Source organism: Sphaerisporangium rufum (genome assembly GCF_016863395.1).
In the GTDB taxonomy this organism is placed as follows: domain Bacteria; phylum Actinomycetota; class Actinomycetes; order Streptosporangiales; family Streptosporangiaceae; genus Sphaerisporangium; species Sphaerisporangium rufum.
The window spans coordinates 1-56,241 of record NZ_BOOU01000083.1; the positions used below are offsets into that span (position 1 = coordinate 1).

53 protein-coding genes (1 of these 53 only partly in view) are annotated in these 56,241 nt (G+C 74.3%); 26 read left to right on the top strand and 27 right to left on the bottom strand.

Annotation, left to right across the window (positions count from 1 at the left end; genetic code table 11):
* Positions 1–213 precede the first annotated feature (213 nt).
* Positions 214–2,079 (top strand): aminotransferase class I/II-fold pyridoxal phosphate-dependent enzyme, encoded by a 1,866-nt coding sequence (locus Sru01_RS29225; protein WP_203992276.1) that lies wholly within the window; start codon positions 214–216, stop codon positions 2,077–2,079.
* Between the two features lie 18 nt (positions 2,080–2,097).
* On the opposite strand, the gene Sru01_RS29230 is transcribed toward Sru01_RS29225, so the two are convergent.
* The gene (locus Sru01_RS29230; RefSeq protein ID WP_203992278.1) at positions 2,098–3,027 is read right to left on the bottom strand and encodes a DMT family transporter; all 930 of its coding nucleotides are present in this window, start codon (positions 3,025–3,027) and stop codon (positions 2,098–2,100) included.
* A 205-nt stretch (positions 3,028–3,232) separates the two neighbouring features.
* Between Sru01_RS29230 and Sru01_RS29235 the strand changes: the two genes are divergently transcribed.
* On the top strand, positions 3,233–4,030 hold the full coding sequence (locus Sru01_RS29235) for an SDR family oxidoreductase (protein ID WP_239137832.1): 798 nt from the start codon (positions 3,233–3,235) through the stop codon (positions 4,028–4,030).
* A 286-nt stretch (positions 4,031–4,316) separates the two neighbouring features.
* On the opposite strand, the gene Sru01_RS29240 is transcribed toward Sru01_RS29235, so the two are convergent.
* Together Sru01_RS29240 and Sru01_RS29245 are read right to left on the bottom strand one after the other, a co-directional pair.
* The gene (locus tag Sru01_RS29240) at positions 4,317–4,877 is read right to left on the bottom strand and encodes a hypothetical protein (RefSeq protein WP_203992282.1); all 561 of its coding nucleotides are present in this window, start codon (positions 4,875–4,877) and stop codon (positions 4,317–4,319) included.
* 46 nt (positions 4,878–4,923) lie between these two features.
* Entirely contained in the window at positions 4,924–5,511 is a 588-nt protein-coding gene (locus Sru01_RS29245) for a DUF5709 domain-containing protein (protein WP_203992284.1), read from the bottom strand.
* A 373-nt stretch (positions 5,512–5,884) separates the two neighbouring features.
* Here Sru01_RS29245 and Sru01_RS29250 point away from each other — a divergent pair, with 373 nt between their 5' ends.
* From Sru01_RS29250 to Sru01_RS29265, 4 genes are all read left to right on the top strand, one after another.
* Entirely contained in the window at positions 5,885–6,454 is a 570-nt protein-coding gene (locus tag Sru01_RS29250) for a hemerythrin domain-containing protein (RefSeq protein ID WP_203992286.1), read from the top strand.
* Positions 6,455–6,615: 161 nt separating this feature from the next.
* On the top strand, positions 6,616–9,777 hold the full coding sequence (locus Sru01_RS29255) for an ATP-dependent helicase (RefSeq protein ID WP_203992288.1): 3,162 nt from the start codon (positions 6,616–6,618) through the stop codon (positions 9,775–9,777).
* Positions 9,778–9,928: 151 nt separating this feature from the next.
* Positions 9,929–13,300, top strand: coding sequence for an ATP-dependent helicase (locus tag Sru01_RS29260; RefSeq protein ID WP_203992290.1), 3,372 nt, complete (start codon positions 9,929–9,931; stop codon positions 13,298–13,300).
* A 154-nt stretch (positions 13,301–13,454) separates the two neighbouring features.
* Entirely contained in the window at positions 13,455–14,726 is a 1,272-nt protein-coding gene (locus Sru01_RS29265; RefSeq protein WP_203992292.1) for an ATP-binding protein, read from the top strand.
* 164 nt (positions 14,727–14,890) lie between these two features.
* Here Sru01_RS29265 and Sru01_RS29270 read toward each other — a convergent pair whose 3' ends face one another.
* Positions 14,891–15,982, bottom strand: a complete 1,092-nt coding sequence (locus tag Sru01_RS29270) for a hypothetical protein (protein WP_203992294.1) — start codon at positions 15,980–15,982, stop codon at positions 14,891–14,893.
* Between the two features lie 249 nt (positions 15,983–16,231).
* Between Sru01_RS29270 and Sru01_RS36490 the strand changes: the two genes are divergently transcribed.
* The 4 genes from Sru01_RS36490 (at position 16,232) to Sru01_RS29290 (ending at position 17,822) form a co-directional block, all read left to right on the top strand.
* Entirely contained in the window at positions 16,232–16,423 is a 192-nt protein-coding gene (locus tag Sru01_RS36490) for a ClpX C4-type zinc finger protein (protein WP_203992296.1), read from the top strand.
* Complete coding sequence (locus Sru01_RS29280) at positions 16,342–16,602, top strand: hypothetical protein (protein ID WP_203992424.1); 261 nt, start codon at positions 16,342–16,344, stop codon at positions 16,600–16,602. The genes Sru01_RS36490 and Sru01_RS29280 overlap by 82 nt, the downstream gene beginning before the upstream one ends.
* Positions 16,603–16,778: 176 nt before the next feature.
* Positions 16,779–17,240 (top strand): helix-turn-helix domain-containing protein, encoded by a 462-nt coding sequence (locus tag Sru01_RS29285; RefSeq protein ID WP_239137833.1) that lies wholly within the window; start codon positions 16,779–16,781, stop codon positions 17,238–17,240.
* A gap of 21 nt (positions 17,241–17,261) precedes the next feature.
* A complete protein-coding gene (locus Sru01_RS29290) occupies positions 17,262–17,822 on the top strand; it encodes a PIN domain-containing protein (RefSeq protein WP_203992298.1) in 561 nt (186 codons plus the stop codon).
* 41 nt (positions 17,823–17,863) lie between these two features.
* Here Sru01_RS29290 and Sru01_RS29295 read toward each other — a convergent pair whose 3' ends face one another.
* The 9 genes from Sru01_RS29295 to Sru01_RS29335 form a co-directional block, all read right to left on the bottom strand.
* Positions 17,864–18,292, bottom strand: a complete 429-nt coding sequence (locus tag Sru01_RS29295; RefSeq protein ID WP_239137834.1) for an NUDIX domain-containing protein — start codon at positions 18,290–18,292, stop codon at positions 17,864–17,866.
* Between the two features lie 17 nt (positions 18,293–18,309).
* Complete coding sequence (locus tag Sru01_RS29300; RefSeq protein ID WP_203992302.1) at positions 18,310–18,810, bottom strand: MerR family transcriptional regulator; 501 nt, start codon at positions 18,808–18,810, stop codon at positions 18,310–18,312.
* Between the two features lie 16 nt (positions 18,811–18,826).
* Complete coding sequence (locus Sru01_RS29305) at positions 18,827–19,846, bottom strand: MDR family NADP-dependent oxidoreductase (RefSeq protein WP_203992305.1); 1,020 nt, start codon at positions 19,844–19,846, stop codon at positions 18,827–18,829.
* A gap of 130 nt (positions 19,847–19,976) precedes the next feature.
* On the bottom strand, positions 19,977–21,323 hold the full coding sequence (locus Sru01_RS29310; protein ID WP_203992308.1) for a glycosyltransferase family 39 protein: 1,347 nt from the start codon (positions 21,321–21,323) through the stop codon (positions 19,977–19,979).
* 554 nt (positions 21,324–21,877) lie between these two features.
* Entirely contained in the window at positions 21,878–22,267 is a 390-nt protein-coding gene (locus tag Sru01_RS29315) for a RidA family protein (RefSeq protein WP_203992311.1), read from the bottom strand.
* A gap of 76 nt (positions 22,268–22,343) precedes the next feature.
* Positions 22,344–23,480, bottom strand: a complete 1,137-nt coding sequence (locus tag Sru01_RS29320; RefSeq protein ID WP_203992313.1) for a sensor histidine kinase — start codon at positions 23,478–23,480, stop codon at positions 22,344–22,346.
* 172 nt (positions 23,481–23,652) lie between these two features.
* Positions 23,653–24,357, bottom strand: coding sequence for a VanZ family protein (locus tag Sru01_RS29325; protein ID WP_203992317.1), 705 nt, complete (start codon positions 24,355–24,357; stop codon positions 23,653–23,655).
* Positions 24,358–24,505: 148 nt separating this feature from the next.
* Entirely contained in the window at positions 24,506–24,994 is a 489-nt protein-coding gene (locus tag Sru01_RS29330; protein WP_203992319.1) for a GNAT family N-acetyltransferase, read from the bottom strand.
* Positions 24,995–25,049: 55 nt separating this feature from the next.
* Positions 25,050–25,457 carry a hypothetical protein gene (locus Sru01_RS29335; protein WP_203992321.1) on the bottom strand — a complete coding sequence of 136 codons (408 nt, stop codon included), beginning with the start codon at positions 25,455–25,457 and terminating at the stop codon, positions 25,050–25,052.
* A gap of 211 nt (positions 25,458–25,668) precedes the next feature.
* On the opposite strand from Sru01_RS29335, the gene Sru01_RS29340 reads away from it, so the two are divergent.
* From Sru01_RS29340 to Sru01_RS29365, 6 genes are all read left to right on the top strand, one after another.
* Positions 25,669–26,490 carry a helix-turn-helix domain-containing protein gene (locus Sru01_RS29340; RefSeq protein ID WP_275412225.1) on the top strand — a complete coding sequence of 274 codons (822 nt, stop codon included), beginning with the start codon at positions 25,669–25,671 and terminating at the stop codon, positions 26,488–26,490.
* Entirely contained in the window at positions 26,478–26,687 is a 210-nt protein-coding gene (locus Sru01_RS29345) for a DUF397 domain-containing protein (protein ID WP_203992325.1), read from the top strand. The genes Sru01_RS29340 and Sru01_RS29345 overlap by 13 nt, the downstream gene beginning before the upstream one ends.
* A gap of 57 nt (positions 26,688–26,744) precedes the next feature.
* Positions 26,745–27,014 (top strand): DUF397 domain-containing protein, encoded by a 270-nt coding sequence (locus tag Sru01_RS29350; RefSeq protein ID WP_203992327.1) that lies wholly within the window; start codon positions 26,745–26,747, stop codon positions 27,012–27,014.
* A 328-nt stretch (positions 27,015–27,342) separates the two neighbouring features.
* Positions 27,343–28,665, top strand: a complete 1,323-nt coding sequence (locus Sru01_RS29355; protein ID WP_203992329.1) for a pentapeptide repeat-containing protein — start codon at positions 27,343–27,345, stop codon at positions 28,663–28,665.
* 507 nt (positions 28,666–29,172) lie between these two features.
* On the top strand, positions 29,173–30,171 hold the full coding sequence (locus tag Sru01_RS29360) for an RNA polymerase subunit sigma-70 (protein ID WP_203992331.1): 999 nt from the start codon (positions 29,173–29,175) through the stop codon (positions 30,169–30,171).
* Between the two features lie 313 nt (positions 30,172–30,484).
* The gene (locus Sru01_RS29365; protein ID WP_203992333.1) at positions 30,485–30,940 is read left to right on the top strand and encodes a DUF6069 family protein; all 456 of its coding nucleotides are present in this window, start codon (positions 30,485–30,487) and stop codon (positions 30,938–30,940) included.
* Between the two features lie 85 nt (positions 30,941–31,025).
* Here Sru01_RS29365 and Sru01_RS29370 read toward each other — a convergent pair whose 3' ends face one another.
* A complete protein-coding gene (locus Sru01_RS29370; protein WP_203992338.1) occupies positions 31,026–31,496 on the bottom strand; it encodes a hemerythrin domain-containing protein in 471 nt (156 codons plus the stop codon).
* Between the two features lie 237 nt (positions 31,497–31,733).
* On the opposite strand from Sru01_RS29370, the gene Sru01_RS29375 reads away from it, so the two are divergent.
* Positions 31,734–32,501 (top strand): SAM-dependent methyltransferase, encoded by a 768-nt coding sequence (locus tag Sru01_RS29375; RefSeq protein WP_203992341.1) that lies wholly within the window; start codon positions 31,734–31,736, stop codon positions 32,499–32,501.
* Between the two features lie 7 nt (positions 32,502–32,508).
* Here the strand turns inward: Sru01_RS29375 and Sru01_RS29380 are convergent, their stop codons facing one another.
* The 9 genes from Sru01_RS29380 to Sru01_RS29420 all read right to left on the bottom strand — a co-directional run bounded on the left by Sru01_RS29380 (position 32,509) and on the right by Sru01_RS29420 (position 44,127).
* Positions 32,509–32,889, bottom strand: coding sequence for a VOC family protein (locus Sru01_RS29380; RefSeq protein WP_203992344.1), 381 nt, complete (start codon positions 32,887–32,889; stop codon positions 32,509–32,511).
* Positions 32,890–32,946: 57 nt separating this feature from the next.
* Entirely contained in the window at positions 32,947–33,594 is a 648-nt protein-coding gene (locus Sru01_RS29385; RefSeq protein WP_203992347.1) for a response regulator, read from the bottom strand.
* Positions 33,595–33,690: 96 nt separating this feature from the next.
* Positions 33,691–35,106: a sensor histidine kinase gene (locus Sru01_RS29390; protein WP_203992350.1), complete on the bottom strand. Its 1,416-nt coding sequence runs from the start codon at positions 35,104–35,106 to the stop codon at positions 33,691–33,693.
* A 228-nt stretch (positions 35,107–35,334) separates the two neighbouring features.
* Entirely contained in the window at positions 35,335–36,273 is a 939-nt protein-coding gene (locus Sru01_RS29395; protein WP_239137836.1) for an alpha/beta fold hydrolase, read from the bottom strand.
* Between the two features lie 150 nt (positions 36,274–36,423).
* Complete coding sequence (locus Sru01_RS29400) at positions 36,424–37,995, bottom strand: MFS transporter (RefSeq protein ID WP_203992357.1); 1,572 nt, start codon at positions 37,993–37,995, stop codon at positions 36,424–36,426.
* A gap of 161 nt (positions 37,996–38,156) precedes the next feature.
* Entirely contained in the window at positions 38,157–39,275 is a 1,119-nt protein-coding gene (locus Sru01_RS29405; RefSeq protein ID WP_203992361.1) for an alanine racemase, read from the bottom strand.
* A gap of 226 nt (positions 39,276–39,501) precedes the next feature.
* On the bottom strand, positions 39,502–41,235 hold the full coding sequence (locus Sru01_RS29410; RefSeq protein WP_239137837.1) for an IucA/IucC family protein: 1,734 nt from the start codon (positions 41,233–41,235) through the stop codon (positions 39,502–39,504).
* Between the two features lie 115 nt (positions 41,236–41,350).
* Positions 41,351–42,967: an IucA/IucC family protein gene (locus Sru01_RS29415; protein ID WP_239137838.1), complete on the bottom strand. Its 1,617-nt coding sequence runs from the start codon at positions 42,965–42,967 to the stop codon at positions 41,351–41,353.
* A complete protein-coding gene (locus Sru01_RS29420; RefSeq protein ID WP_239137839.1) occupies positions 42,964–44,127 on the bottom strand; it encodes an ATP-grasp domain-containing protein in 1,164 nt (387 codons plus the stop codon). The genes Sru01_RS29415 and Sru01_RS29420 overlap by 4 nt, the downstream gene beginning before the upstream one ends.
* 205 nt (positions 44,128–44,332) lie before the next feature.
* On the opposite strand from Sru01_RS29420, the gene nudC reads away from it, so the two are divergent.
* Positions 44,333–45,313: an NAD(+) diphosphatase gene (nudC, locus tag Sru01_RS29425; RefSeq protein WP_203992418.1), complete on the top strand. Its 981-nt coding sequence runs from the start codon at positions 44,333–44,335 to the stop codon at positions 45,311–45,313.
* Between the two features lie 199 nt (positions 45,314–45,512).
* Here the strand turns inward: nudC and Sru01_RS29430 are convergent, their stop codons facing one another.
* Together Sru01_RS29430 and Sru01_RS29435 are read right to left on the bottom strand one after the other, a co-directional pair.
* Positions 45,513–45,758 carry a mycoredoxin gene (locus Sru01_RS29430; protein ID WP_203992366.1) on the bottom strand — a complete coding sequence of 82 codons (246 nt, stop codon included), beginning with the start codon at positions 45,756–45,758 and terminating at the stop codon, positions 45,513–45,515.
* 130 nt (positions 45,759–45,888) lie between these two features.
* Entirely contained in the window at positions 45,889–46,818 is a 930-nt protein-coding gene (locus Sru01_RS29435; RefSeq protein WP_239137840.1) for an alpha/beta hydrolase, read from the bottom strand.
* Between the two features lie 236 nt (positions 46,819–47,054).
* On the opposite strand from Sru01_RS29435, the gene Sru01_RS29440 reads away from it, so the two are divergent.
* The 8 genes from Sru01_RS29440 (at position 47,055) to Sru01_RS29475 (ending at position 54,170) form a co-directional block, all read left to right on the top strand.
* The gene (locus tag Sru01_RS29440) at positions 47,055–49,118 is read left to right on the top strand and encodes an ATP-dependent DNA helicase UvrD2 (RefSeq protein ID WP_203992370.1); all 2,064 of its coding nucleotides are present in this window, start codon (positions 47,055–47,057) and stop codon (positions 49,116–49,118) included.
* On the top strand, positions 49,115–49,987 hold the full coding sequence (locus tag Sru01_RS29445; RefSeq protein ID WP_203992372.1) for an acyl-CoA thioesterase: 873 nt from the start codon (positions 49,115–49,117) through the stop codon (positions 49,985–49,987). Before Sru01_RS29440 ends, Sru01_RS29445 begins: the two co-directional genes overlap by 4 nt.
* Before the next feature lie 114 nt (positions 49,988–50,101).
* Positions 50,102–50,440, top strand: coding sequence for a hypothetical protein (locus Sru01_RS29450; RefSeq protein WP_203992374.1), 339 nt, complete (start codon positions 50,102–50,104; stop codon positions 50,438–50,440).
* 133 nt (positions 50,441–50,573) lie between these two features.
* The gene (locus Sru01_RS29455) at positions 50,574–50,843 is read left to right on the top strand and encodes a WhiB family transcriptional regulator (protein WP_203992376.1); all 270 of its coding nucleotides are present in this window, start codon (positions 50,574–50,576) and stop codon (positions 50,841–50,843) included.
* A gap of 41 nt (positions 50,844–50,884) precedes the next feature.
* Positions 50,885–51,079, top strand: coding sequence for a hypothetical protein (locus Sru01_RS29460; protein WP_203992378.1), 195 nt, complete (start codon positions 50,885–50,887; stop codon positions 51,077–51,079).
* Positions 51,080–51,238: 159 nt separating this feature from the next.
* On the top strand, positions 51,239–52,462 hold the full coding sequence (gene fxlM, locus Sru01_RS29465; RefSeq protein WP_203992381.1) for a methyltransferase, FxLD system: 1,224 nt from the start codon (positions 51,239–51,241) through the stop codon (positions 52,460–52,462).
* An 81-nt stretch (positions 52,463–52,543) separates the two neighbouring features.
* Positions 52,544–52,882: a helix-turn-helix transcriptional regulator gene (locus tag Sru01_RS29470; RefSeq protein WP_203992384.1), complete on the top strand. Its 339-nt coding sequence runs from the start codon at positions 52,544–52,546 to the stop codon at positions 52,880–52,882.
* Positions 52,883–53,027: 145 nt separating this feature from the next.
* Positions 53,028–54,170 carry a TerC family protein gene (locus Sru01_RS29475; RefSeq protein ID WP_239137841.1) on the top strand — a complete coding sequence of 381 codons (1,143 nt, stop codon included), beginning with the start codon at positions 53,028–53,030 and terminating at the stop codon, positions 54,168–54,170.
* A 1-nt stretch (position 54,171) separates the two neighbouring features.
* Here Sru01_RS29475 and Sru01_RS29480 read toward each other — a convergent pair whose 3' ends face one another.
* Together Sru01_RS29480 and Sru01_RS29485 are read right to left on the bottom strand one after the other, a co-directional pair.
* Positions 54,172–55,515 carry an ABC1 kinase family protein gene (locus tag Sru01_RS29480; protein WP_203992391.1) on the bottom strand — a complete coding sequence of 448 codons (1,344 nt, stop codon included), beginning with the start codon at positions 55,513–55,515 and terminating at the stop codon, positions 54,172–54,174.
* Positions 55,512–56,241 carry the 3' portion of a ThiF family adenylyltransferase gene (locus tag Sru01_RS29485; RefSeq protein WP_239137842.1) on the bottom strand. Its footprint extends 581 nt past the window's final position, so 730 of the gene's 1,311 nt are visible here — the last part of the coding sequence; the start codon falls outside the window, past its right edge; the stop codon is at positions 55,512–55,514. The genes Sru01_RS29480 and Sru01_RS29485 overlap by 4 nt, the downstream gene beginning before the upstream one ends.

Consider the following 56,241-nt stretch of genomic DNA (forward strand, 5'->3'; position numbering starts at 1 on the left):
CCCCGGGGTCCGGCCGCTCGCCACCCGGCGAGGCGGTCCGGTGGCCCGGAAATTGGCCTGTGGATTGGACCTTTCTCTGGACCGGTGAAGTTGGCACATTGGACGGGTCGGGTGCGGGCCCGCCGGCCGGTGAGCCCGACCCGCCCCGGCCCGCCGCCCGGCGGGCCCGGCGACACGTGGCCGGTGGCGGCCGGTGAAGGCTGGTGGAGCTTCATGATCAGGCAGGATGTCGCCGAACCGGTCGCCCGATCGACCCCCGAACCGTTGACCGAACCGGCCGCCGAGCCGCTCGCCCGATCGACCCCCGAACCGTTGACCGAACTGGCCACCGAGCCGCTCGCCCGATCGACCCCCGAACCGTTGACCGAACCGGCCACCGAGCCGCTCGCCCGATCGACCCCCGAACCGGTGACCCAACCGGGCACCCGGTCGATCGCCGAACCGGCCGGCGAACCGTTCGCGACGCCGGTCGTTCGGTCGACCACCGAACCGTTCGCGGAGCCGGTCGCCCGATCGACCGCCGAGCCGGTCGCCGGCCCGCGCCGGCCGGTGGCGCCCGGACCGGCGGTCCCGGCGGCCGGCGGGACGCCCGCCCTGGCCTCCCGGCTGGACCGGGCCGACAGCGAGGTCATCGCCGCGTTCGCCGGCTGGGCCGCCGGCACCGGCCCGCTGCACCGCCGGCTGGCGACCGGCATCCGCCGGGCCATCGAGAACGGCGCACTGCTGCCCGGCGAGCGGCTGCCGGCCGAGCGGCGGCTGGCGGGCGCGTTACGGCTCAGCCGCACCACCGTCGTCACCGCGTACGAGACCCTGCGCGGCGCCGGCCTTATCGAGAGCCGCCAGGGGAGCGGCACCCGGGTCGCCGACGGGCCGCCGCCCCGCCCGGCCCGGCTGGCCGGGCGGATCCCCGGCGGCAGCGCCACCGAGATCTTCGAGCACCTCATCGACGGGCCGAGCGAGCTGATCTCGCTGTCCTGCTCGGCCGAGGGGGCGGTGCCCGAACTGCGCACCGCGCTGCGCGAGCTGGCCCGCGGCGACCTCACCGCGCTGCTCGCCGACCCCGGCTACCACCCGGCGGGCCTGCCGGAACTCCGCGACGAGATCGCCGCGCACCTCACCCGCGGCGGCCTGCCCACCGCCCCCGGCCAGATCCTGGTCACCACCGGCGCCCAGCAGGCGCTCGTCCTGGTCGCCGAGCTCTACCTGCGCCCCGGCCTGGCCGTGCTCGCCGAGACGCCGAGCTGGCCGTCCTCGCTGGACATCTTCCGGTCCCGGCACGCCGGCATCCGCACCGTGCCGCTGGACGGCGAGGGCGCCGACGCGGTCGCCGTGGCCGCGGCGCTGGCCGCCGCACCGCCCGCCCTGATCCACCTGATGCCGACCTATCACAACCCCACCGGCGTGCTGATGTCGGCGGCGCGCCGCCGCCGGATCGCGGAGATCGCCGCCCGGCACGACGTCCCGATCATGGAGGACAACGCCTACGACGCGCACACCGCCGGCGATGGGATCCCGGCCCCGCTGGCCGCGTACGCGCCGCGCGGCGCCGAGGTGCTGTCGGTCGGCTCGCTGGCCAAGAGCGTGTGGGCCGGCCTGCGGATCGGCTGGGTACGCGGCCCGGCCGGCGTCATCGGCAGGCTGGCCCGCCGCAAGGCCCTGGCCGACGTCGGCAGCCCGGTCCTGGACCAGGCGCTGGCCGCCCGGCTGCTCCCGCGGCTGCCCGAGATCGGCGCCGCTCAGGCCCCGGCCCGCGAAACGCGGCTCGACCTGGTAGAACGGCTGCTGCGCGACCGCATCCCCGGCTGGCGGTGGCGCCGCCCGGACGGCGGCACCGGCCTGTGGGTCGAGCTGCCCGGCGTGCGCGCCGCGGAGTTCGCCCAGGTGGCGCTCCGGCACGGCGTCGAGGTGGTGCCCGGCGGCACCACCGATCCGCACGGCGGCCACCAGAACTTCATCCGGGTGCCCTACACGTTCCCGCCCGAGGTCATCGGCCGGCTGGTGGACCGGCTGGCCGCCGCCTGGGTGGAGATCTCCCGGCACGGCCCCATCGACCCTGGCCCCGACGCCCTGATCCGCTGACCGCGAACCGTCCCCCGGTCACCGGCCGCGCAGGCCGAGGGCCAGGCCGGCCGCGACGATGGCGGTCCCGGCGAGTTCCGCCACGGCCGGGGTCCCGGTGCCGAGCAGCAGTCCCGCGACGACCGCGCCGGCCGGCAGGAACCCGGAGAACAGCCCGGCGCGGTCGGCGCCCAGCCGGTGCAGCGCGTCGTACCAGCAGAAGAACGCGAACGCGGTGACCACCAGGGCCAGGTAGCCGAGCGCCGCGGCCTCCGCCACCGCCGGCACCCGCAGTGCGGCGGGGCCGTCGGCCGCGTACCCCATGGCGAGCAGCAGCGGCACCGCCGCGACCGTCGTGTACGCCGCCACCCGGACCGCGCCCAGCCGGGGGAGCAGCGGGACGGCGAGCAGCGAGAACGCCACCTCGCACCCCAGCGCGCCGGCGGCGAGCAGCAGCCCGAGCGGCGAGCCGCCGCCGAACCCGGCGGCCACCGCCGCGCCGGCCGCGACCACCCCGGCGGCCAGGACGACCCGCGGGGACGGGCGCCGCCGCTCCAGCAGCGGCCCGGCCAGCGCCAGCACCACCGGCACCGCCGCGACCACGGTGCCGACCGCCGCCGGGTCGGCGTGCCGGGTGGACTCCACGACGAACGCGTTGAACGCCGCCAGGCCGGTCCCGGCCAGCAGGACGACCAGCGCGAGCTCCCGGCCGCCGAGCCGCAGGTGCGGCAGCCGCCGGGCCCGCATCACCGCCAGCAGCACCAGCGCGCCCAGCGCGTACCGCAGCGCCTGCCCGCCGTACAGCGGGTAGCGGTGCAGCACCGGGGCGACCGCGGTCAGCGTGCCCACGCAGAACATCGCGGTCGCCGCCGCGACCGCTCCGCGCCACCGATCCCATGCTCCGGCCGCCGGCACCGCGCCCGGCGCGGTCGCGCGCGCCGGGCGCCGCCAGGGCAGGGTCACCGGCATGCGGCCTCCTCTTCGTCCAGGTCATCGCACCCTTCGCCGATCATGCTGGCAGCGCGGCACCGGCCGGGACAGGGCCACCCGCGGCGGGATTGGCCTCCCTTTCCGGTCCGGTTTGCCGTCGAGGCGGCCGGGTAACCGGCCGGGCATGGGAGAGCAGCAGACACCACCTGGCCAGACGCAGTCATATCCCGGGCACACCGGGAAGATGGACCCCGAACCCCGCGACGAGATGCGCGACTACACCGGCCGTGACCTGCTCGCCGGCAAGCGCGCCCTGATCACCGGCGGTGACTCCGGCATCGGCCGCGCCGTCGCGGTCGCCTTCGCCAAGGAGGGCGCCGACGTCGCCATCGCCTACCTGTCCGAGCACGACGACGCCGAGCACACCCGCAAGCTGGTCGAGCAGGAGGGGCGCCGCTGCGTGACCATCCCCGGCGACCTGGCCTCCGTGGAGCAGTGCGAGCGCGTCGTGCGGGAGACCGTCGAGCAGCTCGGCGGGCTGGACGTGCTGGTCAACAACGTGGCCACCCAGTCGCCGGTCGACTCGCTGGAGGAACTGGACGACGAGCAGTGGACGCGGACGTTCGACGTCAACATCCACAGCTACTACCGGGTCACTCGGGCCGCGCTGCGGCACCTGCCGCGCGGCGGGGCCATCGTGAACACCTCCTCGATCAACGGGCTGCGCGGCAACAAGACGCTGATCGACTACTCGGCGACCAAGGGCGCCATCAACGCGCTCACCTACTCGCTGGCCCAGACGCTGGTGGACCGCGGCATCCGGGTCAACGCGGTCGCCCCCGGCCCGGTGTGGACGCCGCTCATCCCGGCCACCTTCCCGGATGCCAAGGTGGAGGAGTTCGGCGCCCAGGTCCCGATGGGCCGGCCGGCCCACCCCGACGAGATCGCCCCGTCGTACGTCTTCTTCGCCGCCGAGCGGCTGTCCTCGTACTACACCGGCGAGGTCCTCGCTCCCATCGGCGGCGAGACCCTCCCCGGCTGAGGTCCGTCGCCGGGGACCCGGTATCCGGGGAGCGCCGGCGGCACCATCACGGCCGGCCGCCGTCCAGGTGCGGGCGGCGGCCGGCCGTCCCGCCCGGACCGCCCGCGGTCGCGCCGCGGAGACGCGAAAAGGGGGGCCGGAGTCGATCCGGCCCCCCTTCCAGGTGTGGCACCGCCGGCCAGGGCGACGTGGTCGCGGGCGTCCACCGGAACCGGTTCCCCGGCGATGGCGTGGTACCTCGTCCGCGGCGGCTCAGAGAATGGGGCGGCTCAGGGGATGGTACGGCTCAGGGGATGGCACGGCCGGTGGCCTCGCCGGGGAGGTAGCCGCCGTCACCCTGGTCGGTGCGGCCGGACCCGCCGTCCGGGTCGTCCTCGTCGGAGGGCACCCACTCCACTCCGGCGCCCACGTGTCCCGCCGACGGCGGCGGGGCGCGCTCCGGAAGCGGGCCGTCGTCCTCGGGGACGCCACCCTGCACCGGCCCCCGCGCGCGGCGGCCGGCGTCGGGGTTGTCGCGCGGCCCGGCGACCTCGTCCGGGACCGGGCGCGGGCTCGGCCCGGCGGTCTCCACGTGCCCCTCGATCTCGTCGGTCCGGGCGCCGACCGCCTTTTCGTCCGAGCCGGCGCTCTCCGGCCACTCGTCGTCGCGCCCGGTGACGTACCCCATCTCGCTGGACCAGCCGCCCTTGGGGGCCGCGTCGTCCCGCGGGTCGCCGCCCGGGTGGGCGTTGGACCCGCGCGTCGACGCCGGGCCGATGTCCCCGCCCATGTCGTGCAGGCCCGCGTCGAAGGTCGTGCCCTCGCGCCGCCGCCGCTCCCTGTCGCGGTCGTCGTCCGATCCGGTCATGGTGCCTCCCGCAGCTCTCGTCCGTTCCGTCGTGGCCGGCCGGCCCTCACTCCGGCTCCACCCGCATGGCGGCCTCCTCGGCGGTGTAGCCGCCGCCGTCCGGGCCGACCTCCCGGGCGACCAGGTCCGGCTCGGTGTCGGTCCGGACGCCCTCGTCCGGGTCCACCAGCCGGCCCGCCGGGCGCGGGTCGTCCCACACGGTGCCGGAAGGCTCCTCCGGCTGGGCCGCCCAGCCGTCGGCCACGTCGTCGTCCGGCTGCGGGCCGGTGTCCAGATCGGCACCGACACCCAGCCCGTTCTCGGCGTCCTCGCCGGTCCCGGCGCCGTAGCCCTCAGGGTCGGCGTCCACGTCGGAGACCTCGGCGCCGCCGGTGGCATCGGAGGCCGGGCGCGGGGGCTCCGCCACCCCGAAGACCGGCTCCTCCTCGGGGACCTCCCGCCGGAGGCGGCCCTCCAGCGGCTCGCCCTGGATCTGCTCCTCGACCGTCGTGCCGAAGTCGTCCACCGCGACCGGACGGTCGGCGGGCAGCGGCGCCTCCTGCGGGTCGACCGCCAGCTGCTGCCCGGGCGTGCCGTCCTGCAGGTCGGGGATGCCCTCGTCCTCGAACCGGGAGTGCGGGTCGTGCTCGCTCATCGCCGCGTCCTTCCTGTGTATCGGTCCTGCCGGAGGAGCCCCGGATCCCCGCTGCCGGCGACGCCGCGCCTGGCGGGGGTGGGACGCCGTGCGGCGCTTCCCGTCGTCCTCAGGTCCATCCCGCCCTACCCATGCGTCCTGCCCGAAACCTGCCGCTCCCCGGCCGGGTCGCCGCTGGTCGGAGCCGTTCACCTTCCGCGCCACCGTCCAGGCCGCCCGGCCTTTTGCCGGGTTTATGGATGCGGCTTTGATCACCATTGCGTGGTCGTCCCTAACGTGACGAGTACGGGCCGGGCGGCGCGGCGTCGATCGCCGCCCGGCCCGCCCCGGCCGCGGCGCCGGGCCGCCGCCGGTCATGTCCGAGGAGCGCACGGTGGAAACTCGAGAAGACATCATCTCCGTGCTGGTCACCGACCACCGGGACGCCGAGGAGGTCTTCGGCCGGCTGGAGGTCCTCCAGGCGGCCGGCGACGGCGAGGCGAAGGCGCTGGCCGAGCGGATGCTCGCCGGGCTGGCCCGCCACGCGGCGGCCGAACGCGAGCACCTCTATCCGGCCGTCCGGCAGCACGTGGCCGGCGCCGGTCCGCTGGTCGACCAGGAACTCATCGGGCACGCCGAGATCGAGCGGACCATGAAACGCCTGGCGCGCCTGTCCCCGTCGGACGCCGACTTCTGGCCCGCCCTGGGGCTGCTGATGACCCAGGTCCGCGAGCACGTCCGCGGGCAGGAGAGCGACCTGTTCCCGCGGCTGCGCGCCGCCTGCCCGCAGGAGCGGCTGGCGGAGCTGGGCGCCAAGGCGCGCCGGACCCAGCAGGCGGCGCCGTCCCGGGTGCGGCCGGCCCCCCAGGAGCGTCCGGAGGCCCGCCCGGCGACCGGTCCGGCCACCGGGCCGCTGGACCGGGTCCGTGCCTTCTTCGGCCGGCGCGGCAAACATCACGCCTGACCGCCGGACCCGCCCCACCTGGGGTGGCGGCCCGGAACCGTGATCGACACGGGGACCGGCGCGGCCGAGTCGGCACGATCTACCGGTGTGGTCTGGTGGAATAGCGTGTTGTGAGTGGTCGGACCTACCGCCTGGTGCGCACGGGAGCCGGGGGGCACGCGATGCCTCCGGTCCTGGACGAGCACCAGCGCGCGGTGGTGCGCCACGAAGGCGGGCCGCTGCTGGTGCTGGCCGGGCCGGGCACCGGAAAGACCACCACGATCGTCGAGAGCGTCGTCGACCGGGTCGAGCGGCGCGGCACCGACCCCGAGCGGGTGCTGGTGCTCACCTTCAGCCGCAAGGCGGCCGAGGAGCTGCGCGAGCGTATCACCGCGCGCATGCGCCGCACCACGCGCACGCCGCTGGCCCTCACCTTCCACAGCTACGCCTACGCCCTGCTCCGCCGCGAGGCGGTGCTGGCCGGTGACCAGCCGCCCCGGCTGCTCACCGGACCCGAGCAGCTGCTGGAGATCCGCCGCCTGCTGCACGGCGAGCTGGAGGACGGCGCGCCGGGGTGGCCGCCGCAGCTGCGCGAGGCGCTGAAGACCCGCGGGTTCGCCGAGGAGCTGCGCGACCTGCTGGCCCGGGCCGCCGAGCGGGGCCTGTCCGGCGACGACCTGGTCGCCCTCGGCCGCGAGCACGGCCGGCCCGACTGGCTGGCCGCCGGCCGGTTCGCCCACCGGTACGCCGACCGGTTCGACCTCGACCCCTCGCCCGCGCTCGACTACGCCGACCTGATCGGCGCCGCCGCCGGGCTGCTCTGCGACGAGCAGGTGCGCCGCCGCGAGCGCGCCGCCTACGACGCGGTCTTCGTGGACGAGTACCAGGACACCGACCCGGCGCAGGAGGCCCTGCTGCGCCACCTGGCCGGGGACGGCCGCGACCTGGTGGCGGTCGGCGACCCCGACCAGTCGATCTACGGCTTCCGGGGTGCGGACGTGCGCGGCATCCTGCACTTCCCGCAGCGGTTCCGCACCTCCGCCGGCCACCCGGCGCCGGTCGTCCCGCTGCGGATCTGCCGGCGGGCCGGCGCGGGCCTGCTGGCCGCCACCCGCCGGGTCGCCGCCCGGCTGCCGGTCCCGCCCTCCGTGCCCGGCGCCGGCCGGTCCGAGGGGCACCGCGAGCTGCTGCCCGCGGCCGGGCTGCCCGATGGCGAGGTCCGGGTGCTGCTCGCCGACAGCGAGAACCAGGAGGCCGCGGTGGTGGCCGACACGCTGCGCCGGGCGCACCTGCTGGACGGGGTGCCCTGGTCGCGGATGGCGGTGCTGGTCCGCTCGGCCGGCCGCCAAGTCCCCATGCTGCGCCGCGCGCTGGTCACCGCGGGCGTCCCGGTGACCGTGGACGGCGACGATCGGCCGCTGATCGAGCAGCCCGGGGTCCGCACCCTGATCACGCTGCTGCGGGTGGCGCTGCACCCCGCCCTGCTGGACGTGGCGACGGCCGAGGAGCTGCTCACCGGGCCGGTCGGCGGCACCGACGCGGTCGGCGTGCGCCGGCTGCGCCGCGCGCTGCGGGTCGCCGAGCTGACCGCCGCCGCCGTGGCCGCCGACGACGGCACGCTGCCGATGCCGCCGCGCTCCTCCGACCGGCTGCTGGTGGCCGCGGTGCGCGACGCGCGCGAGCTGGTCCCGGTGGAGGAACACGTCGCCGCGCCGGCCGCCCGGGTCGCCGCGCTGCTCGGCGTCGCCCGCGAGTCGGTGGACCGCGGCGACACCCCCGAAGAGGCGCTGTGGGCGGTCTGGCAGGCGTCCGGGCTGGCCGAGCGCTGGACGGACGCGAGCCTGGCCGGCGGGGTCCGCGGCGCCCAGGCCGACCGGGACCTGGACGCGGTGGTCGCGCTGTTCGACCAGGCCGCCCGGTTCGCCGACCGGCTGCCGCACGCGGGCGTCGAGGTGTTCGTCGCCGACCTGGCCGCCCAGGAGATCGCCGCCAACACGCTGGCCGAACGCGCCCCGGAGGGGGAGACGGTGCGCGTGCTGACCGCGCACCGCGCCAAGGGGCTGGAATGGGACGTGGTGGTCGCGGCCGGGGTGCAGGAGGGCACCTGGCCCGACCTGCGGCTGCGCGGCTCGCTGCTCGGCGTGGACGACCTGGTCGAGCTGGCCGCCGGCGCGGCGCCCGCCGCCGGGGACGCCGCGGCCGCCTCGCTCGCCTCCAAGCTGCTCGCCGAGGAGCGGCGGCTGTTCTACGTGGCCGCCACCCGGGCCCGCCGCCTGCTGGTGGTCACCGCGGTCGGCGGCGAGGACACCGACGAGCGGCCGTCCCGGTTCCTGACCGAGCTGCTGCCCGGCGCCGCCGAGGACGCCGCCATCGACGAGCGGTCCCGCTGGCTGAGCATGTCCGCGCTGGTGGCCGACCTGCGCGCCGCGGTGTGCGACCCGGCGCGGCCCGAGCGGATGCGCCGGGCCGCCGCCGGCCACCTGGCCCGGCTGGCCGAGGCCGGCGTGCCCGGGGCGCACCCCGACGAGTGGTACGCCCTCACGTCCATCTCCGACGACCGGCCGCTGAGCTGGCCGGAGGACATCGTGCGGGTGTCGCCATCGGCGGTGGAGAGCTTCACCAAGTGCGGGTTGCGCTGGCTGCTGGAGACCGCCGTCGGCGCCTCGGGCACCGACATGTCCCGCAGCCTGGGCAGCGTCATCCACGCCATCGCGGTGCTCGCGGTCGCCGGCCAGGAGGGCGACGCGCTGGGCAAGCGGCTGGACGAGATCTGGGACGGCCTGGACTTCGGCGGCGTCTGGTTCAACCGCAAGCAGCGCAAGGTCGCCGAGGAGATGGTGGCCCGGTTCCTGGCCTGGCACCAGGAGAACGACCGCGAGCTGGTCGCCGTCGAGGAGGCGTTCGCCGCGACCGTCTCCGAGGGCGTGCAGATCCGCGGCCGGGTGGACCGGGTGGAGCGGGACGTCGCCGGCCGCGCGGTCATCATCGACATCAAGACCGGCACCGCCAAACCGGCCGACACCGAGCTCGCCCGCCACCCCCAGCTCGGCGTGTACCAGCTCGCCACCCTGCTCGGCGCGTTCGACCGGCACGGGCTGACCAGCCCGGGCGGCGCCGCGCTGGTCCAGGTCGGCAAGGCGGCGGGCAAGGCGGCCACGGCCAAGGAGCAGCGCCAGGGCGCGCTCGGCGAGGACGCCGAGCCCGGCTGGGCGCGGGAGCTGGTGGACACCGTGGCCACCGGCATGGCCGCCGGCGTGTTCACCGCCCAGGTCAACGACGGCTGCCGCACCTGCGCCGCCAAGGCCAGCTGCCCGGTCAACGACAACGGGGGCCAGGTGTGCTGACCACCGGACGGACCACCCGGCCGGGTGCGGGCGGCCCCGGAAGTGCCGGGCGCGGGCGTCCGGCGACCGGCGGCGGGACGCCCGCGCCGGGCCGGAGTCGTACCGGTGGCCCGGCCGGCGCCGGGACGCCGCGGGCGATCGGGGCGCGCGGATGCTAGGCGCGCCCGACGCCGGCGCCGGGACGGCGCCTCCCGCCGGGGCGGCCCGGCCGGCGCCGCTGGGCGCCGCCGAGCTGGCCGGCCGGCTCGGCATCCCGCCGCCGACCGCCGAGCAGGCGGCGGTCATCGAGGCGCCGCTCGGGCCGATGGTGGTGGTCGCCGGCGCCGGCTCCGGCAAGAGCGAGACCATGGCCGGCCGGGTCGTCTGGCTGGTCGCCAACGGCCTGGTCCGCCCCGAGCGGGTGCTCGGCCTGACGTTCACCCGCAAGGCGGCCGCCGAGCTGGCCGCCCGGGTGCGCAAGCGGCTCACCCGGCTCATCGAGGTCGGGCTCGCCCCGGCCGAGTTGCTGGACACCGAGCCCACCGTCTCCACCTACCACGCCTACGCCGCGCGGCTGCTCACCGACCACGCGCTGCGCGAGGCGCTGGAGCCGACCATGCGGCTGATCAGCCCGGCCGTCGCCTGGCAGCTCGCCGCCCGGGTGGTCGGCCGGTACGACGGGCCGATGGACCGGGTTGAGCTGGCCCCGCCGTCGGTCACCGCCGCGGTCATCGAGCTGGCCGGGGAGCTGGCCGAGCACCTGCGCACCCCCGACGAGGTGCGGCAGCTCGGCCACTGGCTGGACGAGCGCTTCGCCCGGCTCGGCGGCCGGCCGGTCCTGGCCCAGCAGCGGCCGCTGCGCACCCAGGACGTCCGCGAGCAGTTCCTGCCGCTGGTGGAGGCCTACGGCCGGTTGAAGCGCAGCCGCGAGGTCATCGACCACGGCGACCAGATGGCGCTGGCCGCCCGGATCGCCGACCGGCATCCGGAGGTCGGCGCCATCGAACGCGGCCGGTTCTCCGTCGTGCTGCTGGACGAGTACCAGGACACCAGCCACGCGCAGCTCGTCCTGCTGCGCGCCCTGTTCGGCGGCGGCCACCCGGTGACCGCGGTCGGCGACCCCTGCCAGTCCATCTACGGCTGGCGCGGCGCATCCTCGGGCAACCTGAAGCGGTTCGTCGGCGACTTCCCGGCGGCCGACGGCTCGCCCGCCCCCGTCCGCCGCCTGTCGGTGAGCTTCCGCAACGGCGAGAAGATCCTCGACGTCGCGGCCCGGGTGCAGGTGCCGCTGCGCGCCGAGGCCGGCGAGGTGCCCGTGCTGACCGCCGGCGCCGGCCGGGTGGCGCGCGGCCGGGTGCGCTGCGCGTTCCACGAGACCGCCGAGGACGAGGCGGCGTGGATCGCCGACGGCGTGGCCGGGCTGCTCGGCCGGGAGGTCGCCCCGGACGGCCTGCCGTGGGGCGAGGGCGAGCGGGACAAGGTCCGCGAGAAGGTCAGGGCGGCGGGCGCCTGGGGCGGCCCGGCGGCGCTGCAGCCGCAGGACGTGGCGATCCTGGCCCGCAAGCGTGCCCAGTTCCCGGCGCTGCGCCGGGCGCTGACCGCCCGCGGCGTGCCGGTCGAGGTGGTCGGCCTCGGCGGCCTGCTCACCGTGCCGGAGGTCGCCGACATCGTCGCGACCCTGCGGGTGCTGTACGAGCCGACGGCCGGCGACGCGCTGGTCCGGCTGCTGGCCGGGCCGCGCTGGCGCATCGGCCCGGCCGACCTGAAGGTGCTCGGCGACCTGGCCCGGGAGCTGACGGTCGCGACCCGTGGCGGGCCGCGGACCGCCGACCCGCTGGAGCAGGTCGTCGCGGACATGGCCGAGGAGCGCGGCAGCCTGGTCGACGCGCTGGACGAGCTGCCCGAGCGGCCGGAGTGGCTGGCGGGTTTCTCCACGCTCGCCCGCGAGCGGCTACCCCGGCTGGCGCAGGAGCTGCGCGTGCTGCGGGCGCACGCCGGCCAGCCGCTGCCCGACCTGATCGGCGAGGTGGAGCGGCGGCTCGGCCTGGACGTCGAGGTGGCCGCGCGCGGCGGGGGCCCGCTGACCGCCCGGGCCGACCTGGACGCCTTCGCCGACGCCGCCTCCCGGTTCGCCGGCGACGCCGAGGACCCGACGCTCGGCGCGTTCCTCGCCTACCTGAAGGCGGCCGAGACCGAGGAGTTCGGCCTGGAGGCCGGCCGGATCGGCGAGACCAACAGCGTCAAGCTGATGACCGTGCACGCCGCCAAGGGGCTGGAGTGGCCGGTCGTGATCGTCCCGGGGCTGTCCCAGGTGACCAGCAAGAAGGGCGGCCTGGCCAGGGGCAGCGTCTTCCCGGCGACCCCGGCGGTCAACTCCCGCTGGACGGAGAACCCGCGCAAGCTGCCCTACCCGCTGCGCGGCGACGGCGCCGACCTGCCGGTGCTGGCCGGCCTTGAGAAGGACGAGCTGGAGGCGTTCGACGAGGCGTGCCGCGAGCGTGACCTGCTGGAGGAGCGGCGGCTCGCCTACGTCGCGGTCACCCGCGCCCACTACCTGCTGATCGCCTCCGGGTACCGCTGGGGGCCGGCCACCCGGCCGCTGTCACCGTCGGACTTCCTGCTGGAGATCCGCGAGGTGTGCGGCGGCGCGGCGGTGTGGGCCCCGGAGATCGCCGAGGGCGCGGGCAACCCGCTGCTGGCCGAGCCGCCCGCCGCCCAGTGGCCGGCCGACCCCGACGACGCGCGCTACGCCGCGATCCGCGGCGGCGCCGACCTGGTCCTGGACGCCCTGGCCGGGGTGGACCCGGCCGGTGGCGAGCTCGCCGAGATCGTCGAGCCGCCGGTCAAGGGCTGGGAGCTGGAGCGGATGCGCGCCTGGACCCGAGACACCGAGCTGCTGCTGCGCGAGCGCGAGCAGGCCCGGCGGCGCGGCCGGGCCGTCGTCGAGCTGCCCGCCCGGCTGACGGTGTCCTCGCTGGTCACCCTGGCCGCCGAGCCGGCCGCGCTGGCCCGGCAGATCCGCCGCCCGCTGCCGCACCGCCCGGCGCCGCTGGCCCGCCGCGGCACCGCCTTCCACCGCTGGCTGGAGGGCCGGTGGGGCCAGCAGCGGCTGATCGACGACCTGGAGCTGCCGGGCGCCGCCGGCGACCTGTCGGAGACCGACCTGCAGCTCGCCGAGCTGCGGGACCGGTTCGAGGAGAGCACCTGGGCCCGGCTGCGGCCGGTCGACCTGGAGGTGCCGTTCGAGACGATGATCGGCGACCGGCTGGTCCGCGGCCGGATGGACGCCGTCTTCGCCGAGGGCGACGGATACGTGGTGGTCGACTGGAAGACCGGCGAGCGCCCCCGCGGCGCCGCCGCCCGCGCGGCGGGCGTCCAGCTGGCCGCCTACCGGCTGGCCTGGGCCGAGCTGGCCGGCGTCCCGGCGGACAAGGTCGGCGCCGCCTTCCACTACGTCCGCGCCAACCAGACCGTCCGCCCGGTCGACCTGCTCGACGCCTCCGGCCTGCGCGGCCTCATCTACTCCGTCCCCGAGACCTACTGATCCCGCTCCCGGCCCGCCGCCTTCGAAGCGGCGGACGATCACGGAACCCTGCCGCATGAATCGCGGAAGACCAGCTGGTGAATCGCGGAAGAAGTCAGATCAGAAAAGAGGATTCAGCTGCGGAGAATGCGGAACCATCTCGTAGGATCGCAGCATGGACCGCGAACTCACCGGACTGGCGCACCGCCACCTCACCGGTGTGATCAAGGAGCGGCTGGCGGAGGAGCCGGTGCTCGTCCTCAACGGTCCGCGCACGGTCGGGAAGAGCACCTTGCTCGCCGAACTGGCCCGCGACTTCGGCCGCCGGGTCCTCGACTGCGATGATCCCGCGACCCGGGCGGCTGTACGCAACGACCCGGGAAGGTTCATCGCCGGCCCCGACCCGGTCCTGATCGATGAGTACCAGCACGTGCCGGACCTCCTGCACGCCATCAAGGCCGAGTTGAACCGTGACCTGCGGCCCGGCAGGTACGTGCTGGCCGGCTCGACCCGTTACTCGACGCTGCCGGAGGCGGGGCAGGCTCTCACCGGGCGCGTCGACGTGATCCCGGTGCTGCCGTTGTCCCAAGGAGAGATCGACGGCAGGCCGGGCGGGCTCGTGCGGCGGCTGCTCGAAGGCGCACCGCCGCCGCCCGGATCCCAGCCGTCGGCGACGACCCGTGACGACTACGCCCGGCGGGTCGTCGCCGGCGGCATGCCCATCGCGCTGCGCCGGCCACCGGGACGGTCCCGGTCACGATGGTTCGCCAACTACGTGGATCTGGTCCTGGACCGCGATGTCCTGGAGATCACCAGGATCCGCCAGCGTGAGGTGCTGCCGCGCCTGCTCCGCCAGCTCGCCGCCCGGTCCGCGCAGGTGCTCAACATCGCGGCGGTGGCGCAAACGGTCGGTATGGAGAAGAGCACCGCCGAGAACTACATCCGCCTGCTGGAGGCGGTGTTCATGGTTCAGCGGATTCCGGCCTGGGGGACGACGTTGGGGTCCCGGGTGGCCCGCCACCCCAAGATCCACCTGGTGGACTCCGGAGTGATGGCGTGGCTGCTCGGCCTGTCGCCAGAGAAGATCGCTCAAGGTGATCCGGCGGTGTTGAGCGAGTACGGCCACCTGGTGGAGACGTTCGCGGTGGGGGAGATCCTCAAGCAGGTCAGCTGGTGGGACGGCCCGGTGACGGTGGGACACTTCCGAACCGTGGCCGGAGAAGAGATCGACCTGGTGCTGGAACGCGACGATGGCCAGGTCATCGCCTTCGAGGTGAAGGCGGGATCCCGGATTCACGGCGAGGATCTGCGCGGTTTCCGGGCGCTCAAGGAGCGATTGGGGGACCGCATGCGGATGGGCGTCATGCTCTACACCGGTGACTACGCTTACACCCACGAGGATGGTGTCACCGTCCTGCCCCTCGACACCCTGTGGACCGAAGCATGACCGCCTTCTTGGACGCCGACCCGGACGGCCCGCCGGCCGACCGCGGTGAGCCGGAGCGGATCCGGCTCACCGCCTGCCGGCCCGCCCGCCCGCCCGTGCGGCCGGCCCGGCAGGCGGCGGATCGCGGGCGACGGCCGCGATGACCGCGAGACGGCCATGCCGGTCTACGGGTTCGCCCGCGTTTTCAGCACCAGGCCGCGGGGGCCCGCCGCGTGGGCGGGATCCCAGCAGCGGGCGGGGTGGCGGGCGTCGTAGGCGAGGGCGGCCAGGGCCAGTGCCGGGCCCCAGACGAGGAAGGCCAGCGGCGGCAGCGCCCACAGGGGGTTCATCTGGTAGCCATCGACCACCATGCCGCCGGCGAAGAACTCCGGCAGGCCGCGGGACATGGACAGGCCGAACGCCGTCACGCCGACCGAGACGAGCCCGGCGCAGCCGACGGGGAAGGCGGGCGGCACCCGGCGGCCGGCGAGCCAGGGGATCCAGCGGGGGAAGATCTCGCCCCACGGCCGGATCAGGCCGACGGTCAGGATCGAGCCGCCGATGGCGAGGCCGGCCAGCACCAGCTCCATGATCATCGTGCCGTGGCCCGGATTGTTGGCGTTGATGGTGTCGAGGAACTCCGCCGGCACGCCGATCGGCACGCCGAACGCCCAGCCGATCCGGCTCGCCGCGTAAACCCACGGCGCGGCGATCGCCAGGTACGTCACCGGCCGGCCCCACCGCACGGCCCAGGCGCCGGGCGCGCCGGCGCCGTGCCGCCGTCCCGGGCCGTGCCCGCAGGCGGCGCAGGCGCCGCGGGTGGCCCGCGCGTAGCCGAGCGTCGCGGCCGCCCAGACCAGGCCGCCGACCAGCAGGACCAGGAAGTTCAGCGTCGGCGGGTCCGGCGGCCGGAAGAACGCGATGAAGCCGAGCGGCGGCAGGTACTTGATGGCCCGGGACTCCGGCAGCACCACGGCCAGCAGCGCGGCCAGCGTCCAGCCGAAGACCAGCAGGACCGGCCGCGGCCGGCGGACTCGGCGGGACATCGCCCAGCCCGCCGCCACTCCGGCCAGGCCGAGCGCCACGGTGACCGGTCCCAGCACCGGGGCGGTCGCCCCGGCCAGCAGCGCGCCGTCGTCGGCGGCCCGCGGATCGCCCGTGCCGAACGGGAACCACGCCCCGCCGGCCCACCAGTACAGGCCGAGCAGCGTGTAGACCGCCGCCCATCCGATCGCCGCGTACGCCGGCCAGCTCGTCCGGCGCCCGGGAATCCTCATCCGTCCGCTCCTCGGGGTGTGACGTCCGGCGCGCACCGCCGGAGCCAGCCCAGCATCGCCCGCCCGCCCGCCTGGCGGCCCCCCGCGCAGAGGGATCACCTTCCCCCGTACCGGGGAGCCGGCGGCGGCCCGGCGCGCCGGAACTCACGTGAAGGGGACGCTCGCCGGAGTTGTCAGGAACCGCCTGACGGATCAGGCTGCCGGGCATCCTGGCAGGAATCACCTGACCAACCGACCCGGGAGGACCATATGCCGGCCCCGTCGCTCGCCGACCAGGAGATCTACTGCTCGTTCTGCACGAAGCCCAAGACCGACGTGGCCGAGATGATCGCCGGGGCCGGTGTGCACATCTGCGACGAGTGCGTGGGCTGTGCGGCAGCATCCTTGACATCCCGGCACAGCCCGCGACCGGCGCGGAGATCCCCGGGCCGTACACCATGACCGGCGAGGAGATCCTCGAGTTCCTGCCGCGCGTCGCCGCCGTCGGCGCCCAGGTCGAGGCCAACCTGCGGGGCTGGGTGCAGCGGTTGCGGGACCGGCGGGTCACCTGGGCCAGGATCGGCGCCGCGCTGGGCATGACCCGCCAGTCCACCTGGGAGCGATTCTCCGGCGAGGAATGACCCGGTTCTCGCCCGCCTCCACGGGCGTATGCACGGCGCGCGAATGACCTGACCGGTCCGGCTCGATCGGCTTCAGGGGGGCGGGCGGCATGGTTGCCACGCCATGCCGTTTCGCGGGCGGGATCGGTGGTCATCGACCCGACCGTCGGTTACAGTTATTGCAGATAACCGACCTCTTGGAGACGATCATGCCCCGAACCAGCGTCCTAGCCCGTGTCACCCAGGTGGCGGCGGAGGAAGGCGATCGGGCGCTTCTCGCGCACGTCTCGGAGAGCTCGGTCGCTTCCTCCGAACTCGTGCTCCGCGTTGCGGATGGGGAAGATGTCGTGCTGCCGGAAGCGCTCCTCCGCCTGGTGTTCGCCGCTGCGCATGACCTCGCCAAAGGCGAGGCGATCCTCGCCATTCCGGTCGAGACCTGGCTGACTCCGAACGAGACGGCCCGACTGCTCGGATTGTCCCGGCCTTTCGTCGCTCGCCTGCTGGACGAGGGAGAGATCCCCGCTCGGCGGTTGCCCGACAGCAACCATCGTCAGGTGCGACTATCCGATGTCCTGGAGTTCCAGGCTCGCCGTGAACGGCGCGCCGAAGGCAATCGCAGGATCATGGAACTCGCCGAAGAGGCGAATCTTCCTTATTGATCTCGTGAAGGGTGCCGATCGGTGGCACGGGTCTTCGTCGACACCAACGTCCTGTTTCCGTTCTCGCTGATGGATCTCATGCTCACTCTCACCGAAGACGCGGTGCATACGCTGGTGTGGAGCGATCGCCTGCTCGAGGAATGGGAGCGCGTCATCGTTCGCGCCGGCCACCGCTCGGCCCTGGCCGCAGCGGGCATCACCGCCGAGATACGCCGAGTCTTCGCCGACACCCGGGTAGCCGAAGTGGACTACAAATATGTGCTCGACGAAGTCGATGGCCCGGACCTCGATGATCACCATCATATGGCCGCCGCCATCGCTGGACGTGTTCGGTATCTCGTGACATGGAATCGCACCGATTTCCCGGAATCGACCATGGGTAGCTACCAGATCACTGTCACCGACCCGGATAGCTATCTTTGCCGGTTACGCGAAGAGCATCCTGATGAGCTGGCGGCGGTGCTTGATCGCATGGCGGCACGTAAGCGGCGTCCACCCATGAGTGTTCCTGACCTTGTGGAGGCGCTCCGGCGGGCAGGCGTCCCCCGTTTCGCCGAGCAGGTTCGTTCCGGCCCCCGGTGAGGGTTTCACCGGACGAACGGTGCTCCCGAGGGTGGCGGGATTCACTGGGGGTCGAGGATGAGGGCGCGGTGGGAGTCCTGGAGGCCGGGCGGGAGGGCGTCGAGGGCGAACCAGGCGGCCTCCAGGATCTCCAGGGGATCGACGCGGAGGGTGCCGCCGACCGGTTCGGCGTCGTAGGCCACCTCCAGCCGGAGCCGGAAGCCGCTGCGCAGCCGGACCAGGCCGCGTACCTTCACCTCCAGGCCGGTCTCCTCGCGCACCTCGCGGGCGACCGTCTGCTCGAAGGTCTCGCCCGGTTCGGCGTACCCGGTGGGCAGGCCCCACGGGCGGCTCTCCGGCCAGAACCGGTGCCGCAGCAGCAGCACCCGGCCCTCGGCGTCGCGGACCACGCCGGTCACGCCGACCAGGAAGGTGGCGTGCCGCAGCCGCACGATCCGCCACTGCGCCGTGCCGCTCAACGAATGCCACATCCGGGCGGCGATCCGTTTCACCGGGCCACGCCGGCCGGTCGCGCCGCGGCAGGCACGGGGGCCGGCACGGCGGCCGGCACGGCGGCCGGCACGGAGGTCGGCACGGAGGTCGGTACGGCGGCCGGCATCGCGCCTGGTGCCGGGCCGGCCGGGGAGCCGGTCGTGCCGAGCCGGCCGGCCAGGCGGTCACGCAGCAGGGTGAGCCGGGCGATCTCGGCGTCCAGGGTGGCCAGCCGGCGCTCGGCCACCCCGCCGGGGCTGCTGCAGCCCGGCCCGCCGTACGGCGGCACCAGGCCGGCGAGCGCGTCGAGCCGGTCGGCGCATCCGGCGACGTCCTCCACGGTCAGCCCGTACGACAGCAGCTCGCGCACCACGCGCACCCGGGCCACGTCGGCCGGGCCGTACTCCCGCTGGCCGGTGCCGGTCCGCGCCGGCGGGGGAAGCAGCCCGCGCTGCTCGTAGAACCTCAGGGCCCGGGGGGTGGTGCCCGCTGCCGCCGCCGCCTCGCCGATCCGCACGCCGCCTCCAACGGTCCTACAGTCGAACCACGACCGTACCGAGATGGCGGCCGCCTATCACCTCCGGCAACGCCGCGGGCGCGCTTTCGATGCCCGCAAGCTCGACTCGCGGGAAGGTGATCTGCCCGGCGCGCAGCCACTCGCCGAACCGCGCCGGCCATTCCGCCCGGGTAGCGGGATCACCGGGGTTCGACACGCCGCGCATCTCGATCCGCTTGATGATGAACGGGAAGGTGTCCAGCTCGACCGGCGCGGTCCCGCCGTTCCCGTCCGGGGCGAGCTGCCCGGACAGCGCACCTACCAGGACGAACCGGGCGCCCGGCCGGGCCGCCGCCACCGCGGCCCGGAGCTGCTCGCCGCCCACGTTGTCCAGCAGCACGTCCACCCCGTCCGGCGCAAGCTTCGCCAGCTGCTCGCCGACCGGTCCGGCGCCGCGCACCACCACGGCGTCGTAGCCCAGCTCGGCGACCAGCCGTTCCGCCTTGTCCGCCGACCCGGTGCTGCCGATGACCCGGCCGGCGCCGAGCAGCCGGGCGATCTGCCCGGCCATCGACCCGACCGCCCCCGCGCCGCCGGTGACGAACACGGTGTCACCGGGACGCAGCCGGGCGTCGGTGACCAGCGCCGTGTACGCCGTGGCGCCCTGGGACAGGTGGGCGACCGGATCCGGCAGCGCGTCGCCGAGCGGCACGCACGCCTCGGCGGGCACGGCCGCGTACTCGCGCCAGCCCAGCCAGTGCGAGACCAGGTCCCCCGGACGCAGCTCGCCGCCGGCCGGCGCGGCCACCACCTCGCCGACGGTCGCGGCCGGTAGCGGGTCCCCGGGGTTCACCGGGGGCAGCGGCATGCCCTCGGCGCCGCCGATCAGCGTGCGCAGCGCGGCGGCGACGTGGAAGAACCGGTTGCGGACCAGGACCTCGCCCGCCCCCGGCTCCGGGAGCGGTGTCTCGGCGATGGTGAAATGTTCCGGCCCGGGCAACCCGTCCGGCCGGGCGGCCAGCCGGACCTCACGCGAGACGGACGGCGATGACGACATGAGAGCTCCTTCGCGACGACCGGCCGGCGATGGCCGGCCGCGGAGACGGTAACCCCTGACCCGCACGTCAGAGTCAAGCCCGTGCCATCGCCTGGCGTTCCGGCCATCGGGTCGGAGCACCGGGCGAGTGCTATCGGCTGGCGGGTGGAGGGCGTTCGAGGAGGAGGAGGGAGACGCCGCGCAGCGGCCAGGTCCTGGTCACGGTGAACCGTTCCGCCAGGAGTGTGTCGATCTTGGCGGCCATCGCGGGAGCCACTCCGTCCCGTGATGGCAGCCCGGTTCCCGGGCGGATGGCCCGCCCGAACTGGTTCCGGACGAGCCAGACCCGTTCCCCGGCCGCCTGGCCGGCCCGTCTCTCGGGTGGCATGGTCCCGTAGCGGGCCAGGCCCTGGCGGGCCCAGGGCACCAGGTAGACGATCTGGTCGCCGGTCCGGCGCTGTGCCGAGACGATCTCGGCGGCGGCGCGGTAGCTCATCTGGTGGCCCGGTTCGGTGCGTAGCAGGACCTGCTGCCGGGCGCCGAGCGCCACGGCCACGCCGAGCGCGGCCACCAGGACGGTCCGGGGCACGCGGGCCGCGCCCAGCCCGGCGAGCAGGGCGAAGGCGGGGGCGGCGAACAGGACGTACCTGGAGCTGTAGACCGGGGTGGCCAGGTGGGACACCGCGACCAGGACCGGCGTCGGCAGCACGCCCCAGACGACCAGCCCCGCGATGAAGCGCCGGGGCGGGGGCGCGCCGCGCCGCAGCAGGACCGCCGCCGAGGCCAGCCCGGTCAGGGCGACCGCCCAGCCGAGGAGGACGGCCGGCAGGTTTCCGGGCTCGGGCTGAGACTGCCAGCCGGTGATCGCGCTGCGGAACGGCACGATGTGCTCCCATCCCGGCGCCTTGAGCCAGTTCACCTGTCCCACCTGCCCGGCGGAGGCGGCCGCGACGGCGAGGGTGATCGGAGAACCCAGCGCCAGCCACGGCAGGCAGCGCCGGGAGATGACGAGATGGGCCGGGAGACACAACACCGCGAACAGGTGCGTGCAAGGCAGCAGCATGACGGAGACGACATAGCCCGCCCAGCGTCCCGTCTCCAGCGCCCGATGAAGGCACCAGAAGGAGAGCACGGCGGCGGCGACGGCCATCGTGTACGGCCGGGCCTCCTGCCCGAAGCGGGAGATCGCCGGCAGCAGGAGAAGGGTGACCCCGGCGACCGTGCCCGCGCGGGCACCGCCGAGCCTGCGGCCGAGGTCGGCGAGCAGTACGGTGGCGGCGGCCACCGCCAGGGCGGAGGGCAGCCGCAGCCACCAGTCGGCGGCGCCCGCCCGGGACCACACGTACATGAGCAGGTAGTACGGCAGGAAGACCGCATCACGGGTCTGGATCGTGTTCCACAGCGTGTCCCAGGAAGCCGTGGTCTGCGCGGTGGCGAGCTCGTCGGCCCACATGGACGGGCCCCAGGAGCCGGTGACCGTCAGCGCAAGCGCCAGCATCGGCAGGAGCAAGGGTAATCGCGCCGGGGAGAGGAACCTCCCGGCGAGCCCCCGGCCGGCCGGGCGCTCCCGGCGACGCCGGCGAGGCGGGTCCGCCGGACGAACTTCCAGAGCGGCTAAACCGGCCATCACCGGGTGATCTCGGTCTCAGGCCGCGACCGGCGGCCGGCGGGACCGTGGACGCGGACGGCGTCGACCGGGCGGTCGTGGATCGCCTTGAGCGGTGTTGCGGCATGCGCCGATGACATCCCGTCCCCCTTGCGTCGGGAGGACGGGCGCGCCGCGGAAGCCCGCGCGCACCGCGCACCGTGGCCGGACGCCCCCCAGGACGCGGCCGGCGGTGACGTTCCTCCGCCCGTACGAACCAGATCAGATGCAACGGGACGATCTCGGTCCGGTACTCCGGACACCCCGCCTGGAGATCATATTGGCTGCGCACCAGCGGAGGAGGGAATCGGAGAAAGACGCTTTTGTCGGCTTTTTGAGGGTTATCGGGCGATCTGAGCACTCATGCCCGATCGACCGGGGTGGTGCGGAACCACCGTGCCGGCGACCTACTCGGCCGGCCGCCGGGCGTCCACCTCGATCTCGATCTTCATCCGGGGGTCGGCCAGGCCGCACACCATCATGGTGGCCGCCGGCCGGACCGCGCCGAAGGCCTCGCGCAGCACCGGCCAGCAGGGCTCGAAGTCGTCCCGGTCCGGCAACAGGTACCGCACCCGCACGACGTCGGCGAAGCCGCACCCGGCCTCGGCCAGCGCCGCCCCGATATTGCGCAGGCACTGCCCGGCCTGCTCGACCACGTCATCGGAGATCGTCATGGTGGTGTAGTCGAACCCGGTGGTACCCGACACGTGCACCCGGTCGCCGTCCACCACGGCCCGCGCGTAGCCGATCCGCTCCTCGAACGTGGACCCACTCAAGATCGCCCGCCGCTCCGTCATACCCGCCACGCTAGCGCGCCGCGATCACCGTCGGGCGGCGAGGCCGCCCAGCGGATCCACCGGGATGATAAGGCCCCTACGGGGTGCCGGGAAGGTGGACCGTGGCGAGGAGACCGCCGGCGGGGCGAGGGGCGAGGTCGAGGGTCCCGTGGTGGACGCGGACGATGCTGTGCACGATGGCCAGGCCGAGGCCGACGCCGGCGTGCTCGCCGGTGCGCACGCGTTCGGTACCGCGCTGGAAGGGTTCGGTGAGGGTCGGTATCAACTCTGGCGGGACCGGGCGCCCGGAGTTCTCCACCCGCAGCACGCTGGTGCCGTCGTGCGCCCAGGTGTGGACCGTCACGGTGCCACCGGCCGGGAGGTTATGGACGATGGCGTTCTGCACGAGGTTCGTCACCATCCGCGCGAGGAGTTCGGCGGAGCCGTGCGTCCGGGCCGCGCCGCCGGTGACGGTCAGCGTGATCCGGCGCCGTTCGGCGAAGGGAAGCAGCGTTTCGGCGGTCTCCTCGGCGATCAGGGAGAGGTCAACCCGCTCGCGGGCCAGGTTCGCCCGGTCACCGCGGCTGAGCAGCAGAAGTGCCTCGGTGATGTCGATCGCCCGCTGGTTGACGGTGTGCAGTCGTTCGACGAGCTCGTCCCGGTCCGCGGTCGGGTCCTTGCGGGCGACGTCGAGCAGCGCCCGCGAGATCGCCAGCGGGGTGCGCAGCTCGTGGGAGGCGTTCGCGGCGAACCGCTGCTGCTCGGCGACGTGGGACTCGAGCTGTTCGAGCATCGAGTCGAAGGCGTCGGACAGTTCCCGGAACTCGTCCTGGCGGCCCTGCATGCGGATCCGGTGGGACAGCGAGCCCGTTCCGGTCGTCCGGGCCGCTTCGGTGATCCGGGTCAGTGGCGCGAGCATCCGGCCGGCGAGGATCCAGCCGCCCAGCAGGCCGAACACCAGCAGGCAGGCGAGCGCCTGGGCCGCGCGGGGGAAGAAGGCGCGCTGGAGGTCGGTGCGGTTGGGGACGAACGGCGGAGCCGGCCCCCTGAACCGGCCGCTGGGCGGCCCTTCCGGAAGGAAGCCGCCCTGCCCGGTCAGGTGCACCCCGTCCGGTACGTAGCGCAGCAGGAACACCCAGACCACGGCCAGCAGGAGGGCCCCGGCGAGCATGAGGAACCCGGCGTAGCTGAGCGTGAGCCTCAGCCGGGCGCTGAGCCCCGGACGCCTGTTCATGTTCATGGGTGACGCCAGGGCGGGCGGGGTTCTTCGCCGGAGGCGACGATTCGCCGGAAGATCGCCATGCCGTCCGGGACGCGGTCGCCGGCGACCCCTGCCCGCCGGCGACCGTCCCGGACGGATCCGGCCGGCCGGGACCGGTCCGCCACGGTCGGTACGTGCATGTCCCTCAGTCTGCCCTTGCCGCCGTCGGCACCGGTACGAGACGCGGCCGGTCCGGCGGTACCGCAGCCGTGCGGCGCCACCAGCGGCGCGACGCCAGCCCGAACAGCACCGCGCCGGCGGCGTTGATCAGTACATCGTCGACGGACGACACCCGGTCCAGCCGCAGGACGTACTGCAGGGTCTCGATCACGACCGAGCAGGCCGCCCCGAGGGCGAGGATCCGCGGCACCGAGGCCAGTGCCGCGAAACGCAGCGGCGCGAAGAACCCCAGCGCCGCGAGGACCAGCAGGTTGCCGCCGATCCCGAGCGGCCCCATCGTGGCCAGATCGACCAGCGGGACCAGGCTCAACCGGCCGGGGACGATGCCGGCCCCCGGGCCCGGCATCAGGGTCATCCAGACGAACGGCACCGTCCCGTAGACCATGCCCACCTCGGCCAGCGACTTCCGCCACGCCGAGGTGCCGCCGGCGGCCCGCCGGACCAGCGCCACCGCCGACACCACCAGCGCGGCGGCCGGCAGCCCGGCCAGCATCATGAACAGCACGCCGTTCTCGGTGTCGTAGCAGCCGTGCCACCGGCCGGCCAGGCAGGCCGGTGCGGACATCGTGAGCGGCCGCCGCACGGCGTACATCGCGGCCGCCAGGCCGAGGACCGCCAGGCCGCCGAGGAGGATCCAGCGGGCGCGGCGGGCTGGTGCTGTCAGGTTCATGCCCTCCATTAGAAAAGGGCGGATGTTGCGGCGGCGTATGAAAATCCGGATACGCGCCCAGTGCATCCTCGCCGGCTCGGCGGTGGTGTCTCCCTTTTTCGCGGCGCCCGCCCGATACGCGTGCTGGAAACGCGGCGGATGGGGGCCGTCAGAGCGGCCGGTGCATGACGAGCAGAGCGACGTAGCCGTCGACCGGGTGATGGAAGGCCTCGGGGACGGTGCCCACCACCTGGAAACCGAGCGAGCGGTACAACCCGATCGCGTTCAGGTTGGTCTCCACGACCGCGTTGAACTGGATGGCACGGAAACCCGCCGCCCGGGCCCAGTCCAGCGTGTACTCGACCAGCGCCCGGCCCACCCCGCGTCCGGAATGTTCCGGGTCGACCATGTAGCTGGCGCTCGCCACGTGCGCGCCGTTACCGCTCTGATTGTTGTTCATCTTGGCGGTGCCCAGCACGGCGCCGGAGTCGCCCACCGCGACCACCGTGCGGTTCGGCGCCGCCAGGTACCACCACTCCTTTCCCTGTTCCTGGTCCAGGTCGGCGGGATAGGTGAAGGTGTCGCCGGCCGCGACGATCCGGTGGAAGAACGGCCAGATGGCGGGCCAGTCGGCCGCGGTGGCCTCCCTGATGAGCATCCGCGCATGATGCCGGACGCCCGCCGGCCCCCGCCAGCCGTTTTCCGGCGTCCGATCACCCGTGAGCCGGGACGATGGGGGTGGTCGGGTCGTCGTCCCGGGCCAGGAGCGCCAGCCAGTGCACGGCGCCGGCCACCTGGTCGGTCGGGAACTGGATCTCCGGAGCGTCGGGCGCGGTTCCGGAAACCTGGTAGCTGGTACCCCACAGCTTGGTCCGGACGGTGACCCGGGCCGCGCTCGCCCCGTCCGCCCGATAGACGATCATCTCGGTCGGGTGATAGGCGTGCCGGGGCAGGATGGTCACCGACCCCATGGCCAGGCGCATCCGCAGGAAGATCCGGGAACGCACGCCGGCCGAGTCCAGCCCCCGGTTCAGCCGGCCGAGCAGTTCGGCGTCCTCATGCGCCCGCTTCTCCGAGACGGTCTCGGCGACCGGGCGGGGCTCGGCGGTGGAACCGGACAAGGCCGGCGGGATGTCCGTATTTGAAAGCTGCGATGTGATTCGCGGCACGTTTTCCTGCGGCATGTGAACCCCGTTTCGTCGTCGGTCGTTCATTTGCCACCCAAGCCTGCCGCCCGCGTTCTACGCTGCGTAAGAGCGCGGTCACAATGAGGTGACGCCCGCCTCGTTTCCCGCCATTCCATTCCGTTGCATTCCGTTGCGTGGAGGTCAGGTGCCGCGGCGACCGAACAACCCGGAGTCCTCGCCCGCCGCCCGTTTCGGCTTCGAGCTGCGACGGTTCCGCCAGGAGGCGCGGATGACGCAGGCCGACCTCGGCCGCGAGGTCGGCTACACCGGCGCGGCCATCGGCGCCCTAGAAAGAGGACTCCGCCTGCCCAAGGACAAGCACCTGGTCGAACAATGCGACGCGGCCCTCACCGCCAACGGAGACCTCCTCCAGATCTGGGAGGAATGCCGCTCCGACGGCAACCAGCGCTGGTTCTTCCCCTGGCTGGACGTCGAACAGCAAGCCCGGACGCTCCGCACCTGGCAGCCGAATCTGATACCCGGGCTGCTCCAGACGGCTGACTACGCCCGGGTGGTCATCGAGAGACCAGGAATGTCGGCCGCGGAGATCGAAAAGGCGGTGAAAGCGCGACTCGACCGCCAGTCGATCTTTGCTCGTGACCGCCCTCCCATGATGTGGGCGGTCCTGGACGAGGTGGTGCTCCAGCGGCCGGTCGGTGGCGCCGACGTCATGAAAGACCAGCTCAAGCAACTGCTTACCATGGCCGAACATCCATGTATCACGGTACAGATAGTCCCGTTGTCCGCCGCCTGCACGGCAGGCTTGCTGGGAGGCTTCGTGCTCGCCCAGATGAGAGATGGACGTGAAGTCGTCTATCTCGATTCCGCCGGTAAGGGACAGGTGACTGCTCAGACGAAGGAAGTTCGCGACATTCAGCTTCTGTATGAGGCGATAAAAGCCAACGCGTTACCGCAGAACGAATCACTGCTCAAGATCAAGGAGTGGATGAACAGGTGGACGAGCTGACGAACGTCGAATGGATCAAATCCTCCTACAGTGGCAACAATGGTGGCGACTGCGTCGAGATCGGCTCGCTGGCCGGTGGCGTCGGGGTGCGCGACAGTAAGCGGCCACACGGGCCCACGTTGCGGATCGCCGACGACGAATGGCGGGCGTTCCGAGATGGCCTCAAGCGCGGTGGTCTCGACGGCTCGACGGCCTGACAGTACGACGGCGAGTCACGAATCCGATGGGAAGGCGTTGAAGGATTGGCCGGCCTGATGAACGCGATTTGGATCAAGTCGACGTACAGCGGGGACAACGGCGGTGACTGCGTTGAAGTCGCACTTTCCTCTCATGCGGCAGGCTGGACCAAGTCTTCGCATAGTGGTGACACGGGTGATTGCCTGGAGCTGGCCCGGCTCGGGGGCGTCGTGGCGGTGCGTGACAGCAAGCGGCAGGATGGGCCGGTGCTCTTGATCACCGCTGGCGGGTGGCGGGCGTTCCGGGACGGCCTAAAGGACGGCGGTTTCGGCGGCTCAACAGCCTGACCGCCCCGCCGGCGAGCCGCGCGCCGCGCCCCGGCAGCCAGCCGATCCAGGGCTGCGGCCTTCGGCCGGTCCCGGGCCGGCCGCCATCATGCTCGTGATCCTTCACGCGCCCGCGATCGCCAACGCCGCCGGTTCCGAGGAAGACCACGGCACCAACGAAAAAGCCAACCAGGCAGTAACGGGGCAGAATCCGCACTCTGTCTCGCCGCCGCTGAGAGTGAGACATCGTGGTGGTATGCCACGTCTGCTCCCCCGCCGCTTGAGGCCGACGCGCGTCTTATCCACGGTCCGCTGGCGGCAGCAGCGAGCGGTTCGGCCGGTACGGCTGATGCCGGTCAGTCTGGCCCTGGCCCTCACGCTGGCCTCGGCCGCCGCCGGGGCGGTGCTGCTCATCGCCGCTGCGCTGTCGGCGCTGGGCCCGCTGGATCTGGGCGCCGCCCGGCCGACGGTGGATCAGGTGCTGGAGGTGGTCAAACTCTCCCTCGCCGTGGTGGCTGGAGTCGGTGGCGTGGTCGCGCTGGTCGTGGCCTACCGCAAACAGCGCGTCACCGAGGCCGGGGAAACCCGCGAGCAGACCAAGCTGTACGCCGAGCGCTTCGACAAGGCCGGCGACAAGTTGGGGAGCGACTCTCCCGCGGTACGCCTGGCCGGAGTACACGCCCTTGCTGCGCTGGCCGATGACTGGAGCGGTGGCCGGCAGATGTGCATCGACGTGCTGTGCGCCTACTTGCGCATGCCCTCACCGGCCGAACCCGCCCCGGACGCCGACCCCGACGTGCGCGCGGCCTGGCAGGCCATGGGCGAGGTCCGCGCCACCATCTGGCGCCTCATCGCAACCCACCTGCGCAAAGACGCCCCCACTCCATGGCACGGCGCCGACCTGGACTTCACCGGCGTCACCATCACCACCGACGTCGACTTCACCAACACGGTCTTCCCTACCGGGAACGTCAGCTTCAACAACGCCAAGTTCTCCGGCGGCACGGTCGGGTTCGGCGGCGCGGAGTTCTCCGGCGGCACGGTCATGTTCGGCGGCACGGAGTTCTCCGGCGGCGCGGAGTTCTCCGGCGGCGCGGAGTTCTACCGCTTCACGGCCTGGTTCGGCGACGCGAAGTTCTCCGGCAGCGAGGTCTGGTTCAACGGCGCGGAGTTCTCCGGCGGCGCGGTCGGGTTCGGCGGCGCGGAGTTCTCCGGCGGCGCGGTCGGGTTCGGCGGCGCGGAGTTCTCCGGCAGCGCGGTCCTGTTCGGCGACGCGAAGTTCTCCGGCAGCGAGGTCCGGTTCGACAGCGCGAAGTTCTCCGGCGGCACGGTCTTGTTCAGCGGCGCGGAGTTCTCCGGCGGCACGGTCGGGTTCAGCGGCGCGGAGTTCTCCGGCGGCACGGTCTGGTTCAAAAACGCGGAGTTCTCCGGCGGCGAGATCGGGTTCGACCACGCGAATTTCTCCGGCAGCGAGATCGGGTTCGACCGCGCGAAGTTCTCCGGTAGCGCGGTCGAGTTCGACCGCGCGAAGTACTCCGGCGGCAGGTTGAGGTTCACCGGTGTCGCCGACTGGTCCCATCCACCGACTGGGCTGCCTGTGAACCACCCCCTTGTGGTGGAGTTGCCCCCGGTGCCATCCGGTGGCGAGCCTTCGAGTCCTACCAGTCAGTAACGAAACAGAATGTCAATTCTTACTGTTCACGCCGAGGCTCTGACCTGCGGAAAAGTGAGAAGTGCGTCGTCGGCCTGTATATCGTGCGCCAATTATCCGCTTTTGTCCTCTTTCCGTAGAGGGTTGGTGCATACTCATGCACCCGGCGTGGGGAGTGACCGTCGGGATCGATCCTGGTCGGCGTTGGACGCTCGGCACATTCCGGTGCCCGCAGTAGCAGGGAAGGGCTGCCAGCCGCTGCTCCTCGCCCTCCACCGACCTTTCCGATACCCGCTCGTGTCCTGCTCATCCCCTCCGGCGACGCGACTAAGGGTCTCCCTGCTACCAGGGGACCAGCGGCCCGTTCATCGAACGCCCGCCCGCCCCGTTACCTCCGACGCCGGCCAGGACCGGCGCGCGGCCGGTGAACCGACCGTGGAGAAGCCGGAGCTGGACCCGGTGATGAGTTCTCGCGTCCGCGCCCGTCATACCTGCAGAAGGGGTACGACGAGGCGGAAGGGTGACGTGATGACGACGGACACACGGCTGGGGGAGCTGGACGTGAGCGGTCTGGGCGAGGTCGACGAGCCGGAGTTCACCGGGCTGACCGAGCGGCATCGGCGGGAGCTGCACGTGCACTGCTACCGGATGCTCGGCTCGTTCGAGGACGCCGAGGACACCGTGCAGGAGACGTTCCTGCGGGCGTGGCGGCGGCGGGAGACCTTCGCGGGGCGGTCGACGTTCCGCGCCTGGCTGTACCGGATCGCCACCAACGCCTGCCTGGACCTGCTCGCCAGGTGCCGCCCGGAGCCGGCGACCGGCGGCGAGGTGCCGTGGCTGCAGCCCTACCCGGACCGGCTGCTGGACGAGTTGCCCGCGGGCGACGCGGACGAGCCGGAGACCGTCGCCGTCGCGCGGGAGACGATCGAGCTGGCGTACCTGGTCGCCGTCCAGCACCTGGCACCGCGCCCGCGGGCCGTGCTGATCCTGCGGGACGTGCTCGGCTGGCCGGCCAAGGACGTCGCCGAACTCCTCGGGGACTCCGTCAACTCGGTGAACAGCGCGCTGCAGCGGGCCCGCGCCGGGATGCGGGAGCACCTGCCCGCCGAGCGGCAGGACTGGACCGGCGGCGAGGAGGACGCCGGGACGCGCGAGCTGGTGCGCCGCTTCACCGAGGCCAGCGTGGCCACCGACATCGGCCGGCTCGCCGCGATGCTGCGCGACGACGTCCGCTGCTCGATGCCGCCCACGCCGGGCCTGCAGGTCGGCCGGGACGCGGTGGTGAACGACTGGGTCGAGAGCGGCTTCGAGGGCATGAAGGGCCTGCGCGCCGTGCAGACCTCGGTGAACCGGCAGCCCGCCCTCGCCTTCTACCAGTGGCGGGAGCGGGAGGCCGCGTACCTGCCGCTGACGATCGACGTGCTGCGCATCACCGGCGGCGCGATCAGCGAGATCGTCACCTTCCACGCCGACCGGTTTCCCCCGCTCGGGCTGCCGGAGCGCCTGCCCGCGGACGGCACGAAGTAATCCGGCCACGGACGCTCAAGCTGCGCGGTGGCGCGCGGGTCGCGGTGGTGGCCGCGGAGTGGCGCGACGCGTTCGGCGTCGTCACCCGCGGCCGGGTGGGACTGGAGTTGCGCGATGGCGAGCCCGGCCCGGTCCTCGGACCGGGCGCCGGGTTCTGGCTCCGCGGCACCGGCGTCCGCGCCCTGCGAAACCCCGGCCGTCGCGCGGCGTGGGTGCACATCGTCACCCGCCAGGACCACGACCCGCACCGGCCGATCGGCATACCCGGTACGCCGGGCCATCGAACACTGCCATCGAACACTGAAGGAACGCCATGAACAGCACGAATGACACCGGAGTCGTCGCCGGACCGGCACCGGGCCGGACCGGCCCCGCCCGCCGATACGGGAGGCTCGCCGGCACCGGCCTCGTCGCCGCCCTGGTCGCGATGGCCGCCACCACCCTGGCCGCCGCGCTCGCCCGGGCCGCCGGCGTGGATTTCGCGATACCCGATGGCGGCGAGATGATCCCGCTGCCAGGGTTCGCGGTGTTCACCGGCCTTTTCTCGGTCGTGGGCATCGTCATCGCCCTCGCGTTGCTTCGCTGGAGTGCCCGCCCCCGCGAGCGATTCGTCGGCACGGCGGTGGCGCTGACCGCGATCTCGCTGGCCCCGCCCTTCCTCGTCGGGGCGAGCACCGCTACCTCGATCGCCCTCCTCGGGCTGCACCTCGTCGCCGCGGCGGTGATGATCCCCACCCTGGCCCGGAGCCTGCGCGCCCGGACCGCCTGATGGGACGGCGGGGCATTCCGGCAGAAGTCGGTTCGAGCCCGTCGCCGCGCCCCGTTCTCCCGAGCCGGGCGCATCATCGGGTTCGTCACAGCGGGCCGAGCACCACCTGCGGGTCGGCATCCAGCGCCAGGGTCTCCAGCACGGTCAGCAGCCTGCGTTCCTCGTACCTGAAGTGCGACTCCATGATCGGTGCCACCCCCTCCAGGTTCCGGAGCAGCTCCGCGGGCGGCGCGGCCCGGGCCACGGCGGCCTGCAGCCCGGCCAGCAGGTGGGCGATCATCGAGTGATCCTGCCGCAGCCGGTGCAAAGTGTCGCGCAGTTCGGGGTACCGCTCGGCGATCGCGGGGAACAGGTGGCGGTCTTCGCCCTCGTGGTGGGCGGTGAGCGCGGCGCAGAACCCGTGACAGAACAGCAGCAGGTCTCTGGTCGCCGGCTCGACCGGCTCGCCGGCGGCGAGGGCCTGCCGGGTCACGGTGAGCGCGTCGCGCAGCCTGTCGTGTACGCCGCGCAGCTCTCGACTCCAGGCGATCAGCCTGGCCTTCTCGCCCTCACCCACGGGTGACGGGCGAAGGGGCGACGATCATCATCGTCGTACTCCCTCCGGTCCGGCGCCTCCATGCCTGGCACGGTCTGCCACCGGCACGCGACGCTGGGGTCAGCCTAGCGCCGGAGCGCCGATCCGTGCGGCGGGGGTGGGCTTTCCTGTGGCGTGGCATCGAACCGGCCGGCCGGCCGGACGCTCCGCGGAAAACCGGTGTCGTCCGGGAACGGACATCTCTACTGTTCCATGAATATGGACGACATCACCGGCCCGCCGCGGCTCACCAGGCTCACCTTTCACGGCCCGCTCTCCGAGGAGCGGGCGGCCGACATGATCGGCCGGCTCGCCGCGACCGGTCCGGCGAGCGTGCTGGACATCGGCTGCGGCTGGGGCGAGTTGATGCTCCGCCTGCTGGAGGCGGTGCCCGGCGCGGCCGGGGTCGGCATCGACCTCAACGAGGAGGATCTGGCCCGCGGGCGGGCGAACGCCGAGGCGCGCGGGCTGGCGGACCGGGTCCGCTTCGTCCAGGCGTCGGCGGCGGAGGCGGCCGGGGAACCGAGCGACATCGTGCTGTGCCTGGGGGCCAGCCACGCGCTCAGCGACGCCCGGCCGCCGGAGCACACCACGAACGCGCTGCGCGCGCTGCGCGGCCTGGTGCGGCCGGGCGGCCGGGTGCTGCTCGGCGAAGGATTCTGGCAGCGCCCGCCTGCCGCGGCCGAGCTGTCGGCCATGTGGCCGGACGCCGGCGCCGCCGAGATGTACGACCTCGCCGGCCTGGTCGACCTGGCGGTGGACGCGGGCTTCCGGCCGGGGTGGATCGAGACCGCGAGCCGCGACGAGTGGGAGCGGTTCGAGTCGGCCTACCAGGCGGACGTCGAGGAGTGGCTCGCCGCCAACCCCGATCACCCCGCGGCGAAGGAGACCCGCGACCGGGTGGACCGCCATCGCGACATGTGGCTGCGGGGATATCGCGACATCATGGGCCTCGCCTACCTGACCCTCGTTCCGGTGGAACGGTGACCGGCGGCTAGGGCCAGGTGCGGGCCTGGGCGGCGAAGGTCGCCTGGTCGCTCTCGACCGGCAGGACGCAGACCAGATGGCCGCCGGGGACGCGCAGGATGCGGCACTCCTGCCACTGCCCCACCTGGGTGGCGCCGAGCCCGATCAGGCGCGCGGTCTCGGCCTCGAGGTCGTCGGTCTCGATGTCCAGGTGGTAGCGGGGCGCGTCGTCGATCGACTGGATCGCGGTGACCAGCCCGGGGATGGCGCCGCGCAGCGAGACGAACTGGGGCTGGGTCGGCTCCGGCTCGGTGGGGGCGCCGAGGGCGGCGGACCAGAAGGCCGCCGCCTGCCCGGCCTCGTCCTGCGGGGTGTCGATCAGAATGGCGTAGACGCGGCTTCGATGCATGCGACCACCCTGACCTGGGGCGGCCCGGCTAATCATGTCTCTCCCGGGTTCGGCCTCTCACCTGTCCGGCGGGCCGGCCAGGCCGGACTCGTAGGCGTGCACGATGGCCTGGGCGCGGTCGCGCAGGCCGAGCTTGGCGAGCAGCCGGGTGACGTGCGTCTTCACCGTGTGCTCGGTGACCACGAGTTCGGCGGCGATCTCGGCGTTGGACAGCCCGCGGGCCAGCAGCAGGAACACCTCCCGTTCCCGGGCGGTGAGATCGCCGTGCACGGCCGGGCGCGGGCGGCGGGTGCGGGCGAACTCGGCGATCAGCCGCCGGGTGACCCCGGGAGCGAGGAGGGCGTCGCCGCGCGCCACCACCCGGACGGCGGCCACCAGCTCGGCGGCCGGTACGTCCTTGAGCAGGAACCCGGACGCGCCGGCGGCCAGCGCGTCGTACACGTACTCGTCCAGGTCGAACGTGGTGATCATCAGGGCCCGGGTGGCGGTCGAGGCGGTGATCCGCGCGACGGCGGTGATCCCGTCGAGGCGCGGCATGCGGATGTCCATGAGCGCCACGTCCGGCCGGGTGCGCCGCGCCAGTTCCACCGCCGCCAGGCCGTCGGCCGCGGTTCCGACCACGGTGAGATCGGCGGCGGCCGACAGGATGGCGGCGAAGGCCCGCCGGACGGCCGGCTGGTCGTCGGCCACCAGCACGGTGGTCATTCCTACCTCCAGATCCGCTGGCGCGGCGGGGACGGACATGTTCGTCCAGCGGCCGGCACCGAGTCTGCCCGATCAGGGGGGACCTGGTGGCCGCGATCACGGAATGGGCAGGCCGGCGGTGACCAGGAAACCGGTGGCGGACGGGCCGGCCGAGAACCAGCCGCCGAGCGCGGCGGCGCGCTCGCGCATCCCGACCAGGCCGTAGCCGGCCGCCTCCCGCGGCCGGTCCGCGGCCCCGAGGTCGCTGGAGGAGTCCGCTTCCGGTGACCGGCCGGCATCCCCGAAATCCCGGCGGTCGTCCCCGAAGTCCTCCCCGGAGTCGTCCGCGGAGCGCGGACGGTGCGCCGGCGGGCCCGGGTCCGATGGCGGGCCGGCGTCCTGCGGACCGGAGACCGGCCCGGCCGCCGCGTCCGCCGGGCGGGAGCCGGCGTGCCGAGGATCCAGGCCGGCGGAGGCGGCCGCGGTGGCCCGGTCCGCCGGGCCGTCCTCGGCGGTGCCCGCGTCGTTGGCCACCCGGATGGCGAGCAGTTTCGGGCGGTAGGCCAGCTCGACCGACACCCGCGACCCCGGGGCGTGCGCGCGGGCGTTGGCCAGGCACTCCTGGACGATGCGGTACGCCGACACCTCCACCGCCTGCGGCAGCGGGACCGGATCGCCCACGATGTCCAGGTCCACCGGGCCGCCGTGCTCCGCGATCAGGTCGTCCAGCCGGTCCAGCCCCGGCTGCGGCGCGGTCTCCGGGCCGGCCGGGACGTCCGCGCGGAGCACGCCGAGCATGGACCGCAGCTCGGCCAGCGTGCGGCGGGCCACCGTGGCGATGTCGGCGAACTCCGCCCGGGCCGCGCCGTCCAGGTCCGGCACGGTGTACGGCGCCGCCTCCGCCTGTACGGCGATCATGGCGATCGAGTGGGCGACCACGTCGTGCATCTCGCGGGCGATCCGGGCCCGCTCGGCCATCGCGGCCTGCCGGCGCTGCGCGGCGAGCACCCGCTCGTCGCCGGCCAGGCGGATCTTCGCCACCTCGGCCCGCCGGCGCGGCTGCTCGGCGGCCAGGGCCGCGGCGAGCAGCCCGGCCGTCGCGATGAAGCCGGGCATTCCCGCGTGCAACCGGATGGCGAGGAGGACCACGGCCACGGCTCCGAGCCCGGTCACCAGCAGCGCCGGTACGCGCGGGATGGTGGACAGGACGGTGTAGTAGATCAGCACGCCGGAGATGGCCACCGCCAGCAGCGTGAGCGGCGAGTGATCGGACAGGATCGCCGGCGTGATCAGCACGTACCCCGGGATCGCCAGCCCGAGGGCCGGCCACGGCGCGTGCCGCCGGATCGCCACCGGCAGGGTGGCGAGCAGGACACCGGCCGTGCTGAACAGGAGCGTGTTCGCGGGCACGTCATCCCTCCACGGGATGATCGAGATGACCCCGCAGGTGGCGAGGATGCACGCCGCGGCGACGTCCATGATGGGGTGTTTCGGCACCGCCGGGAGGGTGCCGGAGGGGACTGCGTTCTGCATGCCGGCCAGTCTGCTCCCCCGCGTCCGGCGGCGGCGTCACCCGAAAGTGTGATCCTCCTGGCGGGCACGTCCCCGGGTGGCGCGGCACGCACCCGTTCGGGCCCGGCGGAGGCGGGCGTCCCGGTTCCGCCGAGGATCGGCCGCGCGGGACCTCAGGCTCGGCGGAGGCCCGGCGTCCCGGTTCCGCCGCCGAGCCTTCGTGGGCGCGGGGATCTCAGGCGGGCGATCTCAGGCGGTGGCGAGGATCTCGTGCAGGCGGGCGGCGAACGCGGCCGGGTCGGCGCCGAAACCGCCGTGGTCGCCGGGCAGCGGGACCGGTTCGGTGTCCAGTGCCTCGGCCAGCGCGTAGGTGGCCCGGACCCATGGCTCGCCGTGCGAGGTCTCGCCGACCGCCGGGACCACCGGCACCGTGGACCTGCCCAGTCCGGTCAGGTCGGGGACGTACCGGGAGAACGGCGGCACCTCGTAGCCGATGAAGAACGCCGCGTTCCTCTCCAGCCGGGCCAGCATCGCCATCGTCTCCGGGTCCGGCTCGCCCTGCGGTGCCTCGCCCCCGCCGGGGATCCGGTCCGGTGCCGGGCCGTCGGGTCCGCCGTCCTCGGCGGCCTGGCCGCTCGGGGCGACTCCGCCGGACGCGTCCCCCGGAGCGTCCGCGTCGCCGGCCGGCGCCAGGGACGCGCCGAAGACCTGGTGGGCGGCGGCCGGGCCGGACTCGTGGAACGCCTCCTCGACCCGGGCCATCACCTCCCGCCAGTGGTCGCGCTCGGGCAGCAGGCCGAACAGCGGCGGCTCGTGCGCGACCAGGACCCGCACCAGCTCGGGCCGGCGGGCGGCCAGCTCCAGCCCGATGATCGCACCGGAACTGTTGCCGAAGACGCGGGCGGGTGCGTCCGGGGTCACGCCGGCCGCGGCCAGTACCCGCGCCGCGTCATCACCGTGCGTCTCGACGGGCTGCGGCTCCGGCGGGCCGGCGAGCGGGCTGCGGGAGTTGCCGCGCCGGTCGTAGGTCACCACCGTGTACCGGTCGGCCAGCCGCTCGGCCAGGCCCGCGTACCCGGCCGCGTCGTACACGCCGCCGCAGATGAGCAGCAGGACGGGACCGGAGCCGCGGACCTCGTAGTGCAGGGTCGCGCCGGAGACGGCGAGGGTGTTCGTCACGGGGCTCATGTTCATTCCTCCATCGGAACGGATGGTCGGCGGCCGATCTCATCCGTGGGTCAACGTCTCGTACGGGGGGAGCGGGCTCCCGCGGGGGAGCGGCTCGGTGGGGGACGCGGGGGGCGGTGTCCTGACGTCGGGCGAGCTCTTCCCGGACGATCACCGCGCCTTCGCGTCCGCCCGGGACCCCGCGTCCGCCGCGGGCTCCCGCCGCGCGCGAAGCGCCAGGGCGAGCAGCACGGCCAGCAGGACGAAGATCGCCACGCCGAGCCCGGCGGTGACGTGCATCGCCGTGGTGAACGCCTCACCGGCGGCGGCCAGCAGCCGTTCCCCGGTGGCTTCGGGCGACCGCCCGGCCACGGCGGTGGCGGAGGCGATGGTCTCCCGCGCCGCGCCGGCCGCGTCGCCCGGCACGCCGTCCAGCGCGGCGCCGGCCATCCCGTGCCGGTACACGGCGGCACCGACGCTCCCCAGCAGGGCAAGCCCGAGATTGGACCCGAACACGTTGCCGGTCTCCGACAGCGAGGCCGCGGCCCCCGCCTTCTCCGGCGGCGCGGCGCCGACCACCATGCCGGTGCCCAGCACGAACAGCGGGCCCACGCCGAACGCGGTGACGGCGATGCCGGCCACCACCGGCACCAGGCCGGCCGGGCCGCCGGCCTGAGTGATGACCAGCAGGGCGGCGGCCGAGACGGCGAGCCCGCCGGCCATGGCGGTGACCGGCCGCATCCAGCGCAGGGCCAGCGGCGCGAGCAGCGTGCCGGCCGCTATCCCGATCCCGGTCGGCGCCTGCCACAGGCCGGCTTCGCCGGGCGGCAGGCGCAGCACGCTCTGCAGGTACTGGGTGGTCAGCAGGCTGGTACCGGCCAGCACGCCGGACGCCGCCAGCATTCCCGGCAGCGCCGCCCGGACGGACGGCAGCGCGAGCAGCGACAGGTTCACCAGCGGGTCGGCCAGCCGCAGCTGGCGCCGGACGAACACCACGCCGGCCGCCGTACCGGCCAGGATCGCCAGGACGGCCGCCGCCGGCGCCCCGCCGCCGGCCGCCAGCTCCTTGACGCCGTACACGACCGGCAGGATCGCGGCCAGCGACAGCGCCACGCTGGGCAGGTCGAGCCGCCCGGCCCGCGGCCCGCGGTACTCGGGCAGCAGGAACGGCCCGGTCACCAGCAGCAGGCACATCACCGGCACGCCGAGCAGGAACACCGAGCCCCACCAGAAGCGCTCCAGCATCAGCCCGCCCACGATGGGACCGAGCGCGGCGCCGCCGAACTGGCAGGCCGCCCACAGGGAGATGGCCACGCCGCGCTGCCGCCCGTCGCGGAACATGTTGCTGATCAGCGCCAGCGTCGACGGCGACAGCGTGGCACCGGCCACGCCGAGCAGGGCCCGGGCGCCGATGAGCATCGCGGTGCTCGTCGCGAACGCGGTCAGCACGGAGGCGGCGGTGAAGGCGGCGGCCCCGGCGAGCAGCAGCCGGCGACGGCCGACCCGGTCGCCGAGATCGCCCATCGTGATCAGAAAGCCGGCGAGCGTGAAGCCGTAGACGTCGGTGATCCAGAGCTGCTGGGTGCCGGTCGCGCCGAGGTCGGCGCTCAGGTGCGGCAGTGCCAGGAACAGGACGCCGATGTCCACGGCCACCAGCAGGGTGGGGAGGATGAGGACCGTCAACCCGGTCCATTCCCGCCATCCCGCCCGGACACCGGGGGCGGCGGAGGTCGTGTGCTCCATGGAGATCCTTCACGGCTGCGGGCGCTGGTGGTGCCCGGGGGCACCTCTCGCCGTCCGGTCGGAGCGGGCGGTGGTATTTCGACATCCGGACGAACCCGAATTCATAACCACGGCCGGTTTCTCCCGGGAATCCGCTGTCCGCCCCCTGGCGAAGGGCCGCCTCAGCCGAGGTGGTGGAAACCCGGCTTCGGGTGCATGAGGAAGTCGTGGTGGGAGATCGTCCACGCGTAGGCCCCGGCCAGGCCGAACACCACCACGTCCCCGGGGGCGATCGAGGTGACGACCCGGCGGGCCAGCACGTCCTTCGGCGTGCACAGCTGGCCGGCGATGGTCACCGGCTCACCGGTCACCCCGGCGCGCCCGCGCCCGGGGGAGGGCAGCACCGCGAACGGCTGGTCGTGGCCCTTGGCGGCCGGGGTGCGCAGGTGATGAGTGCCGCCGGCCACCACGGCGAACACCTCGCCGTGCACCCGCTTCACGTCGATCACCCGGGTGACGTACCAGCCGCAGTACGCGGTGAGGGCCCGCCCGGGTTCGACGCGCAAGGTTTCGCCGGGGGCGCGCAGCGCGGCGAGCCCGCGCCCGTAGGCCGCCCAGTCGAACCGCGCCTCGGGGTCGGCGTAGGACACCGCCATCCCGCCGCCCAGATTGATCTCCAGCCCGGCCGGCCCCGGCAGGGAGCGGGCGAAGGCGAGGGCGTGCCGGGCCAGGCCGAGCAGGGCGCCGGCGTCGAGCCCGCTGGCCAGGTGCGCGTGCACCCCGCGCAGCCGGACCCGCCGCCGCCCGGCGAGCAGGTCCAGGCACTCCCGCACCCCGGCGGGGTCCATGCCGAACGGGGTCGCGCCGCCGCCCATGGCCAGCGCGGCGCCCGCGACCGGCACGTCCAGGTTGACCCGCAGCAGGATCTCCGCCGGGACGCCGAGCGCGAGCAGCCGTGCGAGCTCGCCGGGGCTCTCCACGTGCAGCCGGTGCACGCCGAGGGCGAGCTCGGCGTCGGTCTTGCCCGGCCCGCCGAACGCCAGCCGCGCGCCCGGCAGCACCTGGCGTACGTGCGCCGCCTCGCCGTGCGAGGCGACCTCGAACCCGTCGACGTGCCGGGCCAGCGTCCGCAGCAGCCCGGGGTCGGGGTTGGCCTTGACCGCGTAGTACAGCTCGACTCCGGGCAGCGCGCCGCGCACCGCGGCGGCGTGCCGGTCCAGCCCGGCCAGGTCGTAGAGGTACGCGGGCGACTCGCCGGCGATCCGGCCGGCGTACGCGCGCACCGCGTCGGGCACCTTCACCGGCGCCCCCGGCCCGCTCCGGCACCGGCCCGGGCGCTCGCGGGACCGGCGGCGGCCGGGCGCCTACCGGTCCGGGTGCTCGCCGATCCGGCGCCGGTCCGGGTGCTCGCCAGGCCGGCGCCGGTCCGGGTGCTCGCCAGGCCGGCGCCGGTCCGGGTGCTCGCCGGCCCGGCCCTCGACCAGCGGGGTGCGGCGGGTTCCGGCCCGGGCCGGGGCGCGTTCTGGATCATGGGTGGGCTCCCGGGTGGGCGGCGGACAGCGGGTTGGCGACGGGGACGTAGCCGGCGTCGCGGTCGGCCGCCCGGGCCCAGCGGGTGGCCAGGTTGGCCTTGGCGGGCAGCGGCACCCCGGCCAGCAGGTCGGCCAGCGCCGGCGGGCGCCCGTGATCGGCCGCGTGGCGGTCCAGCCGGTCCCGGGCGCGGGCCCACAGCTCGGCGAGCAACCCGTCCGTCGCCGGGTGCCCCGCCCCGGCACGTCCCGCAGACGACGGCCCGGAACGGCCCGGCCGGTCCGCGCCCGCCGGGCCGGCCAACCGGGCGACGGTGGCGGCGATCTCCGCCAGGTGGTTGACCAGCAGGCAGTACACCACCCGGTGCCAGCCCCGCGCGGCGTCGTAGGTCAGCGCCGCGGCGACCGGCCCGGGCAGCGCGGACACCTCGTGCCGCCCGGCGACCAGCTTGGCGCCCTCCAGGTCCCGGAAGACCGCCTCGACCGGCAGCCCGCCGGCGTCCAGCCCGACCAGCACGTTCTGCAGGTGGCACTCCAGCACCACGCCGTGCCGGAAGTAGGCGTCCAGCACCGGCGGCGCCACCCGGTCGACGTACGCCGTCCACCACCGCACCGGGTCGCGCCGCACGGCGGCCACCACCGCGTCCGGCACCGCGCCGGACCACCGGCCGCCGTCCAGCGCGGCGAGCGCCCCGGCCAGCACCGGGGTGACACCGGGCCCGGTCACCGCCCACGGCGCGGCCCGGACGATCACCCCCAGGCCCTCCACCAGCCGGGTGCCGAGCGCGGCCGACCGGTAGCCGGGTTCGGGCAGCCACCGGGTGCCGGGGAAGCGATCGGCCAGGGCGGCGAACAGCGGGGCCAGCCGGGCGGTCAGCTCGACCGCGCCGGCCAGCTCGTACCAGGAGTTCTTGCGCACGCAGTTGGTGATGCGCACGTCCAGGCTGAACTTCAGGCACGCGCCGGCGCCCGGCGCGTACACCGTGCGCACCGAGGAGGTGGGTACGGCCGGCCCCGGTACCTCGCCCAGGTCGGCCAGCCGGCCGTCGGCGAGCGGGGCGGCCAGCTCGGCGGCGAGCAGTTCCAGCTGCCAGGGGTGGGCGGGCAGCAGGGTGTGGCCGGGCGGGGCCGTGCCGAGCCGGTCGATCGCCCCGGTGTCGCCGCCGGCCGCGCGCACGTCGTCCCGGACGGCGAGCAGCCGCAGCGGAAACGCGGCGTGCGCCTCGGGGGCGTACCGCAGCCAGCCGTCGCCGCCGCGCGCCTTGGGGGCCGGGTGGAACGGATGCCCGTGCACCAGCGCCTGCTCCGACGCCAGCCACGGGTCGTCCGGCGGCCGGGCGGCGGCCCGGGCGCCGAGCAGCTGCGCGATGGCCGACCGGCTGCGCGCCACCTGGCCGGCGAACTCGTCGTTGCGGCCCGCGCCCGAGCCGGCCAGCTCGGCCTCGGCCAGCCGGACCAGCCGGTCGGCGGTCAGCGCGAGCCAGCGGCCCCGCTCCAGCCGCTCGGCCGGCCCGTCCAGGCGCAGCGCGAGCCCGCCGGAGACCGGCACCCGCAGCAGCTCGCCGGCCAGCCGGAGCGTGAGGTAGCGGCCCGCCGGCCACACCTGGCCGCGCGGCCCGGCCACCTCGCGGACGCAGCACCGCAGCAGCGCCGCCAGCGTCGCCTGCTCGGCCTGGCCGCCGGTCGTGCCGGCGCCGCCCGCGGCGTGGCGGGCGAGGATGGCGCCGGTCACCGGCCGCCGCCGCCCGCTGGAGCCCCGTGGCCGGGTCGAAGAAGGTTCACGGGCGACGGCTTTCCGGTAGGCGCCATCACGGTGCGGGCCCGCGCCGCCGGGCGGGAGCCGGCGGTCATGGGCCGGTCCGCCCGGCCGGCGGCCGGCGGAGGTAGTTCGGGCCGCTGGTGCCGTAGTGCTTGTTGACGTCGGCGGCGATCAGAGACCGGTCGGCCAGGGTGCCGGCGGTCACCATCGACTTGCCGACCAGCCGGGCGGCCTCCAGGGTGCGGGCGCGCAGCAGGCGGGCCATCGGGTGGTCGCCGTACCCGGCGAGCGCGCCCGCCAGCGCCGGGGCGACCAGGTCGCCGTGCCCGGCCCCGAAGGCGACCGCGGCGGCGGCCAGGTGCAGGGTGATGGTGACGAAGACGTCGGCCAGCGCGTGCGGGTCGGCGGTGAACAGCCGCCGGTCGGTGAAGGCCGGGACGGGCAGGCCCGCGCCGAGCAGCCGGCCGGGGGAGATGAGCAGCCCGTCGTTGTCCTTGACCAGCAGCCGCATGGCGGGCGCGCCGTCCGGGCCGAAGACCAGGGCCAGGTTCTGCTGGTGGGCCTCCAGCGCGATGCCGTACCGGACGAACAGCCGGACGTTCCAGCCGAACAGCAGTTTCAGGTACTCCGCCAGCAGGGCCCGCGCATCGCCGCCGCGATGCCGGGCGGCGACCTGGTCGAGCACCCGGGCGCCGGGCGGGCCGGGCGCCGGGGCGAGCAGCGCGGCGACCGGCACGATGTCGCCGGGCGGCAGCCGGCGCACCATCCAGGCGAGGTGCTCGTCCCCGGCGTGGGCGTAGGTCCGCTCGTCGGCCACCAGCACCGGCAGGTCCGGCTCGCGGGCGAGCACCCGGTCGAGCAGGACCTCGGCCAGCGCGCCGTCGTCCAGCGTGCCGGGCCTGATGGAGCGCCGGTTGCGCGCGCCGAGGGTGCTGGTGGCGAGCGGCAGCTTCAGATGGGTGCGCCCGTCCACCGCCACGGTGCGCATGGACAGCGTGGGCCGCACGGTGAGGTGCGGCTCGGGCAGGATCCGCACCCCGGGGATGGCCCGCACCGCGTCCACGGTCAGCGGGTGCACCGGGAACAGCGGGTCCCCGTCGCCCGCCGCGGCGGGCCACCACTCCGGGGTCCGGCCGTGCGCGACCACCCGGCCGGCCGGTACGGCGGCCCAGCGCAGCGGGAAGGCCGGCGCGAACTCCGGCGCGTGCGCGACCAGCTGCCGGTCGGTCAGCCCCGGCCGGGCCCGGGAGGTGGGGTAGACCGGGTGGTCGAGGAACGCGGCGAGCGACTCGTAGGCGATCAGGGCGGGGGCGGTGCGCAGCCGGGCCGCGACCGCGGCCCGGTGCGCGCGGTGCAGCCGCTCGGCGCGCAGCGCGGCCCGGCACTCCTCGGTGAAGGCGGCCACCCCGGCGGCGTCCCGCGGCCCGGCGAGCTCGGCGAGCGCGCCGAGCACCTCGGCGAGGGCCGGCGCCTCGCCCGGCGCGACCGCGAAGTCCTGGAACAGGCCGCCGGGTGCCAGCCGAACCCGCCGCCCGCCGGGCAGCGCGAGCCGCACCTGGTGCGCCTCGCGGGTCACCCGGGACGCCAGCCCGCCGTAGTCCTCGCGCAGCAGCGCGTCCAGCACCCGGGCCGCCAGGTACGCCTCCGCGCCGTCGTCGCCGGCCCGGTCCGGCCGGTCCACCGGGGCGGGGCGGGCGGAGGTCACTCGACCACCCACGGCGCCCGGGCGGTGAACGCCGCGACGGCGCGGTCCACCGCGAGCGGGCCGGGGCCGGTGGCCCGGACGATGCCGAGGTAGTCGCGGTTGGTGCCGGTCACCTCGATGCGGTCGCCCGGCGCGCGCAGCGGCCGGTGCACCAGCCGCACGCCGTGCGCGTGCTCAGTAACGTCCCCCGGCGCCGCGGTGACCACCCCGGACCGGCCGGCGACCAGGCTGACCGCGGCGCCGTGGCCGGGGCGGGCGGCAGGCGGCGCCGGGACGGGCTCGCCGAGGTGCGCCCGCAGCACCCACTCGAAGACCGGGACGCCGAGCAGGTCGGCGAGCAGGAAGCCGCAGGTGTCACCGATGAGCCGGTAGTTGACCTCCACGACGCGCGGCCCGGCCGCGGTGCGCGCGTACTCGGTGTGGCAGGCCCCGAGCCCGGCGCCGAGCGCCCGCAGCGCGCGCAGCACGTGCTCGCGGCCCGGGTCGCCGGCCGGCGGCGGGTCCCAGTCGAGGCGTTCCTCCACGAAGTGCGGCGGCGGGCCGAGCGTGGTGCGGAATCCGCCGAGGACGTGCAGGTCGCGGCCGTCGCCCAGCGTCTCCAGGGTGTGCAGCGGGCCGTCGAGGTACTCCTCGGCGACCAGCGTGGCGCCGGGCCGCCGCTCACGGACGCCGGCCACGGCGGCGGCCAGCTCGGCCGGGTCGCGGGCCAGCAGCACGTCCTCGCTGGCGACGCCCTCCCGCGGCTTGATGACGACCGGGTACGGCAGGCCGTCCGGCGGCGGGTCATCGGGGGCCAGCCGCGTGGACCGGACGGTCTCCACGCCCGCCTCGGCCAGCCGCCGCCGGGTGAGCGCCTTGTTCTTGGCGGCGAGGCAGGCCCGCCAGTCCTTGGCGGGCAGGCCGAAGTAGCCGGCCGCCAGCGCGGTCTCCGGCTGGAGGTGGTCGGAGTCGGAGAAGACGGCGTCCGGCCGGTGGTGGCCGGCGATCGCGTCCACCACGGCGCGGGCGTCCCGGACGTCCACCCGCAGCGCCTCCACGTCCGGGTAACGGTCCGGACGGTCGGTCAGCACGGTCACCTCGCAGCCGAGCGCCCGGGCCGCGGGCAGGAACCCGCCGGTGACGGAGTCGGTCGGGTTGAGCGCGGTGAGGTACAGCCGCACGCGACACCCCCGGAATTCAGGTAAGCCTAACCTAACTAGGCGCATCCTAGCCGCCGCCGCGCCGTGCCGCTGGCCGACGGATGAATCACAGGGAAAGTCCGTGTTGTCGTAATCGTCGGTAGGACTGCCGCCGGATCACCCGCCGAGCGGGCGGGCATAGGATGGCAGCCGCGTTAAGGAGGACGTCGTGGGGCAGCCGGGAGAGATGTCGCTGGAGAACGGGCTGCTGGGGCCGCTGCTCCTGGCCCGGGGCGGCGTCGACCGGTCCGGCGCGCTCCGCGGCGACGAGGCGTGGCTGAAGTCCGCCTGGGCCGACCCGGGCACCCGCGTCCTGCTGGTCGGCGACGGCCGCACGCTCGTCCGCCGGTCCGACGGCGCGACCACCCTGCTGTTCGTCCCGCCCGCCGAGGCGCCGCCCGGCGATCGTTATCTGCTCGGGGTCGGCCCGGACGGCGTCGCCTACTTCGCGGTCGCGGTGGACGGCCCGCTGACGGCGGACGCGGCCGGGCCGGCCGGCGCCGAGGTCGAGCGTGCCGTCCAGGACATCGAGCACCTGCCCGACCAGGCCGACGTCGCGGCCGAAGGGCTGCGCGGGGTGGGCGCCCTGCTGGACGACCGGGACGCCGGCCTGCTGGTCAACGCGGTCGCCCTGGAGGCGTGGCACGCGACCCACGAGCACTGTCCGAGGTGCGGCGCCCGCACCGAGATCGTCGCCGGCGGGCACATGCGGGTCTGCCCGGACGACGGCAGCCAGCACTTCCCCCGGGTGGACCCGGCGGTCATCATGCTGGTGCACGACGGCGGCGACCGCTGCCTGCTCGCCCGCGGCCCGCAGTGGCCAACGCGGCGCTTCTCGGTGCTGGCGGGGTTCGTGGAGCCCGGCGAGTCGCTGGAGCACGCGGTGCGGCGCGAGGTGCTGGAGGAGGTCGGCATCACCGTCGAGGAGCCGCGCTACCTGGGCAGCCAGCCCTGGCCGTTCCCGCGCAGCCTGATGCTCGGCTTCATCGCCCGGGCCACCACCACGCAGATCACCCCCGACCCGGCGGAGATCGCCGAGGCGTTCTGGATCTCCCGCGCCGAGCTGGGCGCGGCGGTCGGGCGCGGCGACCTCGGCGTGCCGCCCGGGCTGTCGATCGCCCGCCGGCTCATCGAGACCTGGTACGGCGAGCCGCTGCCCGGCGACTGACCGGGCTATCACTCCCGGCGATCGAGCCGGCACCGCCCGGCGACGACCGGCGCGGGCACGACGTCCGGCGGCGGGAGCGGGCACGACGTCCGCCGGCCGACGGGGCGGGCACGGAACCCGGTGGCGGAAGCGGGCCGGGCGGCGGCCGGCGCGGGCATGACGACGGCCGCCGGCGCGGGCCGGCGGCCGTGCGGGCGGGTCAGGCTCCGCTGAGGGCCAGGCGCTTCTTCAGCTCGATGACGGAGGGGTTGGTCAGCGAGGTGCCGTCCGGGAGCACGACGGTGGGCACCACCTGGTTCCCGCCGTTGACGCTCATCACGTAGGAGGCGGCCTGCGGGTCGGCCTCGATGTCGATCTCCTGGAAGGCGATGCCCTCCCGGGTCAGCTGGCCCTTCAGCCGCTTGCAGGGACCGCACCAGCTGGTGGTGTAGACCTTGAGCGCCATGGCGTGATTACTTCCCTTCAGCCGACATTGACACCAGAGCACAACATTTCTGGCAGGTGCCATGTTCCCTGACGGATCGCGGACACACTCCGATAGGGGAAGGGCAGGGACGCCGCGCGGGTCCGGTGGACTACCTGCGCGCCGAGGCGTCGGACCGCGCGCGGGCGCCGAGCTTGCCGGCCACCCACTCGCGCACGCTCTCGGCCACCCCGGGCTCGCGGTACAGGGCGGTGCTGTGCAGGACTCCCGGCACCACCCGGACGTTCATCGCCACGCCGACCCGGTTGAGCTCCTCCTTGAGCAGCTCGCTCTGGTAGGCGGGGACGAACTCGTCGGAGGAGTGCACGCTCAGCACCGGCGCGTCGTGCCGGCTGGCGTGCCAGGGCACCTCCATGCTGGACCACACCCGCGCGCACGGCCCGGTCGGGCGGCAGCCGCCGGCGAGCGTGACGGCCGCCTGCCGCAGCCTGCGCTGCTCGTAGTCGGCGCCGAGGTCGCCGTCGGAGTAGGCGGTGAGCGGGGAGACCACCGGGGAGACGCCCACCACGCCGCGCAGGCCGGGCACGCCGTCCCCGTAGGTGCCGACCGCGGTGGCGATGTGACCGCCGGCCGAGAAGCCCACGACCACGTAGCGGTCGGGGTCGAAGGAGAAGTAGTCGGCGTGCCGGCGGGCGGTGGCGATGGCGTCCAGCACGTCGGTGCGCTGCGCCGGCCAGGCGGCCTCGCCCGACAGCCGGTAGTTGAGGTTGAAGACCGTGTAGCCCATGTCGGCGTAGGTGCGGACGATGGACGCCATGTACCGCTTGTCGCCGGCGCTCCACCAGCCGCCGTGCAGGATGAAGACCCCGGGGTTGCGCCCGGACTTCGGCCGCCACCAGGCGTCCATGCGCTGGCGCGGCGACTTGCGGGCGTAGGAGAAGGTGCGCACCACGGGGTCGGTGAAGGTCTCGGCGGGCGCCGTGGGGGCGGGCGTGGGATCGGCGGCGGCCGGGCCGGCGGCGGCCGGAGTGAAGAGGACGGCAGCCAGGGCCAACGCGCCGACGGTTACCGCACTTCTCACTTCACTCTCGTCCTTCCCCGAAACTGTGGCACCCCATTGTGGGGCAAAGTGCCGACTTCCGCACATGGTTCTAGAGGGATCATGCCCGATCCGCCGACTCCTCGTCGCCACCGGGGTGCCAGGTTGTGGACAACCCCGGACGGCGGGCGAGTTGTCCACAGGCTCGCGCGGCGCGGCGCCGGATGCTGGGAGGATGATGCCGCACACCGTCCGGCACCGCACCCCGAGGAGGCCCAGTGGAGCGCGACGACGCCCTGGCCGGTCTCGACCCCGAGCAGCGCGAGGTGGCCGAGGCGGTGCGCGGGCCGGTGTGCGTGCTGGCCGGCGCCGGCACCGGCAAGACCCGGGCGATCACCCACCGTATCGCGCACGCGGTGCGCACCGGGGTCGCCGAGCCGCACAGCGTCCTGGCGGTCACCTTCACCACCCGGGCGGCCGGCGAGCTGAAGCAGCGGCTGCGCGGCCTCGGCGTGCACGGCGTGCAGGCGCGCACCTTCCACGCCGCGGCCCTGCGCCAGCTCACCTACTTCTGGCCGCGCGTCATCGGCGGCGAGCCGCCGCGGGTGGTGGAGTCCAAGCTGCCGCTGCTGGTCGAGGCCTGCCGGAGCCTGCGCCGCACCCCCGAGCGCGCCGAGCTGCGCGACGTGGCGAGCGAGATCGAGTGGGCCAAGGTGACGCAGGCCGCGCCGGACGACTATCCCGCCCTGGCCGCCAAGGCCGGCCGCACCCCGCCGGTCCCCGCCGAGGAGGTCGCCCGGGTGTACGAGGCATACGAGGCGCTGCGGCGCGAGCGGCACCTGGTCGACTTCGAGACCATCCTGGAGCTCACCGCGGCGGTGATGACCGAGCACGCCGAGGTCGCCGCGCAGATCCGCGGGCAGTACCGCCACTTCGTCGTCGACGAGTACCAGGACGTCAACCCGCTGCAGAAGCTGCTGCTGGACACCTGGCTCGGCGGGCGCGACGAGATCTGCGTGGTCGGCGACCCCAACCAGACGATCTACTCCTTCAGCGGCGCCACCCCGCGCTACCTGACGAACTTCGCCGTCGAGCACCCCTCGGCCGCGGTGATCCGGCTGGTCCGCGACTACCGCTCCACCCCCCAGGTGGTCGGGCTGGCCAACGGGCTGCTGGCCGGGGCGCGCACCCCGCACCGGCTGGAGCTGGTCGCCCAGCGGCCGGACGGCCCGCCGCCGGTGTTCACCGAGTGCGAGGACGAGCCCGCCGAGGCCGAGACGGTGGCGCGGCAGGTCAAGGAGCTGATCGCCGCCGGCGTCCCGGCCCGGGAGATCGCCGTGCTGTTCCGGGTCAACGCCCAGTCCGAGGTGTACGAGCAGGCGTTCGGCGCGGCGGGCATCTCTTATCTCCTGCGCGGCGCCGAGCGGTTCTTCGAGCGGCCCGAGGTGCGCCAGGCGGTCGTGCTGCTGCGCGGCGCGGCCAGGTCCGCGGGCGCCGGGGAGCCGCTCGCGCAGGCGGTGCACGACATCCTGTCCGGCGTCGGCCTCACCCCCGAGCCGCCCGGCGGCGGCGGCGCCCGGGAGCGCTGGGAGTCGCTCAAGGCGCTGGCCGATCTCGCCGAGGACCTGGCGGCCGAGGGCGGCGACCTGCCGCGCTTCGTCGCCGAGCTGGAGCGCCGGGCGACCGAGCAGCACGCCCCGCCGATGGAGGGGGTGACGCTCGCCTCGCTGCACGCCGCCAAGGGCCTGGAGTGGGACGCCGTCTTCCTGGTCGGGCTGACCGACGGCATGCTGCCGATCGTCTACGCCGAGACCCCCGAGCAGGTGGAGGAGGAGCGCCGGCTGCTGTACGTCGGCGTCACCCGGGCCCGGCTCCACCTGCACCTGTCCTGGGCGCTGGCCCGGTCGCCCGGCGGCCGCAGGGCCCGGCGGCCCTCGCGCTTCCTGGACGGGCTCACCGGGGTGCGGGCTCCGGTGCGGGCGCCCGCCGCCTCGCGCGGGCCGCGGGCGGCCCGGCCCCGGGTGGCGGCCCCGCTCCTGTGCCGGGTCTGCGGCAAGACCCTCACCGTGGCCGGCGAGCAGAAGCTCGGCCGGTGCGCCACCTGCCCGGCCGACTTCGACGAGGACCTGCTCGCACGGCTTAAACTCTGGCGTACGAACACCGCGAAAGCCGCAAAAGTGCCGACATATGTGGTGTTCACCGACGTGACGCTTCAGGCGCTGGCCGAGCGGGTTCCCACCACCGAGGAGGACCTGCAGGCCATCGCCGGCATCGGCCGCGTCAAGTTCGAGCGGTACGGCGAAGCCGTGCTGGAGATCTGCCGCGGAGGGGAAGTCACGTGAACGAGGCGCTCAAGGAGGTCCTCGACCTGCTGGACCTGGAGCAGATCGAGGCCGACATCTACCGCGGCCGCAGCCCGGAGGAGCGCATCCAGCGGGTCTTCGGCGGCCAGGTGGCGGCCCAGGCGCTGGTCGCCGCGGGGCGCACCGTGCCGGGCGACCGCGCGGTTCACTCGCTGCACGCCTACTTCATCCGCCCCGGCGACCCGGCCATCCCCATCGTGTACAACGTCGAGCGGGTGCGCGACGGCCGCTCGTTCACCACCCGGCGGGTGCTGGCCATCCAGCACGGCAAGGCCATCTTCTCCATGTCGGCGTCCTTCCACATCGCCGAGGAGGGCGTCGCGCACCAGGCGGCGCGGATGCCGCAGGTGCCGGCCCCCGAGACCCTCCCGCTGTTCCAGGACCGCATGCGCGACCTGGTCGGCGACATCGAGCCGTGGCGCGAGTGGCTGTCGCGGCCCCGGCCGGTCGACGCCCGCTACGTCACCCCGCTCACCTGGGAGGCCAACCGCGACCCGTCGCTGCGCGGCTCGGAGACGCAGGTGTGGTTCCGCTACGACGCCGAGCTGCCCGACGATCCGCTGCTGCACGTGGTGCTCGCCGCCTACGCCTCCGACTACACGCTGGTCGACACCGTCCTGCTGGCGCACGGCATGGCCTGGGGCGCCTCCAACGTCACCGGCGCCTCGCTCGACCACGCCATGTGGTTCCACCGCCCGCTGCGGGTCGACGACTGGGTGCTCTACGCCCAGGAGTCGCCCTGGTCCGGGCAGGCCCGCGGGCTGGCCCGCGGGCAGATGTTCACCCCCTCCGGAGAGCTCGCGGTGTCGGTGGTGCAGGAGTGCATGATTCGTGTGACGAATCCGTGAAATCGCAGGTAGAAAATATGTTGCCGGGCTCGCCGGTCCGCGTTTAGAGTCTTGCACAAGCTGATCGGACGGCACCCGTCCGATCATCCTGAACCGACAGGGAGGTGACCTCTGATGAAGCAGCTCGTGATGATGACGACGCCCGCCAAGCCGTGGGTCACTTCCCCGCGTCCCGGCTTCGCCGCCGGCGTCCGGCGTGCCATCGTGCCCGCCGCCGCCCTGCCCGCGACCCTCGGCCTGCTCGCCGATGGCACGGGCGCCGTCCGGCAGGAGAAGACCGCCTTCATCCAGGCTCGCCTGGGCAAGGCCGCCTTCGCCTACCGCGCCACCGGTATGACCGCCGACACGCCGGCCGTTAACGGCCGTCCGGTCCACGTCGTGCCGACCAGCGTCGACACCGCCAATGGTGGGGTGCAGGATTCGCCACCCTGGAGGCAACCGGTCAACCCTTGACCGGTTGGCAGAGCTTCCAGGCCGCGGATCCTGACCAGGATCCGCGGCTTTTTTGCTGTACCGCCGCCATGATCCGACCACCGAAGAGGTACCGGCCAGATCAATCAGCAGACAGTACAGAAAGGTGACGCAGATGGCGGTTTGGACGACCAGCGACCTGGTCGACGAAGCCGATATCCCGTGTCGTACCGACCCCGACCTGTGGTTCGCCGAGTCCCCCGATGACGTCGAGTTCGCCAAGGCACTGTGTGGTGGGTGCCCGATCCGCCAGGGCTGCCTGGCCCGCGCGCTGGAGCGCGAGGAGCCATGGGGCGTCTGGGGTGGCGAGCTGGTCATCCGGGGAGCCGTGGTCCCCAAGAAGCGGCCGCGTGGCCGCCCGCGGAAGACCCCGGTCGCGGCCTGACGAACGAGCAACCGAAAACCACTGCCGAGAGGACCACTCCGATGAGCTTCATCCCGACCCGCACCGCCGAGTTCCCGTATATGGGTCAGGAACTGGTGCAGGACCGAATACAGACCCTGCATCGGGAGGCGGAGGCGCAACGCCTCGCCACCCGGGTCCGCCAGGTACGCCGGGCCCGCCGGCAGGCGGAGCGTGCCTCGCTCCGGCTCCGCCAGGCGCTGGCGCGCATGGCCTGATCGCCGACATCCCGGCCCGCGCGGGGCCGGGACGGGGTCGGCTGACCTGCCGTAGGAGATGCCGGTAGCGCCCAGGGGGCGGTCCGTTGCGGACCGCCCCTTTCGCGTGGGTCCCCCCGGGCGGGCGTACCGGACCGGCGCTGTGGGTAGTGCACCCGGATGCGGGCGGACGAGCATGGCGCGTCGCGGGCGGCGCTGGTCGAGCAGGTACGCGCGCGGTGCGGTGGCACGCTCGCCCCGCCGGTGGCCGAGGCGCTCCGCGCGGTGCCACGGCATCTGTTCCTGCCCGGCACCCCCCCGGCGGACGCCTATCGCGACGAGGCCATCGTCACCAAACGGGACGCCGATGGCCGGCCGATCAGCTCCTCCTCCCAGCCGACCATCATGGCGATGATGCTCGGGCAGCTCGGCGTGGCACCCGGCCACCGGGTCTTGGAGATCGGCGCCGGTACCGGGTACAACGCGGCGCTGATGTCCTACCTGGCCGGGCCGGCCGGTGCGGTGGTGAGCATCGACATCGACGCCGATCTGGTCGAGGCGGCCCGCGCCCGGCTGCACGCGGCGGGCCACTCCGGAGTCCGGGTGGTGCACGCCGACGGCGCCGCCGGGTTCGCGCCCGGCGCGCCGTACGACCGGGTGATCGCCACCGTCGGGGTCTGGGACCTGGAACCGGCCTGGTTCGACCAGCTCGCCCCGGGCGGGCGGATCGTCGTCCCGCTCGACCTGCGCGGCGTCCAGCGGTCGGTGGCCCTGGAGCGCGCCGGCGCGTACGGATGGACCGCGGTGTCGATCATCCCCTGCGGGTTCATGCGCATGCGCGGCCCGGCGGCCGGCCCGGAGCGGACACATGTCCTGGACCGGGAGGCGGGCCTGGTCCTGGAGTCGCCGGCCGGGCAGGACACCGCCGCCGGCCCGCTGGCCGCCGCGCTGGCCGCCGGCCCGGTCGTCGAGCGGCCGACCGGGGTCGCCGTCGCCGCGCCGGAGGTGTCGGACGGGCTGTCGCTGTGGCTGGCCCTGCACGAGCCGCGCTGGTGCACGCTGTCCGGCCCGGCCGCCCGCCTCGGCGCGGCCCCGCTGAACGTGCAGGGGTTCGGGATGGCGCCCGGCCTGCTCGGCCCGCGCGGCCTGGCGCTGCTGGCCCGGCCGGGCGGCGCGCCGGACGCCGGCGACCTGGTGGTGGCGGGCTTCGGCCCGGACGGCGGCGAACTCGCCGCCGACCTGGCCGCCCGGGTGCGCGACTGGGCCGCGGCCGGCCGGCCCGGCACCGCCGGCCTGCGGCTGGAGGTGCGCCGCGGCCGGGACGCGAGTGACCCGCCGCCCGGTGCCGGCGTGATCCCCAAGGTTCACACCTGGCTGGTGCTCTCCCGCCGGCCCCCGCGCTGACGGCATATCACGCCCGCGTGCGGGGCGACCGTTACCGATCACGGTCTGGGATTCGCGAAAAATGCATCGCATAATTGCCGCATGAGCACTCCGAGTCCGGGGCGGACGAGCGGATGGACGTTCCTCACCAACCATGCGCACGTGCTGCTGGCGCTGGCCCGCGATCCCGACGCGCGGCTGCGCGACGTCGCCGAGTCGGTCGGCATCACCGAGCGGGCGGCGCAGGCGATCGTCGCGGACCTGGAGGCGGCCGGCTACCTGCGACGCGAGCGGGTAGGCCGCCGCAATCACTACACGATCAACGCGGTGGCGGAGTTCCGGCACCCCACCCAGCGGCACCGGCGGATCGGTGAGCTGATCGCCCTGTTCGAGCCCACCTCGGCCCGTTTGACGGACGAAGAGGATTTCGTGAATACTTGAACATAGATCGATGGGGAGTACCCACCGCACCTTCGTGTCGTCAGCACGGCCGCCACCGGACGGTGGCCCGGCGCGAGGGCCGCCCCGCGGGGCGGCCGGGGAGACCGTCGGCCGAACGATCCTGTCGCCGAGGCGGGAGCGGAGGTTGACGTTGTCGTTGACGGTGCCCTGGTGGGCTTGGGCCGCGGTGCTCGCGGTCATCGTGATCATGCTCGTGGTGGACCTTCTCGCGCATCGCGGGGCGCACGTGGTCCGCGTCCGCGAGGCGCTGGTCTGGTCGATGGTGTGGGTGACGCTCGGCCTGGGCTTCGGCGCCGTGGTCTGGGGCGTCTGGGGCCCGGAGGCCGGCGGCGAGTACCTGGCCGGTTACCTCATCGAGAAATCCCTGGCCGTGGACAACGTGTTCGTGTTCGCGCTGCTCTTCGCGTACTTCTCGGTGCCCAGGGAGCTCGAACACCGGGTGCTGTTCTACGGGGTCTTCGGCGCGCTGGTCTTCCGCGCCATCTTCATCGCGGCCGGCTCGGTGGTGCTCGACCGGTTCCACTGGGTTCTGTACCTGTTCGGGGCGTTCCTGCTCTACACCGGCGTCAAGATGGCCCGGCACGCCGCGATCGAGGTGCATCCAGACCGCAACCCGGTGTTGCGTACGATGCGGCGGATCGTGCCGACGACCGACCGCTACCACGGGTCGAAGTTCTGGATCAGGCAGGACGGCCGCCGGGTGGCCACCCCGCTGCTGGCCGTGCTGGTCGCGGTGGAGACCACCGACATCGTGTTCGCCGTCGACTCCATCCCGGCCATCTTCGCGGTCACCGACCAGCCGTTCCTGGTCTTCACCTCCAACGCCTTCGCCATCCTCGGCCTGCGGGCGATGTACTTCCTGCTGGCCGGAGCGATGCACCGGTTCCACTACCTGCGCTACGGCCTGGCGGCGATCCTGGTGCTGGTCGGCGTCAAGATGCTGCTGGCCGACATCTACCACGTCCCCATCTGGCTGTCGCTGGCCGTGATCGGCGGCTGCCTGGTGGTCTCCGTGGGTGCCAGCCTGCTGCGTCCCCCGACCGGCGCCACCGCTGAAGGCGCCACTGAGGGCACCGCTCAAGGCACCACTGGCCCCGAGGGCGCCCCTGAGGTCGCCACTGAGGGCCCTGATGAGGGCTCTGGGGGCGACCCGGCGCCGGCCCGGCCCGCTCCACCGGAGCCGGCCGACCCGCAGCCCGCGAACCGGCCGTCCGCGGATCCGGCTTCCGACGCCGATCACCCGGGGGTGGCGGGCCGCGGACGGTGACTTAGGAGGCGGCCAGGGCCGGAGCGGCGTCGTCGGGGTCGTCCTCGGCGAAGCCGGGGACCCACCGGATCACCTCGTCCCGGAACCTGGCCGTGGCGCCGAGCTGGCAGAGCACGCCCACGCCGGCCGCGTGCACCCGGTTGATCAGCACGTAGGACGGCGGCAGGTTGAGCTGGCGCACCACATTGGTCGGGCGCAGGTCGGTGACGGTGGCCACCTGCGCCTGCAGCCACTCACGGGTGAAGGTGAACTCCGGCACCTGGGTCGGCTCGACATAGGGGGCGAGGAAGGCCCGCAGCGCCTCCGGGTCGATCTCGATGTGCGGGCGGATGAACCCCTCGTCGCGCAGCCCCTGGATCACCGTGGCCATGTCGCCCTTGTTGAAGATGCGGGTCAACGTGCCGAAGACCTCCGGATAGCCGTCCGGCATGCGGTTGACCGCGCCGAAGTCGAGCACCACCAGCCGGCCATCGGGCAGTACGCGGAAGTTGCCGGGGTGCGGGTCGGCATGCAGCATGCCGGCCCGGGACGGCGAGCTGAACAGGAAGCGCACAAAGAGCAGCCCGGCCCGGTCGCGCTGCTCCTTGGTGCCGGCAACGATGATCTTGGACAGCGGGGTGCCGTCCACCCACTCGCTGACCAGGATCTGCTCGTTGGCCGCCACCACGTCGGGCACCCGGAAGTCCGGGTCACCGTGGTAGGCGGTGGCGAAGGCATGCTGGGACTCCGCCTCACGCAGGTAGTCGAGTTCCTCGGCGACCCGCTCGCGCAACTCCTCCAGCACCGCCTTGATGTCCAGGCCGGGCAGCAGCACGCCGAAGAGCTTGCTCAACCGGGCGAGCTGGTTGAAGTCGGCCAGCAGCGCCCGCCCGGCACCGGGGTATTGGATTTTGACGGCCACCTCCCGGCCGTCGTGCCAGACGGCCCGGTGCACCTGGCCGATCGACGCCGCGGCGGTCGGCGTGTCCTCGAAGTGCTGGAAGTGCTCCCGCCAGTCGTCACCGAGCTGCTCGGTGAGGACGGCGTGCACCGTCGCGACCGGGAGCGGTGGCGCGGCGTCCTGCAATCTGGTCAGCGTGGCGCGGTAAGGACCGGCGATCTCGGGCGGCAGTGCCGCCTCGAAGATCGACAGCGCCTGGCCGAGCTTCATGGCGCCGCCCTTGAGGCCGCCCAGCACCTTGAATATCTGTTCCGACGTGCGTTGCTGGATCTCCTGGGCGACCATCTCGGCGGGCTTGCCGCCGATGCGCTTGCCCAGTCCGAGAGCGGTGCGACCGGCGAACCCCAGGGGCAGCGTCGCCAGCTTGGCGGACCGCGTCACGGCGTGTCGGGGGAAGTCACTCACGCGACCATTGTTAGCTCATGGCAATCGTTACGACTACAACGACATTGCGGATGAGCCTGCCACCTGCGCGTTTTCCACTGGAAATCAGGCGTTACGTCGACTGTGCGATTGGTCACAACAGGTGGAAGGCCGTCCACGAACCGCAGCACATGCCCGGCGGCGTACGCCGCGACCACCGTCGCCAGCGCCGTGCCGCAGGCGATCTCACCCGCCGGGAAGCCGCCGAGCCGCATGCCGACGGCGGGCCAGGACGGGTCGCGGTCGCGGCGGATCAGCTCCAGACAGCGCAGGCACGCGGTGCGGCCCGGGATGACCAGCGGCCCCACCGATCCGACCCCCTCGCCCGCGGTCACCAGCAGGTGGGGGATGTCCATGCTCACCAGATCACGGATGACCACCGGATCGAGCGGGCCCACCGGCGCCAGCACCACCAGGTCGGGCCGCCGCCCGCCGTCGGTGAGCCGGGCGGCCGTCCGGCCCGTCCAGGCGTTGACGCCCGATGCGACGCGGCGGGCGGCGGCGACCGCGCCGTCCTCCCGGGTGCCGCCGGCCTCGGCGAAGGTGAGCCCGCCGGGCACCACGTCGGCGTGCCGGGCCGCCCCGGGATCGACCACGCAAAGGTGTCCGACACCGGAGGCGGCCAGCAGGGCGGTGAGCTGCGCGCCCACCCGGCCCGCACCGTGCACCCGCACGTGGGCCGCCCGCCGGCGGTCGAGCGCGGCGAGC

What these genes read in the sequence shown, in the direction of transcription:
- Sru01_RS29225 (WP_203992276.1), top strand. Translation starts at nt 214, where the DNA reads ATGATCAGGCAGGATGTCGCCGAACCGGTCGCCCGATCGACCCCCGAA.
- Sru01_RS29230 (WP_203992278.1), bottom strand. Translation starts at nt 3,027, where the DNA reads ATGCCGGTGACCCTGCCCTGGCGGCGCCCGGCGCGCGCGACCGCGCCG.
- Sru01_RS29235 (WP_239137832.1), top strand. Translation starts at nt 3,233, where the DNA reads ATGGACCCCGAACCCCGCGACGAGATGCGCGACTACACCGGCCGTGAC.
- Sru01_RS29240 (WP_203992282.1), bottom strand. Translation starts at nt 4,877, where the DNA reads ATGACCGGATCGGACGACGACCGCGACAGGGAGCGGCGGCGGCGCGAG.
- Sru01_RS29245 (WP_203992284.1), bottom strand. Translation starts at nt 5,511, where the DNA reads ATGAGCGAGCACGACCCGCACTCCCGGTTCGAGGACGAGGGCATCCCC.
- Sru01_RS29255 (WP_203992288.1), top strand. Translation starts at nt 6,616, where the DNA reads ATGCCTCCGGTCCTGGACGAGCACCAGCGCGCGGTGGTGCGCCACGAA.
- Sru01_RS29260 (WP_203992290.1), top strand. Translation starts at nt 9,929, where the DNA reads ATGCTAGGCGCGCCCGACGCCGGCGCCGGGACGGCGCCTCCCGCCGGG.
- Sru01_RS29265 (WP_203992292.1), top strand. Translation starts at nt 13,455, where the DNA reads ATGGACCGCGAACTCACCGGACTGGCGCACCGCCACCTCACCGGTGTG.
- Sru01_RS29270 (WP_203992294.1), bottom strand. Translation starts at nt 15,982, where the DNA reads ATGAGGATTCCCGGGCGCCGGACGAGCTGGCCGGCGTACGCGGCGATC.
- Sru01_RS36490 (WP_203992296.1), top strand. Translation starts at nt 16,232, where the DNA reads ATGCCGGCCCCGTCGCTCGCCGACCAGGAGATCTACTGCTCGTTCTGC.
- Sru01_RS29295 (WP_239137834.1), bottom strand. Translation starts at nt 18,292, where the DNA reads ATGTGGCATTCGTTGAGCGGCACGGCGCAGTGGCGGATCGTGCGGCTG.
- Sru01_RS29305 (WP_203992305.1), bottom strand. Translation starts at nt 19,846, where the DNA reads ATGTCGTCATCGCCGTCCGTCTCGCGTGAGGTCCGGCTGGCCGCCCGG.
- Sru01_RS29310 (WP_203992308.1), bottom strand. Translation starts at nt 21,323, where the DNA reads ATGCTGGCGCTTGCGCTGACGGTCACCGGCTCCTGGGGCCCGTCCATG.
- Sru01_RS29315 (WP_203992311.1), bottom strand. Translation starts at nt 22,267, where the DNA reads ATGACGGAGCGGCGGGCGATCTTGAGTGGGTCCACGTTCGAGGAGCGG.
- Sru01_RS29320 (WP_203992313.1), bottom strand. Translation starts at nt 23,480, where the DNA reads ATGAACAGGCGTCCGGGGCTCAGCGCCCGGCTGAGGCTCACGCTCAGC.
- Sru01_RS29325 (WP_203992317.1), bottom strand. Translation starts at nt 24,357, where the DNA reads ATGAACCTGACAGCACCAGCCCGCCGCGCCCGCTGGATCCTCCTCGGC.
- Sru01_RS29330 (WP_203992319.1), bottom strand. Translation starts at nt 24,994, where the DNA reads ATGCTCATCAGGGAGGCCACCGCGGCCGACTGGCCCGCCATCTGGCCG.
- Sru01_RS29350 (WP_203992327.1), top strand. Translation starts at nt 26,745, where the DNA reads ATGAACGCGATTTGGATCAAGTCGACGTACAGCGGGGACAACGGCGGT.
- Sru01_RS29355 (WP_203992329.1), top strand. Translation starts at nt 27,343, where the DNA reads ATGCCGGTCAGTCTGGCCCTGGCCCTCACGCTGGCCTCGGCCGCCGCC.
- Sru01_RS29360 (WP_203992331.1), top strand. Translation starts at nt 29,173, where the DNA reads ATGACGACGGACACACGGCTGGGGGAGCTGGACGTGAGCGGTCTGGGC.
- Sru01_RS29365 (WP_203992333.1), top strand. Translation starts at nt 30,485, where the DNA reads ATGAACAGCACGAATGACACCGGAGTCGTCGCCGGACCGGCACCGGGC.
- Sru01_RS29375 (WP_203992341.1), top strand. Translation starts at nt 31,734, where the DNA reads ATGGACGACATCACCGGCCCGCCGCGGCTCACCAGGCTCACCTTTCAC.
- Sru01_RS29380 (WP_203992344.1), bottom strand. Translation starts at nt 32,889, where the DNA reads ATGCATCGAAGCCGCGTCTACGCCATTCTGATCGACACCCCGCAGGAC.
- Sru01_RS29385 (WP_203992347.1), bottom strand. Translation starts at nt 33,594, where the DNA reads ATGACCACCGTGCTGGTGGCCGACGACCAGCCGGCCGTCCGGCGGGCC.
- Sru01_RS29390 (WP_203992350.1), bottom strand. Translation starts at nt 35,106, where the DNA reads ATGCAGAACGCAGTCCCCTCCGGCACCCTCCCGGCGGTGCCGAAACAC.
- Sru01_RS29395 (WP_239137836.1), bottom strand. Translation starts at nt 36,273, where the DNA reads ATGAGCCCCGTGACGAACACCCTCGCCGTCTCCGGCGCGACCCTGCAC.
- Sru01_RS29400 (WP_203992357.1), bottom strand. Translation starts at nt 37,995, where the DNA reads ATGGAGCACACGACCTCCGCCGCCCCCGGTGTCCGGGCGGGATGGCGG.
- nudC (WP_203992418.1), top strand. Translation starts at nt 44,333, where the DNA reads ATGTCGCTGGAGAACGGGCTGCTGGGGCCGCTGCTCCTGGCCCGGGGC.
- Sru01_RS29430 (WP_203992366.1), bottom strand. Translation starts at nt 45,758, where the DNA reads ATGGCGCTCAAGGTCTACACCACCAGCTGGTGCGGTCCCTGCAAGCGG.
- Sru01_RS29450 (WP_203992374.1), top strand. Translation starts at nt 50,102, where the DNA reads ATGAAGCAGCTCGTGATGATGACGACGCCCGCCAAGCCGTGGGTCACT.
- Sru01_RS29455 (WP_203992376.1), top strand. Translation starts at nt 50,574, where the DNA reads ATGGCGGTTTGGACGACCAGCGACCTGGTCGACGAAGCCGATATCCCG.
- Sru01_RS29460 (WP_203992378.1), top strand. Translation starts at nt 50,885, where the DNA reads ATGAGCTTCATCCCGACCCGCACCGCCGAGTTCCCGTATATGGGTCAG.
- fxlM (WP_203992381.1), top strand. Translation starts at nt 51,239, where the DNA reads ATGCGGGCGGACGAGCATGGCGCGTCGCGGGCGGCGCTGGTCGAGCAG.
- Sru01_RS29470 (WP_203992384.1), top strand. Translation starts at nt 52,544, where the DNA reads ATGAGCACTCCGAGTCCGGGGCGGACGAGCGGATGGACGTTCCTCACC.